Source organism: Flavobacterium sp., from assembly GCF_044360715.1.
GTDB lineage: Bacteria > Bacteroidota > Bacteroidia > Flavobacteriales > Flavobacteriaceae > Flavobacterium.
Window position 1 is genome coordinate 1 of sequence record NZ_JBIKJY010000012.1, and the last position, 57,671, is coordinate 57,671.

Sequence of the window (57,671 nt, forward strand, 5' to 3'; positions counted from 1 at the left end):
TAGTTGAAGAAAATAAATCCAAACTAATTGATGAGGTTACTTTCATAAAGGGAGAAATATATTACGCTAAAAAATCCAAATACCCTAAACTTGCCGTGCATTTTTATCAAGTTGTAGAAGATGATGGATTCCTTGTTGAAAATCCGAGCGAGTTAATTTATTATTTTGAAATTTTTTATGATAACCCAAAACAATTCACACCAAAAAGAATTGACGACCTTGAGAAGTTTGTGAATACTCAAGAACTTTTTCAAATCCCTTTTCTCCCGGTAGAATTAGTAAGGTTTGACAAGAATAACAATATAGCACCTTTTCAAAATCACGAATTAGCAAAAAGTGCTTCAGAACTACCATTTTAATAGGTTTTATTGAACCTAAATGAGAACAATTTGCTGGGATTCTCGCGTAGCAAACACTATACTTTTTGTCAAAAATGATGATATTACCTGTGTGGGGATTATCCCCATTATAATAAACAATCAAAATAATATGAAGAAGAGACAACTTAAGATAAAGTCATTCGTAAATAACCTTGAAAACTACAACCATTGGTATGTTATCTCAATTGTATTTGACACCCCCGTGTTTTTTAAGAGATTAAATAATATCAACGACTTTTATAAACGATTATCAAATTCAAAATCAAGTTTAACAGGGCATCCATCAAATAGATTGTGGTGGAAGCGAATAGTTCCGTCAGGAATTTACGAGCCTTTATTAACCGATGAAAACTTGATATTGAATTTTATTATGACAACCAATTCAAAATTGAATGAGTTGGAGTTAAAATGTCGTGCAAAGAAAATATGTCCTTATTCTTCTATTAAAATAAGTTATCAGGGTAAAGAGGAATTAAACAATTTATCATCAAGCACTTATTTCTCCTATCGTCAAAATATTCAATTGTTCGGAGATATAAAAAGATTAGATAGTGCCAAATAATGTTCCGGAGACAACAGGTCTTTTTACTTTAACGATAACTTTATTTACGCGTCTAAAATCAGAACCTTCAATCATCGGTAGTAAATAATTCAAACACTCCCTCAAATCTTTACTCAACTTGTCAAATTCAAACATCTTGATATTGTTTTTTATATTTATTGAAACAACCTCATTCACTATATAATAATCAGATATCAACTCTCTATTCATAATATATTGAACCGGATTAAGGTAAAAAACATAGTCATAATTGTATTCAACCTTCATTGTCCGGTTCAATAACTTATTTACAACTTTCCAATGTATATCTATGTTTCTCATTTCAACTCAAGTTTATGAGCAACTTTTTTAACTTTTTGAATAGTCCGAGTAGAACAATCTAATTGTTTGGCAATCTCCCGCAAAGTCCATTCTTTATTTAGATACTCTATTATTTTTTGAGATTTAGGTTTTTCTATAAAATCTCTATCTGATAGTGTGCTTCCAACCTTTCTCCCAAGAATACCTCCACGCTGAACATACATTTGTCTTCCTACTGAAGTCCTCTCTTTAATATTTTCAAGTTCCAATGTATATAAACTTGATATAACAGAGGTTAATACATTCCAAATTGGATTTTTCTTGCCGTTAGGTCTTGATTCAATGCCAAGATTCCTTACAATAACATTGATTCCTTTTCCATCCATCCATTCTAAAGTAGAGATACAATCCCCTGTATTCCTGCCAAGGCGACTCAGCTCCTCAATAACTAAAATATTGACTTTTCCATCTTCAATATAGTCAATCAATATTTTAGCTTGTGGTCTTTCCTTGAAAGGAACACTTCCCGATATTTTATCCATTAAGATTAAATCGTATTTATCAGTATCCGCATCAAACCGAAAACCTGACTGAATTGTAGTGGAGACGCGATTGTATTTTACCTTCATCTTGATTTTATTTAAGTGTGAGAGCTAAACTACCGCAGAAATACCGGTTTGCCTAATGCTTTATGCTAATTAAATGCTAACCTTTTTGTGGTTTTTTTTATTAAGATATTTTGGAAAACTAATAATCATTTATTTAAGAGTATGAAAAATTAAAATAAAATTAGTGGTTGAATAATTGAAAAAAAATAGAATAATGTTATTCCATTGCCTTTCTACATCTATCAGATAATGCTAACTATAGTATGTTGCACAAAATGTATACTATGGTTAGCTTTGTAAAATGAGCTCATCTGTTTTAATAAAATTCGGAGAAAAAATTAGACAATTAAGGAAAGAGAAAAACCTTTCTCAAGAAGAATTGGCTGATAGAGCAAAACTACACAGGACATATATAGGTATGATTGAAAGGGCTGAGAAAAACATTACTCTTACAAATATTCAAAAATTAGCAATAGCTCTTGATGTAGACATAAATCAATTATTTAATTAAAAAATTATGGCAAAAATTCAAGAGTTACTCCAAGGAAAAAATAATCAGATTGATTATAATGAAATTTTAGAAAAATATCCTTGGATTGCTAAGAGAAATCAAAAGTGTATATTAAGTCCTGATAGCGATGGACTATTATGTGGTTTATTTATGTCATTTTACCTTGATTGGGAAATAATTGGTTTTTATGATGGAAAAGTATGCGTCATTAAAGATGGTTATTCAGCATTTGATAATGATGTTTGTTTTTTAGATATTGAAATTTACAGAGAAGGTGTAAAAAGTATGGGGCATCATATGTTATCTGTATATAACAGCGAAATCAATGATGATTGGAACAACAGATTTAAGCAATGTATTCAACCAAATTTAATGCGTGGCTACGATAAAAATAATTTCAGATTAAAATATCCCCTTGCCACAATACATCTTTTAATAGGTATATTAGAAAGTAAAATCAATATTAAAGTTGATGAAACGGCAATTTTCCCCTTACTTTTTACCGATGGAACTTTTAATGTAATGTTCTCTTATCCAGAAAATGTTATGAATTGGTGGGGCTACTTAAGGGTAAAAGATAATTCAAAGTTATTAAAAAAAGTATTCTTGGGAGAAGATTACACAACTTATAAATTGATGCTTGAAATGGATTCTTTCTTTAGAGAAAGAGATGATATCTCAATTCCAAGGGAACGCGGTGATAGATTAAAAATTTCAAATAAGGATAGTAGTGCATACAATATTGAAACTGATGGTTCGCTTTATAAAATAAATGATGATGCTATGAATAGATGTGTATCTTTTCTAAAGATGCTTTCTAAACATACTAATTGGGAATACAAGTCAGAAAAATGGAATTTCAGTAAATTTAATAAAATGCAATTTACAAAATCCGACTTCACTGCGAGAAAGTGGAGTATAAACAAAAAAAATTACAAAGAATTTATGTCACTTAACCCATTGTCTTGGGCTATGACCTCTGGAATAAATGTTGAATTTACAATTGAAGCACCTGATAAATTAATCTAACTCTAATTTATGTTGATTTTTTTCAATTTTAATTCTTTCATTAGCTATTTCTATATACTCTGATGAAATATCATAACCTATATAATTCCTTCCCGTTTGTATCGCCGCCACCGCTGTAGAACCAGAGCCCATAAAAGGGTCTAATACTACACCTCCTGGAGGACAAAATACTCTAATAAAATCCAAAGGTATTTTATCCGGAAACACAGCAGGATGCTTCCTCTTTAATGGGTTTTTATCTCCAGCCATTAAATATTCCCATACAGTTCCTGGACATTTAGTATCATTTATTGGTCTAGTTACTGTATCAGTTGTTTCACCATTAGATTTTCTATTACCACTACCTGTCATTACTTTCCCCCCGTGCTTTGATTTAATCTTAACTGGTTCTTTATCAAAATATTGAGGTTTTTTTCCTTTCAAAAAAACAGGCATATATTCGTGGTCAACTCTAAATCTTTTTACCCACCAAGCTCCTTCTGTTCCGTGCTTTCTATATATCAATGTTTCAAATAACTTAAAACCAATATTATCACACCAATCAATAACAACTTTGAATGATGTTAAGGACTTTGCAAAATCTTTAGTTTGGTCTTGAATTACTACTACTGCAATCCCACCCTCTTTTAACACCCTAAATATTTCTTTACCCGTTTCGTGTAAATCAAATGAATACCCATTGTATTCTCTCAAATTATCATAAGGAGGTGAAGTGACAATTAAATCTACTGAATTGTCCGGTAACTTCTTCATACCTTCAACGCAATCTGAATGATAAATTACATTAAACTCTATATCTTTTTCTTTTTTTGTATTGCTAATCATAGTGTTCAAAATTACTGCATTATTACGAACTACACAAGTTAATTTTCTTTAATTTTTCATTGTATTCAGGATTTATATTATTTGGTGGAAAACTTATAATTTGATAACAAAGGTCAAAATATTTTATTATGTGTAGTAATTACATAAAAAAATCTAACTCCGGTTATTTTTTTTTTGAGGTAAGGTTTGATTTTTCATTATCATTTAACTATTTATTGATAAATACTATATATCAGGAAGTCAATTAAAATGATAAAATGTGTATTTCATAATAGACACTTGTTTCAACATCATTATTGTAAAATTGACTTTGAGATATGAAAGAATTATAATTTAACTCAAAATAAACGATAAAAGTGACATCAGACATACTATGCTTAATAGAGAAGGATATGAAAAAGAATGGTATAACAAAATAGATATATTAAACCTATTCCCCATCAAAGAAACAACATATAAGTTAAGGATTAAAAACATCCCCACCGATAAAACAAGATTCGTAAAATCAATAAAAGGAAAAGAAACAAGAGAAATACATTATTCTGTTTTAGATGAACTTTTTAACAAGCGTAGAAAGTTAAGTTCTAATGAGAAATCAAAATTGGGTCATACAATAAAATGGGTTAATAACCACAAATGGAATTACTTCTGTAACATCAAACCGGTAAAGGCAACCATTGAAGAAAATGTTGCCAAGATGAAATTATTGTTTGAAAAATTATCAATTATAAAAAAGGACATAACCTTCTTCTATTCCATTGAAAAGAACTCCACTAACGATTATTACCATTCCCACTTTTTAATTGACTGCAGAAAAGATATGGTGTCCGAAGAGGAGATTGCAATTATCCTTGAGTATTTGGTTGAACCAAACACCAAAAGAGAGACCAAAAATTATGTTGTCCCGTATGATATTACATTTGGTAAAAAGGGGGCAATATATTCAACTAAAACAAAAATTTATGCTTTTGATGTTTTATATCATAATAGATATAAACAACAGAATAACAACGAGTTAAAAAAGACCAATTGAACCTTTATATTTTTTTTGCTAAATTGCGATGATTAAAAAAACATATCTATGGGACTATTAGTAACACTTAACGAAGAAGGTTATCAAACATTAAAAAAAGACCGGGAAGTTATTATAAACAAAATTAAAGAACTTGAGTTGGTTCTAAATGAACTTGACCCGGCATATAAAATACTTCAACCATTTTACGAACCGAAGATTGATATTTCATTAAGTGACTTACAGGGGGAAAATGTTTATGTGGGAAGTGTGTTTGTTGTTCCCGGTGACAAAGCAGTGAAAAGACGAATAAAATTCGTCATAAACTCTGTTAGTCAATACAAAGACATAAATGACGAAAGATTATTGGAGGATGCCAAAAAAATCGCAAGAGATGAACTAATTAAATTCTTCCCAACCTATTTTGAATAGATTATGAGATTAGAAATAAAACAAATTTCAGAAGTTCGCCCAAATCCATTCATAGAGGAGTTTTACGGAAAATTTTCGTTGCAAAAGTTTGAAGACATTCAATTATATAAAAACATTGAAGAAAGAGGTATTGACCAACCAATAAAAATAACAACTTCAGGTCTTATTATATCCGGTAACAGAAGATATTATTGTGCTAAATTTTCCACTCGTTTTGACACCATTCCTGTCTTAATAGAAGATATTGAGGATTATGAGGTGACCGAGTATATGATTGTTTCACTACAACTTCAAAGAACAAAAACAGAGATTCAGGTAGCGAAAGAGTATATGATAATCGGGGAGTATTATAATATTAGTAGAGGTAAAGGAGATAAAGAAGGAAAACAAAAAAGAGATGAGTTATTAGCTAACACCAATTGTAAAGGTAGCACAATAAAAAGAGTATTGACATCCTTTAAGTTAGTAAAGGAATTGGACAACAAAACAGATGATGATTCTGCTTGGGAAAAATTAGAAAATTTATACAAGTCCAAATCCGTAGATGGTGCTCTTAATTATCTTAAAAATATTGTTGGTGAAAAACAAAATGAAAAAGAGGTAAAAAAAATTGAGATAAACACTGATGAATCTTTCAAAATTTACACAAGAAGTTGTGAGGACTTATCAGACATTGTTGATGACGGAAAAATAAGTTGCGTATGTTCATCCCCGCCATATTATTCAGGTATAAGAAAATACTCTGAAGATGGAAAAGAAATAAAAAAAGGAATAAAAGACAAAAACTTAATTCAACTTGGTCACGAAAAAACTCCTGAAGAATATGTTGAAAAAATGGTTAAATATGTCCGAGAATGTATTAGGACATTAAAACACTCCGGTAGTATATGGATTAACATTATGGATGTTAGAAAGGAGGGGAATTATTTTAATACCCCTGAAAAATTATTATTAGCACTTGAGAAGGAAGGTCTTATCACCGCTCAGAAATGTATTTGGTTTAAGGGTAACCCTCCATACGATAATAACGATATATTTCAACCCTCAATGGAGCATATATATCATTTTGTTCTTGATGCAAAAAAATACAAGTGGAGAGACAATTGGTTTGATGAAGCCGACGAATTTTTAGGTAAGATTACTTACGGAGATAAAGATAAAAAAAGAAAATTCAGGAATGTTTTCTTCTACCCAACTAATAAAGATGAAAGAAATGAAAATGATGGTGCCGGAATGGTTAATAGTATGCTTGAAACTAATGTAATCAACAATTCTTACCTTAAGAAATTATTGGAGAGTAAAGGTTTTTATCTTCAACATAATGCATTATTTGATTTTGAAATTCCTATGGTTTGTATTCTATCTACCACCGAAAAAGGGGACTCGGTAATGGATATTTTCAGCGGTCAGGCAACAACAGGATTGATTGCATATGCTAATGAATGTAATTATATTGGAATAGAACAATCAGGTGTGTATTCTGCACAATCATATATAAGGTTTGAGGACTTTTTAGAAAAGAATCCCCAAATTCAAAGAATTGAGAATATTGAGTAGTTACTGACCACACCCGCAATCTTTAATCTTTATCTTTAAGTTTTTCTTTAATGATAAATTTATTTCATTGGCATCCTTCATATCAGACAGAAACTTATAATCGTCATTAAGTTCTAACGAAGTGGTTATTGCTTTAATTAGGTAGTTAATGATATCCTCGTTGTTATTGTAATCTTTTATGTTTATCGTAAAAGATAGGTTGGAGTTTTTTTGTTTTTTCATTTTGGTTTTATTTATAAATATTACATAACAAAAAACTACACATAAATAAGTCAAAAATATTTTCATCATTCATTTAGATACCGGAGTAAGGAAATAGAGTAAGGAAAAGTGATAAAAACGAACAATATCCAATAATGTGTGCCGTAATTATTGAGGATTTCAAAGGTTTAATTATTTTCATAACCCTGAGGTCACGGGTTAAACTCCCGTTTTCGCTACAATAAAAACCCTAACTTCTTAATAATTAGATGTTAGGGTTTTTTATTTACTTCTATTAAAATAATAAAGATGAATCATTCATCTGATTTCCAAGAAACATATATTTTAGTTGTTATTTTTTCTCAAATTTTTGTTATTGAATCCTATTTTTTTTGCACTTTTGCATAGCAAAAATTATAGCTATGCCAAAAATTTCAAACAAAGGGATTCAAATGCCTGAATCGCCAATTAGAAAATTAGTTCCTTATGCAGAAGGCGCTAAAAAACATGGAACAAAAGTGTACCATTTAAACATTGGTCAGCCCGACATTAAAACACCTGAAGTAGCGTTACAAGCTGTAAAAAACTTCGATATAAAAGTATTAGAATACAGTCATAGTGCTGGATTTGAAAGCTATAGAACCAAACTTTCAGCTTATTATAAAAATCAAGGTTTACCCGTAGATACAAAAGATATTATCATTACCACAGGTGGCTCTGAAGCACTTATGTTTGCATTAGGTTCTACTTTAGACAATGGTGATGAAGTAATTATCCCTGAGCCATTTTATGCTAATTATAACGGTTTTGCAACAGCAAGTGGTGTAAAAGTGGTTCCTGTTATTTCAGGAATTGAAACTGGTTTCGCATTGCCTCCAATGGAAGCATTTGAAAAATTAATTACGCCAAAAACAAAAGCTATAATGATTTGTAATCCTGGAAATCCAACAGGATATTTATACTCTGAAGCGGAAATTAACAAATTGGCTGAAATTGTAAAAAAACACGATTTGTTTTTAATTGCAGATGAAGTATATAGAGAATTTACCTATGATGGATTAAAACATTATTCGGTATTAAACGTTCCTGGTTTAGAGCAACACGCGATTATGATTGATTCAGTTTCGAAAAGATTTAGTATGTGTGGTGCAAGAATTGGTTGTGTGGTTTCTAAAAATGCTGAATTTATGGCAACTGCTATGAAATTCGCACAAGCACGTTTGAGTCCACCTACCTATGCACAAGTAGCCAGTGAAGCTGCATTAGATACCCCACAAAGTTATTTTGATGAAGTAATTACTGAATATGTTGACAGAAGAAATACGTTAGTGGAAGAAATGGAAAAAATTGAAGGCGTTACTATTGCTAAACCAAAAGGTGCTTTTTACTGTATTGCTAAATTACCTGTTAAAAACGCGGATAATTTTGCACAATGGCTTTTAGAAGAATATGATTTTAATGGAGAAACCGTTATGGTAGCTCCAGCAGCAGGCTTCTACTCTACTCCAGGTGTTGGATTAGATGAAATAAGAATGGCTTATGTTTTGAAAAAAGAAGATTTAATTAAATCGGCACAAATATTAAAAGAAGCATTAAAGGTTTATAAAGATTAAATTTCTATTTATATAAAATAAAAAATCCCGCTAATTGTGGGATTTTTTTATGCTTCTTTGTTTTAAAACAAATCACTATGGGTACCTGTATTGGTGAATAAAAGAGTTAGTTCTTGATCATTTTGCATCCAAATTAAAAGCCAATCTCCTTTAATATGACATTCCCAACAATTTTCATAGTTCCCAGATAATTTGTGAGGCTTATACTTTTCAGGTAATTTTCCTGTATTTGAAAGAATAGAAATTACTTTTTGTATAAGTTCCATATTATATCCTCGTTTTTTGCAAAGTTTTAATTCTTTTTCAAAACGATTTGTAGTAATAATAGTGTACATTAACTAAAAACCTTTTCAAAAAGGTCATTTGCATCTTTATATTTTTTAACACGACCTTTTTTAACATCTTCCAAAGACATTTCTATAGCCGATTTTTTTGAAACCGTTTTAAAAACACCAATAGATAAAATATAATCAATTGTTTTTTTTGCAATTGGATTTTTAGCGTCGAATTTTAATGTTATTTCTGCCATAATTTTAATTTTATCATACAAATATACAAAAAATTGAATATGCTATAAAATAGCAAATTATTATTTAGTTGAGAATGCTATGCTTCTTTTCTAATTATGTAGGTGTAAAACCAAGTAATTGTAAACGTTGGTATGATGTCTGTAAACGGAATTAACTCTTCAATAGTACCAAACAAACCCGCAATTTTCCCAACGGTACCTTTGTACATTAAAACCAATAGTAATCCTGAAATAGGTGCCCAAATAACATCAAGTGATTCTGCAAATACAGGCACTATATAAGATAACATTCCAATACCATCAAAAATAAGACTTAATATCAGCTTTGTTTTTTTATCGCTTTTATTTGCAATCGTTGGTTGTGGTTCTTGATTCATATAGTTGTGATTTTTAATTATAAGAAATACTAATATACAAATTTAATACCAATTTTAAATTGTATTTGAACACAGATTTTACAGATTCATAAAATTTCTAAAATCTGTGTTGAAAAAATAAAGTCAAACGCAATGTCTATTTTCTATAATCTATTCTCTAAAACACTACTTCAGCTTACTCTTGTAATACTTTCTTAACTTATCTAATTTCGGTGCGATAACATACTGACAATAGCCTTGCTCTTTGTTTTGATTGTAATAATTTTGATGATAGTCTTCCGCTAAATAAAAAACACCCGCTTCTTCAATTTGTGTAACAATTGGATTTGCGTATAACTTTTCCTTTTCAATTAATTGAATGTAAGCTGTTGCTTTTGTTTTCTGTTCTTGAGAATGATAAAAAATGGCACTTCTGTACTGAGTTCCCACATCTGCGCCTTGTTTATTTAACGTAGTTGGATCGTGTGTAGCAAAAAATATTTCTAATAAATCTTCATACGCCACTTCTTTAGGATTAAATGTAATTTGAATGCCTTCCGCGTGTCCTGTAGTTTCGTTACACACTTCGCGATAAGCTGGATTTTTAATAAAACCACCTGTAAAACCAGAAACAATTTTTTCTACTCCTTTTACTTCTAAAAAAACGGCTTCTGTACACCAAAAGCAGCCTCCGGCAAACGTTGCCACTTGTACACTATCATTCATAATTTCTTTTTTAACCTCCGTTTTTTTATCTGTTAGTTGTGTTTTATTTCCACACGAAAAAAAACTCAAAACAGTACTTACTAATACAATATAATTCATCTTTTTTTATCAAATTTAGACAATAATACTTTACAATGAACCAATTTAACGTTACTTTTAGATTTGTACAGCAAAGATTTTAATATTCACAAATTCTTTGTTTCTTTGTACAAATTGATATGATGATTAAAGCGAACAATATTAATAAACATTATGGAGATTTACACGTTTTAAAAAATGTAAGTCTGCAAATCCAAAAAGGCGAAATTGTTTCTATCGTAGGACCTTCAGGTGCTGGAAAAACAACCTTGTTACAAATTTTAGGAACTTTAGATGTATTAGATAAGAAAGACAATACGTCCAGTTCTTTATTAATTAATGAAACTTCAATTATCGATTTAAAAGATGCTGAATTATCTAAATTTAGAAATTTAAACTTAGGTTTTATTTTTCAATTTCATCAATTGTTACCAGAATTTACAGCGTTAGAAAATGTTTGTATTCCGGCTTTTATTGCAAATAAATCGAAAAATGAAGTAGAAACTGAAGCCAAAAAACTATTGGATTATTTGGGTTTATCGCATCGTATACATCACAAACCTAATGAGCTTTCGGGTGGAGAACAACAGCGTGTGGCAGTAGCAAGAGCTTTAATAAATAAACCAGCCGTTATTTTTGCAGATGAACCTTCAGGAAATTTAGATCATATTTCGGCAGAAAATTTACATCAACTGTTTTTTAAATTGCGAGACGAGTTTGGTCAAACATTCGTAATTGTTACCCATAATGAAGATTTGGCAAATATGGCCGATAGAAAATTAGTAATGGTTGACGGCGTGTTACAAAGCTAAGATGACTAGTGAAGAATTAAAAAGTTTTTTAGACGAAAAAGTACTCTTGTACAACAATAAAAATTTTATTGAATCGGATCCTGTACAAATTCCGCATTTGTATGCTCAAAAAGAAGATATTGAAATTGCTGGGTTTTTAGCCGCAACAATTGCTTGGGGAAATAGAAAAATGATTATTTCGAATTCGCATAAACTTATGCAAATTATGGGAAATTCACCTTATGATTTTGTAATGAATCATAAAGAAATCCATTTAGAAAAATTATCAAACTTTGTACATCGTACCTTTAATGCTACTGATGCTGTTACTTTTATAAAAGCGTTACAACATATTTACAAGAACAATCTCGATTTAGAAAGTGTATTTTCCAAACATATTGAAAACAACTCGACTCAAAAAAGCATATCTGAATTTAAGAAAACCTTTTTTGAAATTCCACATTTGCAAAGAACGCAAAAACACATTTCAGATCCCTTAAATGGTTCAGCCGCCAAAAGAATTAATATGTTTTTACGTTGGATGGTACGAAATGATGCGAATGGTGTTGATTTAGGGATTTGGAAAACCATTCCTACAGCTGCTTTATCTTGTCCGTTAGATGTACATTCGGGTAATGTTGCAAGGAAATTATTGCTTTTAACAAGAAAACAAAATGATGCAAAAGCGTTATTTGAATTGGATACTAATTTAAGACGTTTAGACGCTAATGACCCTGTAAAATACGATTTTGCCTTATTTGGGTTAGGTGTTTTTGAAGGGTTTTAAAATTATAGTGGAGAATACCGGATTCGAACCGGTCGCCTCTACGCTGCCAGCGTAGCGCTCTAGCCAAATGAGCTAATCCCCCTTTACTTTTCAAATATAAAAAAAATCCCGACCTAAGTCGGGATAAATATATAAAATAAAAATAATTTTATTAAGATAATGCTGCTTTTACTTGATCAGCCGCTTCTTGAAACTGAACTGCTGATAAAATTGGCATACCTGAATTGTCAATTAATTCTTTTGCAATTTCTGCATTTGTACCTTGTAAACGAACAATAATTGGCACTTTAATTGCATCACCCATATTTTTATAGGCATCAACTACACCTTGTGCTACTCTATCGCAACGTACAATTCCACCAAAAATATTAATTAAAATAGCTTTTACATTCGCATCTTTTAAAATAATACGGAATGCGGTTTCAACACGTTTTGCATCTGCAGTTCCTCCTACATCTAAGAAGTTTGCAGGTTCAAAACCAGCATATTTAATTAAATCCATAGTAGCCATTGCTAAACCAGCTCCGTTTACCATACATCCAACCGTTCCATCTAAATCTACATAATTTAAACCAACCTCTTTCGCTTCAACTTCAATAGGATTTTCTTCACGAACATCACGCATTTCAGCTAAATCTTTATGACGGAATAAAGCATTATCATCTAAATCAACTTTAGCATCAACTGCAATAATTTTATTATCTGATGTTTTTAAAACTGGATTAATTTCAAACATAGTAGCGTCTGAACCAATGTACGCTTTGTATAAAGCATCTACAAATTTTACCATTTCTTTAAACGCTTCACCTGATAAACCTAAATTAAAAGCAATTTGTCTTGCTTGAAATCCTTGTAAACCAACTGAAGGATCGATTTCTTCAGTAAAAATTAAATGCGGTGTATGTTCAGCCACTTCTTCAATATCCATTCCACCTTCTGTAGAATACATAATCATATTACGACCTTTACCTCTATTTAATAAAACAGACATATAAAATTCTTTCGTTTCAGATTCACCTGGATAATATACATCTTCAGCAATTAAAACTTTATGAACTCTTTTTCCTGTTGGAGGTGTTTGAGGCGTAATTAAATCCATACCAATAATTTGACCCGCAATTTCTTTAACTTGGTCTAAATTTTTAGCTAATTTAACTCCACCACCTTTTCCACGACCACCTGCGTGAATTTGAGCTTTTATTACATGCCAACCTGTACCGGTTTCAGCAGTTAATTGTATTGCTTTTTCTACAGCTTCTTCTGCATTATTGGCCACATGACCACGTTGTATGCGCACGCCATAGCTTGCTAATATTTCTTTACCTTGATATTCGTGTACGTTCATAATTATGTATGAGTTAATCTTGTTTAAAGTGCGACAAAAATAATAAAGTAATTGGTAATTGACTAATTTTATTCTGATTTTTAAAATTAAATTTGATAATTTAGTATAGCTATTGTTATATGTGTAACATTTTGTTATTTAAATATTTTATTTGTGTAATAATTTTAGTTTGGAAATTATCTAAACTACTTTTACAAAAAAAATAAAAATGCAAAATTCAGAATTAGTACAAGTAGCACAAGAATTTGGATGTCCATTATATGTGTACAATGCCGAAAAAATTATATCCCAATATAATCGATTAACAAAAGCTTTTCATAAGATAGAAAATTTTAAAATTCATTATGCAGTAAAAGCACTTTCAAATGTTTCTGTATTAAAATTATTAAAAAATGAAGGCTGTGGATTAGATACGGTTTCTATTGAAGAAGTATTACTAGGATTACATGCCGGTTTTCAACCTAACGAAATTATGTATACCCCAAATGGCGTTTCTTTTGAAGAAATTGAAAAAGTAGCCGAAATGGGTGTGCAAATAAACATTGATAATCTTTCCATATTAGAACATTTTGGCGCGAAACATCCAACTATTCCCGTCTGTATTCGAGTAAATCCGCATGTTATGGCTGGAGGAAACGCGAATATATCTGTTGGACATATTGATAGTAAATTTGGTATTTCGATTCATCAATTGCCACATATTGTTCGAATTGTAGAAAATACAAAAATGCATATCAATGGTATACATATGCATACAGGATCTGATATTTTAGATGTTGAAGTATTTTTATATGCTGCCGAAATTTTATTTGAAACTGCCAAACAATTTAAAAATCTTGATTTTATTGACTTTGGAAGCGGATTTAAAGTACCTTATAAAAAAGGCGATATTGAAACGGATATTGAAGAATTTGGTAGAAAATTAAGCAAACGCTTCCTTGCCTTCGAAAAAGAATATGGTAGAAATTTAACTTTAGTATTTGAACCTGGTAAATTTTTAGTTAGCGAAGCAGGTGTTTTTTTAGCTAAAGTAAATGTTGTAAAACAAACTACTTCAACAGTTTTTGCTGGTGTTGATACCGGTTTTAATCATTTAATTAGACCCATGCTTTATGGAGCAGAACATCACATAGAAAATATATCAAATGCAAAAGGAAAAGAACGTTATTATTCTGTGGTAGGCTATATTTGTGAAACCGATACTTTTGCTACAAATAGACGAATTTCTGAAATTCATGAAGGTGATTTTTTAAGTTTTAAAAATGCTGGTGCCTACTGTTTTTCAATGGCTTCTAATTACAATTCAAGAGTAAAACCCGCTGAAGTACTATGGAAAAAAGGCACAGCACATTTAATTAGGCAACGAGAAACTTTTGAAGATATTTTAAGAAACCAAGTTGAAATTGAAATGTAGAAAACATAAAAAAAGCACTGATATTTTCAGTGCTTTTTTTATTATTTATTTAAAACTTCTTCTAAAACTTCAGATTGTGTACCATTCGGCATAGTTATCTTTAACTTTTGTGCTAAAGTTGGCGCTATTTGTGTAATTGTTTTTTTATTGAACGATTCTCCTTTTTTGATTTTCCAACCATAAAACAGACAAGGCACGTGTGTATCATAAGAATATGGCGAACCGTGCGTAGTTCCAGTAGAAGAATATTCCATAAAACCAGGCTTAAATAATAAGACTAATTCGCCGTTTTGTTTTGGATCGTAACCATTTGAAATAATTTGTAACAACTGATTATTTGAACCCGAATTTTGAATTTCTTCTTCTGTAAAAACATTACTAATAAAGTTTTGCGAAAGTAAAAACGTTTTAATTTTTTGTTTAACATCATTTAAAACAAGCCCTTTTTGATTTACTTTTTCTTTATTAATAAAAATATTGAAATTTGAATAATCTAATAACATATTTTCGCCAAATGTTTTTTGAGAAAAATCGATAATACTTTGTTGTAGATTTTTACTATTTAAACTTTCAACTTCATATTTATTATCTTTTAAATACGTTGCGTTTTCAGCTCCGGCATGATCTGCTGTTAAGAAAACTAAATAGTTTCCTTTGCCTACTTTTTCGTCTAAATAAGTTAAAAAATCAGCAATTGTTTCATCTAAACGTAAATAAGTGTCTTGTAATTCTATGGAACGTGGGCCTAAAACATGACCAACATAATCAGTAGAGGAAAAACTTAGAGTTAAAAAATCAGTAATTTCATCTGCTCCCATTTTCTCATTTTCAATGGCTTTTTTAGCAAAATCTGCAATTAAATTATTTCCATAAGGCGTTGTTCTTAAAACTCCAGCATCATTATTTGTAAACATTTCTTTTGTATCATATGGAAAAAAAGGCGTTTTCTTAAATAATTTTCCTTCGTAGGGATTATTATCGTTTAAACTTTCATTATATGTTTCTTTTGGTTTTAATAAATCCCAACCTTTTTCAATATATTTTAAATAGTTTTTTTCTTCATTAAATTGAATCGTCCAATCTGGTAATTTATTACCGTAAAAAGAACTTGAAATAAAGTTTCCTGTTTTAGTATACCAAAACGCCCAATCTGCAAAATGCCCCGCTGGCAAAATAGCCCCTCTATCTTTAATACTGATTCCAATTACTTTACTTTTAAAGTTGGTAGCTAATTTTAATTCATCTGTAATGGTTGTGCTAAATAGGTTTTTTGGCGACATTTTTCCTTCCGATTCTGTACCCTCAACTAAAGTAGTAACTGAAGCATCATCAGTACAATACATTTCCTTGCCAGTAGCTTTATTAAACCAATCGTTACCTACAATTCCGTTTACATTTGGTAACGCACCAGTAAAAATCGCTGCGTGCCCAGGAGCTGTATATGTTGGCATATAATTGTAATGCATATTATGAAAAGTAAATCCTTTTGCCATTAATTTTTTAAAACCATTATTAGAAAAATCATTTGAAAAACGATACAGGTATTCCATTTTCATTTGATCTACCACAATTCCCACCACTAATTTTGGCTTATCTTGTGCGTTTAAAACAAAACTGAATAAAATTAAAAAGAAATATAAATATTTTTTCATAAAATAAAATTTTTACAAATATATGTAAAAAATGGGTAAAATATTTTTAGAAAACAAAAAATATGACTAAATTTGTCATGACAAAAAAAGATAAGTGATGAAAAATATATTAAGAACCGCCAGATTAAAAAATCAGTTACGGACAATTGATGTTGCAATAGCGCTTGATATTGATCAATCTTTAATCAGTAAATATGAAAATGGTTCAAGAAAACCAACCAAAGAACAACTACTAAAATTGTCAGAAATTTTACAATTAAATTACGAAGACTTATTAATTACGTGGCTTAAAGAACGAATTTATGACGAAATTGGTCAAGATGAATATGCTTTAAAAGCAATGATGATTGCTGAAGAAGAAATTAGATATTATGCATCATTTAAAAGACAGAAATTATCTGACGATTTAGAAAATATTCTTTTAAAAATAGATGAACTAAAAAAAGAATTAGATAGATACAGAAATAACGATAGTTTTAGAATTACTCAAGCATTAGAATTAGAATATACTTTTGAAAGCAATAAAATCGAGGGCAATACTTTAACCTTACAAGAAACAGATTTTATAATTAACGAAGGGCTTACTATTTCTGGAAAAAGTATGCGTGAGCATTTAGAAGTTTTAAATCATAATGAAGCTATTGATTATATTAAAGATTTAGTTCAAAATGAAATTTCAATTTCTGAAAGACAAGTATTATCTATTCATAATTTAATACTGAGAGGTATTTATCCGGAAGATGCTGGAAAATATAGAAAAGCACAAGTTATGATAAAAGGCAGTAAACATTTACCTCCACAACCTTTTTTGGTTCCAAAAGAAATGGAAGAACTCTATTTATGGTACTTTGAAAATAAAAAAAGGTTACACCCAGTAATTTTAGCTGCGGAAATGCATGAACGTTTGGTTTGTATTCACCCTTTTATTGATGGAAATGGAAGAACATCGCGCTTGTTAATGAATTTAATTTTACTTCAAAATGGTTATGTTATAGCTAATATTAAAGGAGAATTAACTTCCAGAATGAAATATTATAACGCTTTAGAAAGTTGTCATGCAGAAAAAAACAAAGAAAACTTTTTATTATTTATTGCACAAACAGAACTTGATTGTTTGGAACGCTATCTTTCTATCCTCAAACCTAATTAATCCCGATACTTCGGGATTAATTTTTATTTTCTAATAAAGGTACGAATTTAAAATCTCCATATTCGGTTTTTTCAAATTGCGTTTCGTTTTTTCGTATCAAAAGGGTCATAATTTGCTCTGTTTCTCCAACAGGAATCACTAACCTTCCGCCTATTTTTAATTGCGACATTAATGCTTGTGGAATTGATGGTGCACCAGCCGTTACAATAATACTATCAAAAGGTGCTTCTTTTTCTAAACCAATATAACCATCGCCAAAAACAAATAATTTTGGTCTAAAACCTAAAGTTGGTAATAATCTTGATGTTTTTTTAAATAGTTCGTTTTGTCTTTCAATCGAATAAACTTTTGCGCCTAAAGTTACTAAAACAGCTGTTTGATAGCCACTACCAGTACCGATTTCTAAAATTTTATGATCTTTTTCTATTTGTAGTAATTCACTCTGAAAAGCTACAGTATAAGGTTGAGAAATCGTTTGTCCTGCCCCTATCGGAAACGCTTTATCTTGATAAGCAAAATTTTCAAAACTGGAATCTAAAAATAAATGACGCGGTATTTTGCTGATAGCTGCCAAAACATTTTTATCTGTAATTCCTTTTTCTTCTAACTGTTTTACGAGTTGATTTCTAAGCCCTTGATGTTTGTTTGTATCTTTCAATTTTTGAAGTAAATTATTGATGTAAAATTAGATGGAATTTTCCCAAAAAACAAGAAAATTAAACACCAAAATCTAAAACCAAAATTAAAATCTGAAAATTAAATTGTTAAGAAAAAATTTAATTCTGAATATGTTGGAATTTGGAATTTTAAAATCTTGTAAATTCTTATTTTATTACTATTTTTGATAAAATTTATTTTTATGCTAAAAGTCGGAGTTTTAGGTGCTGGTCACTTAGGAAAAATACATTTACGATTATTAAATCAGTCAGAAAAATACGAACTAGTTGGTTTTTTTGATCCTTTTGAGGAAAATTCAAATAAAGTTTCTGCCGAGTTCGGTTATAAAAAATTTGATTCTATTGAAAGTTTAATTGCCGCAGTTGATGTAGTAGATATTGTTACTCCAACGATTCAACACTTCGAATGTGCCAAAATGGTAATTGAAGCTGGAAAACATATTTTTATAGAAAAACCAATCGCTACAACAGTTACAGAAGCAGAAGAAATTGTTGCTTTAGCTACTAAATTTAATATAAAAGGTCAAGTCGGACACGTGGAACGTTTCAATCCTGCATTTACTGCTGTTAAAGATATGATTGATAAACCTATGTTTATAGAAACGCATCGCTTGGCGGAATTTAATCCGCGTGGGACAGATGTTCCTGTGGTTTTAGATTTAATGATTCACGATATTGATGCGATTTTAAGCGTAGTAAAATCAAAAGTTAAAACGGTTAATGCCAGTAGCGTTGCCGTAATTTCTGATTCTCCAGACATTACCAATGCGCGTTTAGAGTTTGAAAACGGTTGTGTGGCAAACATTACAGCGAGTAGAATTTCGATGAAAAATATGCGTAAATCACGTTTCTTTCAAAAAGACGCTTACATTTCTGTAGATTATTTAGATAAAATTTGCGAAGTCGTTCGTATGCAAGATGCACCAGAAACACCAGGTGATTTTGATATGATATTGCAAAATGCAGAAGGTGTGAAAAAACAAATTTATTTCGATAATCCTAACGTTAACCCAAATAACGCCATTTTAGACGAATTGGAATCGTTTGCAGATGCAATAAATAATAACACTACACCTATTGTAACTTTAGAAGATGGAACAGAAGCGTTGCGTGTAGCGTACATGATTATAGAATCTATGGGAAAATAATTTTCTATAACTTGAAACCTTAAACTTGAAACAAAATACATAATGAAACAAATAGCCGTAATAGGATCAGGAACGATGGGCAACGGAATTGCTCATACATTTGCACAAGCAGGATTTACCGTAAAATTAATTGATATTTCTGAGAAATCATTAGAAAAAGGAATGGCAACTATTGCTGCTAACTTAGACAGAATGGTAACCAAAGGAAGCATCACCGAAGCTGACAAACACAAAACCATTTCAAACATCATAACTTATACGGATATTAAAGATGGCGTTGTGGGTTGCGATTTAGTTGTGGAAGCCGCTACTGAAAATGTATCGCTAAAAATGAATATCTTTAAGCAGTTAAGCGAAATTTGCGACCATAATGTGATTTTAGCGAGTAACACGTCTTCTATTTCTATTACACAAATTGCAGCACAAGTGGTTCATCCGGAACGAGTTATTGGAATGCATTTTATGAATCCAGTGCCAATTATGAAATTAGTTGAAATCATCCGTGGCTACTCTACTTCTGATGAAGTGACTAAAATTATTATGGATTTATCGATAAAATTAGGTAAAACTCCAACCGAGGTAAATGATTATCCAGGTTTCGTAGCCAACAGAATTTTAATGCCAATGATTAACGAATCTATTGAAACGTTATATAACGGTGTGGCAGGCGTATCTGAAATTGATACCGTGATGAAATTAGGAATGGCACATCCAATGGGACCTTTGCAATTAGCTGATTTTATTGGTCTTGACGTTTGTTTATCTATATTAAATGTAATGTACGACGGATTTAAAAACCCTAAATATGCGCCTTGCCCGTTATTAGTAAATATGGTAATGGCTGGGAAATTAGGTGTTAAATCTGGTGAAGGATTCTATGATTATTCTGAAAGTAAAAAAGCTGAGAAAGTTTCAAAACAATTTAAATAAAAGCTATTAGCTTTTAGCAGTTAGCCATTGCTGACAGCTTAGAGCTAAAGGCTAAATGCTAAAAATGAGCAAAATAATCCCCTTTAAAGCAGTTCGTCCATCGGCAGATAAAGTCGCATTGGTAACTTGCAGAACCTATGAAGAATATAGTTCTGCCGAACTTGCGGCTTGGCTAAGTTTCAATCCGTATTCGTTTTTGCACGTGATTCATCCTGCGTATGCGAATACTCAAAAGATTACTTTAGACAAGCGTTTTAAAGGTGTTTTGCATAAATATCAGGATTTTAAAAACGAATCTATTTTAATTTCCGAAGAACAACCTGTTTTTTATTTGTACGAAATTCAATCGAAAAACCAAACTTTTACTGGAATTATTGCAGGAACTTCTGTAGAAGAATATCAGAAAAATCAGATTAAAAAACACGAAGATACCTTACAATATCGCGTAGAATTGTTTAAAGATTATTTGCATCAAACGGGATTTAATACCGAACCTGTTTTGATTACGTATCCAGATTCTGTTGAAATAAATACGTTTATTGCTTTACGAAAAAAGAGTGAACCCATTTATGCCTTTGCCACTCCAAATAAGGAAAAGCACACGTTATGGAAGATTGATACACAATCAGAAATAGAATGGTTACAAGAACATTTTGAAAACATTCCAAATTTATATATAGCTGATGGGCATCATCGTTCGGCTTCAGCAGAATTATTGTTTGAACAAGACAAACATTTAGGCAATAAAAACCTAAATTATTTTATGAGTTTTCTAATTGCCGAAAGTAACGTGAAAATTTATGAATTTAATAGAATCATTCGCGATTTAAATGGTTTATCAAAAGATGATTTTATAACTAAATTATCGGATAATTTTATCATCAAACAAAAAGATCAAGAATTGTGGAAACCGCAAAATAAATTTGAATTTGGAATGTATTTAGATGGAAGTTTTTATGCTTTGTTTTATAAGCAAAATCAAAAGGTTACTTCTGTTTTAGAAAATTTAGATGCACAAATTTTATACGATACGGTTTTGCATCCCTTGTTAGGTATTGAAGATTTGCGAAACGACGAACGCATTGATTACATTCCAGGAAAACAAAGTGTTTCTGTTATTAAAGATTTAATAGATGAAGGCGAATACGAAGTGGGCTTTATGCTCTACCCTACAAATATGTCAGAAATTAAAACCATTGCCGACAATAATTTAATTATGCCTCCAAAATCAACCTACATTGAACCAAAGTTTAGAAGTGGATTGGTGGTTTATGAATTGTAAACTTAGATTTAGATAAAAAATATTAATAACACAGATTTAAAAAATTATTAAAATTTAAAAAATTTCTTAAATCTGTGTTTAAAAAAATAATAATGTCAATAGCTAAAAACCTTACCGAGATAAAATCCCAACTTCCAGCTCACGTGACTTTGGTTGCGGTTTCAAAAACCAAACCTGTTTCCGATTTAATGGAAGCCTACAATGCTGGTCAGCGCATTTTTGGAGAAAACAAAATCCAAGAAATGACTGATAAATGGGAACAAATGCCAAAAGATATCGAATGGCATATGATTGGCCACGTACAAACCAATAAAGTCAAATTTATGGCGGAATACGTGAGTTTAATTCACGGTGTAGATAGTTTAAAATTGTTGCAAGAAATAAATAAACAAGCCAAAAAACACAATAGAGTAATTGATTGTTTATTACAAATTCATATCGCGGAAGAAGAAACTAAATTTGGTTTAGATGAGCTTGAATTAGAAGAAATTCTGAAACAAGTTCAGAATGACAAAAGCGAATTCGAAAACATCAAAATTGTAGGATTAATGGGAATGGCAACCTTCACTGAAAATCAAAACCAAATTGAAAAAGAATTCAACCATTTGAAAGCGATATTTGATAAAATAAACAAATTATCAATTATCAATTATCAATTATCAATTCTTTCAATGGGTATGTCTGGCGATTATCAACTTGCCATTTCGTGCGGTAGTACAATGGTTCGAATAGGAAGTAGTATCTTTGGAGCGAGATAAAGTTTGTTTAACTTTGTTATTTCGACGTAAGGAGATATCCTACAATCAAAATATAATGAGATTTCTCCTTACGTCGAAATGACAAAAACACTTAAAAAAGAAAGCATATTTATACTATTATCGACATAGAAACCACGGGCGGACAATACAATGAAGAAGGTATTACGGAAATTGCCATTTATAAATTTGATGGTCACGAAGTGGTTGACCAGTTTATTAGTTTGGTGAATCCTGAAAAACCAATTCAGCCTTTTGTGGTAAAATTAACGGGTATAAACAGTGCTATGCTTCGAAGTGCGCCAAAGTTTTACGAAGTGGCAAAACGAATTATTGAAATTACTGAAGGTTCTATTGTTGTAGCGCATAACGCCAGTTTCGATTACCGAATTTTACAAATGGAATTTAGACGTTTGGGTTTTGATTTTAAAAAACCAACGCTATGTACTGTAGAATTAGCCAAAAAAATCATTCCCGATTTGCCTTCATATAGTTTAGGAAAATTAGTGCGTTCATTAGGAATTCCAATGGCAGACAGACATAGAGCAAGTGGAGATGCAATGGCTACAGTTAAATTATTCAAGATGCTTTTAGCAAAAGATTTGACTAAAGAAATTGTAAAAAGTTATATAAAAACCGAAATAAAAGCAGGTTTATCACCTAAATTACTTGATATATTAGAAAAATTGCCTTCAAAAACTGGTATATACTATATTCATAATGAAAACGGCGATTTAATTTATATTGGTAAAAGCAAAAATATAAAAAAACGTGTTAATCAGCATTTTACAGGAGCAAACGCAAAAAGTAAAAAAATACAACGCGATGTGTACACGGTTACTTACGAAGAAACAGGTAGTGAATTAATTGCTTTATTGAAAGAATCGGAAGAAATTAAAATCAACAAGCCAATATATAACAGAGCACAACGTAAAAGTATTTTTAATTTTGCTATGTATTCGCATATAAATAAGGAAGGCTATTTGGCAATAACTATTGAAAAAGCAGATGGACGAAAAAAAGAAATCACCTCATTTGTAAGTTTACAAGAAGGTAAAAACTTTCTTTTTAAAATTACTTCTAATGCCAAATTATGCCAGAAAATAAATGGTTTATATGATACGAAATTAGCCTGTTTTCAATATAAAATTAAAGAATGTAATGGCGCTTGCATACAGCTTGAAAGTCCTGAAATATATAACACTCGTGCTGAAGATTGTATTCATAACTTACAATTTGAAAACAACAATATGGTAGTTGTCGACAAAGGTCGAGGAATTGAAGAACGAAGTGCCGTTTTAATTGAAAATGGTGTTTATAAAGGATATTGTTTTTTCGATTTAAACTATCAAATTACGAATGTTGAGATATTAAAAAACATTATTATTCCGATGCAAAATAATAGAGACACTACAACCATCATAAAAAACCATATTAGAAAAAATAGAGTAATGCGAATTTTAAAATTTTAGTTTAATTAAAAATAATATGGACAACACCATTGATGCAAAGGAAGAAGATTATTTATACATTCATAAATCTCAAATTGAAAATTCTGGAAATGGATTATTTACAGCAATAAAAATTTATAAGGAAGAAATAATTTCCATTTTTAAAGGTAAAATAATAACAAACACCGAAGCCGAATCTATTGTTGAACATAATGAAGACAAGTATTTTATTAATTTACTTGATGGCACAATTTTAGACTCAAATACTGTAGATTGTTTTGCGAAATACGCAAATGATTCCAATGGTTTTATAAAATCTAAGTATAAAAATAATTCGAAAATCTCGTTAGACGAAGCCAACAACGTTTGTTTAATTGCTACAAAAAACATCAAATCTAATGAAGAAATTTTTTGCAGTTATGGTAAAAGATATTGGAAAAAACACGGCTAACCTAACCAACCTTCTCTAACTTACGCTCCGCAAAGTCTCCGACTTTGAGGTTGTATTTAAAGGTCTCCGACCTTCCTTACCAATTATAAATATTACTAATTGATTGTGGTTTTAAAACATCTATTACTGGATTATCAACTGTTATAATTCCATAATCATTTACATAATTAGATGCACTTGAATACAAATAATGAGAAGCTTTGACAACAATACCTGCTCGAACTGGATTCAAATGAATATAATCCAATTTAGACCAAAAAAACTTTTCTGAAAAAATTTCTTCGGGATGATTTCCATATTGCCAAAACTGATATTTTTCATTTCGACTATGACTTTTACAAGCAAATTCAAAACGTTTCAGCATCCAATCAGCTCTGCTTTCTGGTTCTGTTTCTATTTTATGCAAAATGGTCTTTGCAGTAAACTTCTTGAAATCCCGAATCAAATCGGATAATTTATTTTTATCTGATTGTATAATTAAATGAATGTGATTAGACATTATTACAAATCCATACAAAATCATTCCTTTATTTTTGATGCAAAAATCCAAACTTTCAATTATGCAATCACTATATGCTTTTCTTGAAAAAACATCAACCCAATCCACAACAGTTGCGGTAATAAAATGAGCCTTAGATTGGTCTCTAATTATGTATCCTTCTTTATCTTTCATATATTTTAGGTCAGTCAAAGACTGTAAAACATTACCTCAAAGTCGGAGACTTTTCGGAGCTACAATATTAATATATTAAAATTACTAAAACTTAAGCAAACTTCTATATGCTCCGCAAAGTCTCCGACTTTGAGGATGTGAAAAAAGGTCTCCGACCTTTATTTCTAATTTCATTACTATTTATTATTATATTTTGTAATATCAAAGTCAGTCAAAGACTGCAAAACACAACCTCAAAGTCGGAGACTTTGCGGAGCTTGCAAATTATCCCAACCAACCTTCTCTATCTAAACTTCTATACTGAATAGCTTCTGCAATATGATGTGAAAATACATTTTGTGAATTTTCTAAATCGGCAATAGTTCGGGAAACCTTTAAAATCCTATCATATGCTCGTGCCGACAAGTTCAATCGTTCCATAGCCGTTTTCAATAACTGTAAAGAAACATCATCTAAAGCACAATATTCACGAATTAACTTACTACTCATTTGTGCATTATAATGAATGTGATTGTAGTTTTCGAAACGTTGTGTTTGAATATTTCTTGCCTCTGTAACCCGTTTTCTAATTTCAACACTACTTTCTGCTTTGCGAGTTTCCGATAATTTTTCAAAAGGTACGGGTGTGACTTCAATATGAATGTCAATTCGATCTAAAAGAGGCCCTGAAATTTTACTTAAATAGCGTTGCATTTCCATTTGTGAAGCACCATTTGAATTTTTCGAATCGTTAAAAAAACCACTCGGACTTGGATTCATACTGGCTACTAACATAAATGAAGAAGGATAAGTAATAGTAAATTTTGCTCGAGCGATTGTTACTTCTCTATCTTCTAAAGGTTGGCGCATCACTTCCAAAACTTCACGTTTAAACTCAGGTAATTCATCTAAAAACAAAACGCCATTATGTGCTAAAGAAATTTCTCCTGGCTGTGGATAACTTCCTCCACCTACTAAACTGACAGAACTTGCCGTGTGATGTGGTGCTCGAAAAGGACGTTGCGTTAATAATCCTGCATCTTTTATTCTACCTGTAACCGAATGAATTTTAGTTGTTTCCAATGCTTCTTGCATACTCATAGGTGGTAGAATACTTGGTAAACGTTTGGCTAACATCGTTTTTCCAGCGCCTGGAGGTCCAATTAAAATAATATTATGACCGCCTGCAGCTGCAATTTCCATACATCTTTTAATTGACTCCTGACCTTTCACGTCGGCAAAATCGAATTCTGGAAATTCAAGGTTCTTAGAAAATTCTTCCTTCGTATCAATTATGGTAGGAATTAAAGTTTCTTTGCCTTCAAAAAAATTAATGACTTGTAATACATTATCGACACCATAAACATCTAAACCTTCTACAATTGCGGCTTCCTTTACATTTTGATTGGGAAGGATAATTCCTGTAAAACCTTCTTCTTTTGCTTTAATAGCTATAGATAATGCTCCACGAATTGGCTGTAAACCACCATCTAAAGACATTTCGCCCATAATGATGTATTTTCCAACATCGTCGGCGTTTATTTGACCAGAAGCGGCTAAAATTCCAATTGCTAAGGTTAAATCATAGGCAGAACCTTCTTTCCTTAAATCGGCAGGCGCCATATTTATGGTGATTTTTTTTCCAGGAAGATTATAATTATTATTTTTTAGAGCTGCAGCTATACGATAACTGCTTTCTTTAATAGCGGAATCAGGTAAACCTACTAAATGGTATCCGATTCCTTTATCGATATTTACTTCTACAGTAATGGTGGTGGCATCTACACCGAAAACGGCGCTTCCAAAGACTTTTACTAACATGGCGTGTACTTTAAAAATTGGCTTATATAAATACAAATGTAGAAAAGTTTTTGAAATAAAAAAACCTGAACAAAAAAATCATTCAGGTTTATATAGATTTTTTAATTTCTACTTTTTATTAACCAGGGCAATACCATTTTCTAACCATTTTTTATATTCTTCAATATTGGTATTAAATGCCATTGGTGTTACACCTTCTAAATCATTACCCTCATTATCAATAATAACATATAAAGGTTGCGAATTACTTTTATATCTTGAAATTTGTAAGTCTGTCCATTTGTTTCCAATAGTAATTACCTGTTTGCCGGTTGTTTTAGAAACGTATTGTTTTTCTTTAGGTAAATCAATTTTTCTATCACAATATAAAGAAACTAATACCACATCATTTTTTAGGATAGATAAAATATTTTTATCAGACCAAACATTGTCTTCCATTTTTCTGCAATTTGCGCAGGCATCACCTGTAAAATCTAACAAAACTGGTTTACCTACTTTTTTCGCGTATGCTAATCCGTATTCATAGTCTTCAAAAGCGATAATTCCGTGTGGTCCATTGTGCGCGTGTTCTGGTAATTCAGCTGTACTCGAATTTCCATTTCCAAATCCTGATACGCTTTCTGCATAAGTCATAGGAGGCGTTAATCCGCTTAATATTTTTAATGGCGCGCCCCATAATCCTGGAATCATATAGAAAGTAAAAGTACTAACGATAATAGCCATCATCAAACGCCCTACTCCTATTTTATCCGCTTTTTCATAATCGTGAGGTAACATATATTTGCCAAATAAATACAACGCCCAAGCAGCAAATACAGCAATCCATATCGCAATAAACAACTCTCTTTCTAACCAATGTTTTTGTAACACCAAATCGGCATTAGATAAAAACTTAAAGGCAAAAGCCAATTCTAAAAATCCTAATGAAACTTTAACCGTATTTAACCAACCACCCGATTTTGGCATTGAATTTAACCAACCTGGAAACATAGCAAATAACATAAATGGTAAAGCAATAGCGATAGAGAAACCTAACATTCCAATAATTGGCGCTAAACCACCTTTTGATGCCGATTCTACAAGTAAAGTACCAACAATTGGACCTGTACAAGAAAAAGAAACTACTGCTAATGCCAATGCCATAAAAAAGATACCAACTATACCGCCTTTATCTGCTTTTGAATCAATTTTTGTAGCCCAAGAACTTGGTAAAACTATTTCGAATGCACCTAAAAACGAAAGTGCAAAAATTACTAATAAGGCAAAGAAAATTAAATTAAACGTAACGCTTGTTGATAATTCATTCAGTGCTTCTGCGCCAAAAATCCCTGTAATTAATGACCCTAACAACACATAAATAGCAATGATGGCTAAGCCGTATATGATGGCATTTCTAATACCTTCTGCTTTGGTTTTACTTTGTTTCGTAAAAAAGCTAACTGTCATTGGAATCATTGGGAAAATACAAGGCATCAAAAGCGCTGCAAAACCACCTAAAAAGGCTAAAAAGAAAATAGTCCATAAACTTTTTTCTTCTTTATTTGGTGTAGCGTTATTTGAATTTTTTACTGGTGCAACAGTTTGCTTTGTGGTGTCCGTTTCAGTTTTAGCAACCGAATCAGTTGGTTTTGAAACTGAATCCAAAGCAAGATCTGAATTGGCTTCAGTTGCCTTTATTTCTGGTAAATTAAAAACTAAATTCCCTTCAGTTTGCACACATTTTCCATCAATACACGCTTGACCATCTGCCAAAAGAGAAATTGTTTTTAATTTGGAATTTAATATTTTAATACGTTGTGTAAATTTTGCTGAAGTTTGAAAGTAATATTCTTCAATTTCAAATATTTCATTAAACGCTTTTTTATATTTACCTTCTTTAGTTTTTCCTATTAATTGGTAATTTCCTTTTTGATTTTTAAACGTAAAAACCAAAGGTAAGGCACCACCTTCAGGTGTGAATTGCGAATACAAATGCCAATTGTTTTCAATACTTGCTGAGATAATTAAATCTACTTCAGTATCAGAAACTTTCACAACACTTGAACTCCATTTTACTGGTTCTACAATTTGTGCTGTACCCATAAAGGCAAGAAACAGGGCGAATAAACTAACTATTTTTTTCATTGTTATATGTAATTTGTATTATATTTTGATTGGTGTTATCTGGTTTAAATCGTTCGTCAGCTCTGTGTCCAATTATCCAAACAATTTGATTATTACTTTCTAATATCCAAGTAGCTTCTTTTTGAAATTGTGAAAATTTTTCATCTTTAAAATACTTGCTTACTTTCTTTTTGCCTTGCATTCCTGCTGGATAAAAGAAATCGCCTTCATTCCATTTTCTTATGATTAACGGAAATTGTAACTTCGATTCTTCCACAAATATAATGTTCTTGTTTTGATTTGAAATGTTACTTATGTTACAAAAACTGAAATTTAACGGAAAATTAGTACTTTCAGTTACAGAATTAATAACAATAGTTTCAAAATTCATCATTCTTTTTTGAGAAAGAAGTAAATAATCTCTGTCTTTTAATAAAATATAATTTTCAGATTCGATGCGTTTTCCTGTTTGCGATTGTACTAAATCATAGACATCATTCCAAGCTGTAAAACCATATTTATGAAGCCATTGGTATAAATACGCTTTATAATTTTTATACTGAAGCAAGGCAGCAATATTAATTTTAATTTGTTCTTTTTCTTCTGTAACTACTTTTTCATACACCAACAAAACCGCATCATCTACTAAAGATTGTTGCTGATTAAGATGTTCTAACGTATTTTGAAACGAAGATAAAAAAGAATCGTTTATTTCTTTTAAAACGGGTACAATATGATGTCTGATTTTATTTCTTACATATTTATCCGAGGCATTACTGCTATCTTCTCGCCATTGTAATTGGTTTTCAGATGCGTAATTTTCAATTTCTTTACGTGAAAAAGGCAACATTGGTCGGATAATATTTCCGTTTTGCGATGGAATTCCTGTTAAACCTTCTAAACCTGTACCGCGAGAAATATGAATCAAAAATGTTTCCACATCGTCATCAGCGTGATGCGCAGTAATAATATAATCGAATTTTTCTTGGATTAAAATCTCGTTAAACCAATCATACCTTAGATTTCTGGCAGCAACTTGCGTTGATAATTTATATGTTTCAGAATATTTTTTAGTATCAAATTTTGTAGTAAAAAAAGGAATATTATGCTGCTTGGCGTAATTAGTAACAAATTTTTGATCTTCATCACTTTCCAAATTTCTTAATTGAAAATTGCAGTGCGCTAAAGCAAAATTGAAATTTAATTTTTGAAATAAATGTACTAAAACCATACTATCCAAGCCACCACTGGTAGCCACAAGTAATTTTTTATCTTGTAAGAAAGAAAAATTTTGTTGAATATGATTTTTTAGTTTTTGAAGCATTTACAAATGTAATTAATTTACTTGAAGAACCTCAAACATAGCTTTGGCTTTCAATAAACATTCTTCATATTCATTTTCTGGAATGGCTTCAGAAGTTATGGCACTTCCAACAGAAAAACTTAAATATTTATTTTCAGAATTATACAAAATACTTCGAATAACCACATTAAAATCAAAATTTCCTGAAGGCGTAAAATAGCCTACAGCTCCGCTATACAATCCTCGTTTTGTTTCTTCCAAATCTTCAATAATTTTCATAGCTGAAATTTTCGGTGCGCCAGTCATACTTCCCATTGGGAAAGTGGTTCGTAAAATTTCAATTGGTGAAGTGGTATGTGCAACATTTGAAGTTATAGTTGAAATCATTTGATGTACTTGCTTGAATGAATAAACGTTACAAAGTTCTTCAACTTCAACTGAACTCTTTATTGCGGTTTGTGACAAGTCATTTCGAACCAAGTCAACTATCATTATATTTTCTGAACGCTCTTTGGCATTGTTTTGAAGCGCTATTTTATTCTGCTTATCTAATTCTGAATTTGAATTGCGTTTCGCAGTACCTTTTATTGGCTGAGAAATCACTTTTTCGTTTTCTTTTTTTAAATACCGTTCAGGTGAAGCTGAAAGTAAATACTGTTGATTTTTCTTGAAATAAACTGAAAATGGTGCGTCTGAAATTTCATTTAATTTTTTATAAACTTCATATGGTGCAATTACTGCTTCTTCTGCATAAAATTCCATACAAAAATTAGCTTCATAAATATCACCTCGAAGAATATGAGCAAGCATTTTATTAACTTTTTTAAGGTAATTTTCTTTAGAAATTCTTTGTTGGATAGTAACTTTTGATTCTTGACTTTCGCCTTTTTCTTGATTTAAAATGTCTTCAAAATCAGAATCAATTTCATCATCGCACATATTTAGATATTGAATTTCTAAAGTAGTATCTTTTAATAAAAAGATTTTCTTTGGCTGAAAAAAGTACAAATCAGGGAAACCTAATCCGTCAAAATTTTGAGATTGTAAATGTTCAACATCGTTTTTTAAATCGTAAGCTAAATATCCGAAAAGCCAATCGTTTGATTTGGATTGATATTGATATACATCTTCAAATGCTTTCTCAAAATCGGTTTGAATAGAAGTAAAAGCGTCTACTGCAACTACGAAATCATATGTTTTATATAATTGATTTTCATTACTTTGAGAATTACTATCTAAAATAGTTACTTCTCTAAATTGCTGACTCCAAAGTGAAATTTTCTCTTTAAAAAGAGATGGATCTGATATTTGTTTTATACTATTAGTTCGCAAGAGATATTATTTTTCGCCTAAATAAATTAAATCATATTCAATTATCATATCATCATTTGCTATGTAAATTTGCTTACTGCTTCCTGCATTTTTAGGAGAGACAATTGTTATAACTGTATCTATACCTAAATTATCTACACAAAAATATTTATTAGACGTTCCTGATTCATTTTCAACTTTGTCTTCATATTTTAAAATACTATACAATTGAATAATCTCAGAATACACTACAAAGCGATGTTTGTCTCTATCTAAATTAATTAATAGTTCGGTTGGTAACGTTTTAGACCATTTAGACCATTCGCCTTTTGCATTTTTTTGAGAAACAGAATAATTAACTGTTTTAAATTGATATGTTTGAGAAAATCCCATTTGTGAACATAAACCTAAAAACAATACAATAACTATTTTTTTCATTTTATATAAATTAAAATTGAATTTCGTTTACACTGCCTTTTGCTAAATTAAATTCGGTAATCACATTATTTACAATCGTTTCAACTGGAAGAATATCGTGAATTAATCCTGCAATTTGACCAATTTCTAATTCACCATCTACTAAATCACCTTCAAACATACCTTTTTTAGCTCTTGCTCTGCCTAATAACGTTTTTAAATCTTCTACAGAAGCACAATTGGCATAAGCTTCTTGAATATCATTAAAAAATTTGTTTTTAATTAATCTAACCGGCGCTAATTCTTTTAAAGTAACCAGTGTTTCACCTTCTTGTGTTTCTAATATTGTTTTCTTAAAGTCAATATGTGCACTTGATTCTATCGAAGCGGCAAATCGACTTCCCATCTGAACGCCATCAGCTCCTAAAACCATAGCAGCTAACATACCTTTACCCGTGGCAATTCCGCCAGCTGCGATTAATGGAATAGAAATATTTTCTTTTACCATTGGAATTAAAGTAAGTGTTGTCGTTTCTTCTCTACCGTTGTGTCCTCCAGCTTCAAAACCTTCAGCTACAACAGCATCTACACCAGCCTCTTGAGCTTTTAAAGCAAATTTAGAACTGCTTACCACGTGAACCACAATAATTCCATTTTCTTTAAGAAAATTGGTCCAAGTTTTAGGATTTCCAGCAGAAGTAAAAACAATTTTCACACCTTCTTCTACTATAATTTGCATAATTTCTTCGATGTTTGGATATAACATCGGAACATTTACACCAAAAGGTTTAGATGTAGCTTTTTTACATTTTTGAATGTGTTCACGCAAAACTTCTGGATACATAGAACCGGCACCAATAAGACCTAAACCTCCTGCGTTACTTACCGCGCTTGCAAGTTTGTAACCACTGTTCCAAATCATTCCACCTTGAATAATCGGATAAGAAATTCCAAATAATTGTGTGATTTTATTCATTTAATTGATCTGCTTATTTTTTAATAATTTTACCAATATGCTCTTTTGTAGATAAATACCTGTAATAATAAATACCTTTTGGTAAATCTTCTAAATTAATAAAAGCGTTATAAGAACCTTCAAATTCTTTATTAGCAACTTTTTGACCCAAGGTATTAATGATTTCAATTGTTCCTTTTTCTGAAGCATCTTCAAGACGTAAAAACATAAGATTTTCTGTTGGGTTTGGATATACTGTAAAATATTTTGGATTGTTGTCTACAATTGTTTCCATATTTAAAGCAGCCGTTAATGCCAATTGAAAATCGGGAATTCCGTATCCTTTCTGTATGGTTGGATTGCTGTAATTATCTGATGATTGTTTAATGAATTGAACCACTTGCTGTGCCGATAAATTAGGTACAGCCGACCAAAAGGTAGCGACCATTCCAGCAATAACAGGACTTGAAAAAGAGGTTCCGTTTGAAGCATATATAGCTCCAGTTGGAGAACAAACGGTTGTTCCTAAACCCTTAGCGCAAACATCTGGTTTAACGCGTCCGTCAAATGAAGGCCCAATTGAACTAAATGTAGCGTATTGTTCTAAACTATTAACAGCACCTATGGTTAATGCACCAATAGCATCAGCTGGTGTACCAATGTGTGGCTCGTTTGAGGCACCTGAGTTACCAGCACTAATTACAACTACAATTCCTTTATTGAATGCCATATTGGCACCACGGGAAGAAAACGTTTTGTTTCCAATCATATCATTATAATCGTGAGAATAATTAGGATTGTCATATCCAAAATATCCTAAAGAAGAATTAATTACATCCACACCATAATAATCTGCTAATTCAGCACCTTCCACCCAATAGGATTCTTCGACAGGGTTTTCGGAATTGATATCTTCTGTAATAAATAAATAATATTTTGCATTTGGAGCTGTACCAACTAATTGTCCTTCTGCAAATCCGCCCATAGTAGATAAAACATTTGAACCGTGATTGTGTCTGAAAAAATAATTAGTGTTTTGATCAGGAAAATTATAACCTCCTAATATTTGATTGTTTGCAATTAAATTTTGAAATGGAAGTGCTGTATCAACTCCTAAAAATCCAGAATCTAAAACGGCAATAACTTTTCCTTGCCCTGTATAATTTTGTTGATGCAATAAATGCCCATTAAGCATTTCAATTTGGTTTTGAGAATTACCGTAGTTGTAAATTACTTGAGTATCTAATTGTTTGTTTACTGCTGAAATTTTATTGCTTTGAGAAACTCTTCCACCTGGATTTAATGAATGGTTGGCAAAAGTGATGTGATTCACAAAACTTAAATTTGTTAAAGCTTGAACATTGGTTTGAGTACCACGAATATGCAACGCATTCATCCATCTTGATTTTGCCATAACTGTAATTCCAGTTGATGCCGCAATTTGAGTAATATAACTTTGCTCCACAGGAACATCCGTAATATCTAAAGAAATATTTTGAGCCATTCTTCTATCCAAAGCACGTTGTGTCAACATGGTTAAAGGATTAGCTAAAAAAGTTGCTGCACTTGGCTTGTTATTAAAATACACCCAAGCATCTTCAATTTGAGCAAAACTCAAGTTGATAATTCCTAAAAATAATAAAAGATATATTTTTTTCATATTAAAAATTAGTATTCAAATATAGCAAATTTATTTTATGAAATTACTCCACTACCTTGCAATTCATCATCCATATACCAAGCTACAAATTGTCCTTCGGTAATTGCAGATTGCGGATTTTCAAATTGCACATACATACAACTTTCAAATTGATGTAAAGTTGCTTTTTGCAAAGGTTGTCGGTATCTAATTCGTGCCATTACATTTTTAGTTTCTCCTACATTCAATTTTAAATCTTGACGAATCCAATGTACTTCGTTTGCTTTTATGAACAACGTATTTTTGAATAAACCAGGATGATTGGCGCCTTCTCCAACATAAATAATATTATTTACAACATCCGTTTGAATGACAAATAAGCCTTCTTTTGTACCACCAACATTTAACCCACGACGTTGTCCGTTTGTAAAATAATGAGCCCCTTGATGCTTTCCTTTGACGATTCCATTTGCATTAGAATAGTCTTTATTTTTAGCATAAAAAGCTAATGATTCTTCGGTATTTACAAAATTTGGAAGTATAGAATTATAAATTTCATTAGTAGAAGGAATTTCAATAATTAGACCTTCTTTTGGTTGTAACTTTTGTTGTAAAAATTCTGGTAAACGCACTTTTCCAATAAAACATAAGCCTTGAGAATCTTTTTTCTCAGCCGTAACCAATTCCATTTTAGTGGCGATTTCTCTAACTTCTGGTTTGGTTAACTCACCAATTGGAAATAATGCTTTTGCTAATTGTTCTTGTGATAATTGGCATAAAAAATACGATTGATCTTTGTTGTCATCTTTACCAGCTAATAATTGATGAACTTCGTTACCATTAACATCAATGGTGTTTTTTCTGCAATAATGTCCGGTTGCTACATAATCTGCACCCAAAGAAACAGCAATTTTCATAAAAACATCAAACTTTATTTCTCTGTTGCATAATACATCAGGATTTGGCGTTCGTCCGTTTTCGTATTCTGAAAACATATAATCAACAATTTTCTCTTGATATTGTTCAGATAAATCAACAGTTTGAAACGGAATTCCTAATTTTTCAGCAACTAATAAAGCATCATTACTATCTTCTAACCACGGGCATTCATTTGAAATAGTTACGGAATCATCGTGCCAATTTTTCATAAAAAGTCCAATAACGTCGTAACCTTGCTCTTTTAAAAGATAGGCTGCAACGCTTGAATCTACTCCACCTGAAAGTCCTACAACTACTCGTTTCATTTATATTTTATTATTATTCTTCAACTGGTTTTTCTACAGGAGTACTTTTAGCAAATTTCTTGGCTAATTTTTGTTCCACTTTTTTTAATTCCTTTGAAAATTTATCAGCTTTAACTTGTTTTACAACTTTGTCGTTCTCGTAAAATTTCCACATTCCAACCTTTACATTATTTTTATAGGTACCTTCATACATTTTTTTTCCATTCCCATCAAAATAAATAGCAACACCTTCAAACAAATCATTAACGTATTGATGTTGGTCGATTTGCTTTCCGTTTTCAGCAAATGTTTTTCCAATACCATTTTTCTTACCTTCAGTATAATTTATTTCTTCCGCTAATTTATTAGCTTTATAAAACACTTTTCTAACTCCATTTAGCTTTCCGTTTTTATAATTTTCAAGCGTCATAATATCTTTAGATTCTTGATGGTAATATTTCCATTGCCCTTCAAAAAGTTTGTTTTTTACAACACCTTCACTAACTTTATTTCCTTTTTGATCGAAAAAAATAGTATAACAAGAACCATCCGCTTTTGAAAAATCGCGAGTTGCAATTAATGTACCTGCTTTAGTATCATCAAAATATTTAAAAGTACCAACTTCTTTTCCGTGTTCAAAAGTGCCTTCGTATCTTGGGCGTTTACTTTCTTCGTGAACGCCTTTCCAAAAACCATTACGCAAGCCTTGTTCGTCAAATTGATTTAATTTATCTTGTGCTGAAACCAAATTTGCAACTACTAAAAAAGCAATAAAAATTAGTTTTTTCATATATTATAAAATTTGTTAAATATGTTTTTTTATATCTAAAATAATAAAACGATTGTTTTACAAAAATAGTATAAAAAAACCTGTTCTCAACAAGAACAGGTTTTTAAAGAATTTATTTTTTCTTTTGATTTAATGCCTTTTGAGCTTCTTGTTGTTCCATTATCTCTCGCATTTTCTTTTGAAATTTCGATTCCGTTTTTGGTTTCGTTTTATTCACTTGAATTTGTGCGTGAATTTTTTCTTCGTTAACAACATATTTTTTAATGACTAACATAATTCCGATTGTAATTAAGTTTGATATAAAGTTATATAAACTCAATCCAGAACCATAATTATTGAAGAAAACCAACATCATAATCGGAGAAAGATAAATCATAATTTTCATAATTTTTCCCATATCTGGCATACCTTCTTGTTGAGGCGCTTGCATTGCTTGGTCGCCTGTTGTCATCTTCATATAGAAGAAAATTGCAATAGCTGCTAATATTGGAAACAAACTTACGTGATCACCATAAAAAGGTATATTAAATGGCAATTTATAAATGGAATCATATGAAGATAAATCGTCTGCCCAAAGGAAACTTTTTTGTCTTAAATCAAAAGCAGAAGGGAAAAACTGAAACGAGGCATACATAAACGGTAATTGAATTAATGCTGGAATACAACCCGCCATTGGATTTACACCCGCTTTAGAATACAATGCCATTGTTTCTTGTTGTTTTTTCATTGGGTTATTTTTGAATTTTTCACCCAATTCTGCAATTTCTGGTTTCAATACTTTCATTTTGGCTTGCGACAAGAATGATTTGTATGTGATAGGCGACATCGCAATTTTTATCAAAATCGTGAAGATGATAATAGCAAAACCATAAGGCATAAATCCAGATAACAAACCAAATAATGGAATAAAAATAAACATATTTATCCATCCAAATACACCCCAACCTAATGAAACCAATTCATCTAAGTTTTTATCATAAGCACTTAATGTTTTATAATCTGTAGGACCATAATACATATTCATATCATAATTTAAAGCACCATTTTTAAATTCTAACGGCATTTTAGCTGTAAAGTTTTTTGTAAAAACAGTATCTACTTTTTCATCATCTACTAAATTGTCAGATATTAAATCTACTTTTTTAAATGCTGTGTTTGTTAATAAAACCGAAGTATAGAAATGCTGCTTAAAAGCTACATAAGTTACTGCTTCTGCTGTATCTTCGGTGTCAGATGCGGCATTTAAATAATCGTCTTTTCCGTTATCAAATTCGTAAATTAATTCGGTATATCTATTTTCGTACGATACACTTTTTTCGTTACGATAGGTTTTTAAATTCCATTCTAAATTGGTTGGTTTTGAAGTATTTAATACATTTTCCAAACCTTGTGTACGAATAGAAAAATCCAACATGTGATCGTTTTCTTTCATTACATAACGGTATTCTAAAAACTGATTTTCACCTGTTTTTAATTGCATCGTTACTACCTGATTTTTTCCTTCTTTCGTATATTTTGGTTCGAAGTATAAATCCTTTGTATTGATAACTTTACCGTCTTTTGTTGTTAAAGTTAAATTGAAGTTTGCATTGTTATCCTTGATAATTTGAACCGCTTTTCCTGAACCTTTTTTAAATTGTTCTTCATTTAATATAGTCGCTTCAGAAATATACCCACCTTTGTTGGCTATTTTTAAACGCAATACATTATTTGCTAATAAAGTAGCGCTATCTTTAGCTGTAGGTAATGATTCTGCATAAGCGAAAGCACCTAATTTAGATAAAGCTTCTGGTGAAACCTTACCTGTAGAATCAGTTTTTTGAACCAATTGAGTTGTAGTTGGCGTTACACTTTTAGGTGTTTTTGCTTCTTTATCGGCTTGTTCTTTTTTGGCTGTTTCAGCTAATTCTTCTTTTGTTGGTTGGTTTGAATACATCATCCACATTAAAATCCCGAAGATTAATGTGAAACCAATAAACGACTTAATGTCAAACTTTTTTTCTTCCATAATATGAATGTGCAACTCAAACGGAGTTGAATTAAATTTATAATTTGTATGCGTTTAAATAAAATCGTTACAATATAGCAATTCTATTTGTTTTTAACAGCTGCAGCCACTAATCCCATAAATAAAGGATGTGGATTTAAAACTGTACTTTTATATTCTGGATGGTATTGCACCCCAATAAAGAATGGGTGATTTGGCAATTCAATTATCTCCACCAATCCTGTATCTGGATTTAAACCTGAAGCTACCAATCCAGCAGCTTCCATTTCTGCTAAATAGTCACCATTAAATTCAAAACGATGACGGTGACGCTCTAATATATTTGTTTTTCCGTAAATTTTGTGTGCTAAAGTATTTTCTTTGATTGAGCATTTCCAAGCACCTAAACGCATAGTTCCACCCTTTTCAGTTACTGTTTTTTGTTCTTCCATTAAACTGATAATCGGATAACTTGTGTTTTCATTCATTTCTGTTGAATTGGCATCTTTTTTACCAAGTATGTTTCTTGCAAATTCAATAGAAGCCATTTGCATTCCCAAACAAATTCCTAAAAAAGGAATATTATTTTCACGCACATATTTAATCGCTTCAATTTTACCTTCAATACCTCTTCCACCGAAACCAGGAGCTACTAAAACACCATCTAAACCTTTTAATTTATCAGCTACATTTGATTTATCTAAAAACTCAGAATGTATACTAACTACATTTACTTTTGTTTCTTGTGTAGCTCCGGCGTGAATAAACGCTTCTAAAATAGATTTGTATGAATCTTGTAATTCAACATATTTACCAACCAAACCTATGTTTACTTCGTGTTTTGGATTTTCTAATTTATATAAAAATTCGTTCCATTGTTTTAAATCTGGAGTCGCTTTTTCTGGTAAATTTAATTTTTTAAGTGCTACTTTATCCAAACCTTCTTCTTGCATTAAGTTAGGCACTTTGTATATAGTTGAAGCGTCAATAGATTGAATAACTGCTTCTTTTTTTACATTGCAAAACAAAGCTAATTTCTGACGTAAATCTTGAGATAATTCGTGTTCTGTTCTACACACTAAAATATCTGCTTTAATACCGCTTTCCATCAAAGTTTTCACTGAATGTTGCGTTGGCTTTGTTTTTAATTCACCCGCAGCCGCTAAATAAGGTACTAACGTTAAATGAATTACAATTCCGTTAGTATCACCTAATTCCCAAACCAATTGACGAACCGATTCTATGTAAGGTAACGATTCTATATCACCAACTGTTCCACCAATTTCAGTAATTACTATATCATAATCGCCAGAATTACCAAGCAATTGCATACGTTCTTTTATTTCATTGGTAATATGAGGCACAACTTGAACCGTTTTCCCCAAAAATTCGCCACGACGTTCTTTTTCAATAACAGATAAGTAAATTCTACCTGTAGTTACATTATTCGCTTGAGATGTCGGTACATTTAAAAAACGTTCGTAATGTCCTAAATCTAAATCTGTTTCTGCTCCATCATCTGTTACATAACATTCGCCGTGTTCGTATGGATTTAAAGTTCCTGGATCTACGTTAATATACGGGTCAAATTTTTGAATAGTAGTTCTGTAACCTCTGGCTTGTAATAATTTTGCTAAAGATGCTGCTATGATTCCTTTTCCTAATGAAGAAGTAACACCACCTGTAACGAAAATGTATTTTGTTTGATTCATATTGTTGTTTGTTGTGTTGTTTTGAGGAACATACAAAATGTTCGCTCTGATATTGAATTTAAAAACACGCAAAGATAATATTAATTAGCCAATTATCAATAAGTCAAATTGTCAATTATGTATTAAATTTAGGGTTTTGGATATTTTTTTTGAATATTATGAATTAATTCTTCTAATCCATTAAGTTTCAATTCGTACACCAATTTAAGTTGCTCGCCTAAAGTTCCAGTAGGAAATCCTTTATTTTTGTACCAAACAATATACTGCTCAGGTAAATTAATAAGATAACGCCCCTTAAATTTTCCATAAGGCATTATTGTGTATGCGAGTTTGATGAGCTGTTCTTGGTTGGTCATTTTTTGAGAATATAGAATATAGAAAATAGAAAATAAACGTTTACTTATTTTCTGACTTTAAATTACTTCCAATTAAAAACCACTTCCTTTTTAATATCTGGATGTAAACTATTCAGTACCGGACAAGTCATTGCTGTTTTTTCTAAGATGATTCTTTCTTTGTCTGTTACTTCAACATTCATCGAAAAAGTTACGTGAATTTCTGTAATTCGTCGCGGTTCGGTTCCCATAATTTTAGTTACTTCAGCCGTTGAATTAGAAAAATCTACGTTTAAATCTTGTGCTTTAATGCCCATTACCGTAAACATACAACTTGCTAATGCATTTGCTACTGTATCGGTTGGTGAAAAAGCTTCCCCTTTACCGTTATTATCAATTGGAGCATCCGAAATAATTTCTGAACCAGAAGCTAAATGTATCGATGATGTTCTTAAATCGCCTAAATAAGTTACTTTTGACGTTGCCATTATTGCGCTTGTTTTATGGTTAAATCTGAATTATAATACATCATATAAACGCCATTATTAGAATTGTTTATATAATTAAACTGACTTTCAATTTGCTCTGAGATTTGACTTTCAACAGATTTAAAAAACCCTTCTTCCTGACACATTCTTAAAATGGCATCAAAAGTAACATCAAAACCTCGAGTTGCGTATTGATTTGGTTGTACTTTATTATCTTTTTTATACGCTTTTGCAAAATTTAATGCTTCTGATGATTCATTCTCACGAATAGCGGAAGGATACAACATTTGTAAAGCCGCCAAGTTTTTGGATGGAATTTCTTCAAAATCCAAAGCATCATTTCTTTCTATTACCACCAGTTGAATATCAAATTCTTTTTTAAGTTTTAATACATTATTGACTACAGAAAGTACTTGAATAATTTTATCTGAATCTAAAATCACAAAGTTCTTTTTCCCTTTTTGTAAATTAGATTTTAAAATCGCATAATCAAAAATACCTTTTTCATTAAAATAAAATGATTTCACTTCTGGATAATTTGAAGAAAAATAAGCACTTAATTTTGATTTTGTAGTAGAATGAATAGCAAAAATAGCGTCCGATTTTAATTTCAAATACGCCATTAATTTCTCCTTTTGAATGGTTTCATTAGGCATTGCATAAAAAACGTTAGCGCCTCCAACCCCAACATCATTCGTTAACGGAGAAATAACTGCTGTTTTTTTATCAACTAATTGTCCAGCAAGTTCAACGAAAGAATTGGTAAAAGGGCCAATTACAACATCTACATTAGAAAAATTATTGTTTTTAATTAATGCAGCTACGTTTGAAGAATATTTTGAAGATTCCGCATCATACACTTTTGCATTAATTGGCAATCCCAATACTTTAGCTGAATCAATAGCTTTAAGTGCTCCAGCATAAAAATCTAACGTTATATTTAAAAATTTATCAGTTTTTAAATATTCGATTTTTGTTTTAGAAGAATCTTTTTCAATTCTATTGATATTAAAAGGCATCAATAAAACTAAATTTCTTTCTTTGGTTTTATTAACGGTTTCTACTAAATTTACTTTTTCTTTCTTTAAAATTATAGAATCTTTTTTTAAAATTAGGTTACTCCTTTTTGGCAGAACCAATAACGTACCTTCAATTAAACCATCTTTTGCTGATGGGTTTTTCGCAATTATTTCTTCTATAGAAACATTAAATTTTTTCGAAATACTATACAGCGTTTCTTTAGCTTCAACTTCGTAAGAAATAACGTTTTCTGACGATATAATATTTTTTACCGATTTTGGCAATGACAAAACAACTCCTTTTTTTAGTCGAATTTCCGATCCTATTTCAAACTCAGTTCCTATTTCTGGATTTAGTTTTTCTAATTCTTCAATTGAAATTCCATATTTTTTGGATACCGAATATTTTGTATCTTTAGGTTGAATAATATGCTTATTTGGCGTAGATAAATCTATTACTGCAGCTTTTGGAATGGTAAGAATACTATTTTCTTGAACGCCGTTTTTAACTTCTGGATTGGCTTTTAGAATGTCTTCAGTAGAAACATTATATTTTTTTGAAATACTATATAAAGTTTCACCTTTTATAACGGTGTGTTTGGTTTGAGCATAATTTAGTATACTTACCAAAAATAATATCAATATATAATATGCTTTTTTCATAGAGGTTGGTTTATATTTTATTTGGGTGCAATTTTAATGCCAAGTTCAATAATGATAAAAATCAGATTCAATATCACTTTTCAAAAATAAGCATTATAAATTCAATTACAACATTTCAAAATAAAAAAAGCAATGTCAAATTTTAGTAAAATATTGACATTGCCATTGTATTTGATATTGTTATTTCTTTTTTATTCCCATTCAATAGTTGCTGGTGGTTTCGAACTAATATCGTATACTACACGATTCACACCACGAACATTATTGATAATTTCATTTGATATTTTCATTAAAAACTCATAAGGTAAATGTACCCAATCTGCCGTCATTCCGTCCGTAGATTCTACAGCTCTTAATGCTACTACTTTTTCATACGTACGCTCATCGCCCATTACGCCAACACTATTAACTGGTAATAATATAGCACCTGCTTGCCAAACTTTATCGTATAAACCGTGTTCTTTTAACCCATTAATAAATACAGCATCTACTTCTTGTAAAATCGCCACTTTTTCAGGTGTAATGTCACCTAAAATACGAATCGCTAAACCTGGTCCTGGGAAAGGATGACGGCCTAATAATTCAGGATCAATTCCTAATGTTGCACCTACTCTGCGTACTTCATCTTTAAATAACATTCGTAAAGGTTCTACAATTTGCAATTTCATAAAATCAGGTAAACCACCTACATTATGATGCGATTTTATAGTCGCTGAAGGTCCGCCAGTTGCCGAAACCGATTCAATTACATCGGGATAAATTGTACCTTGACCTAAAAATTTTACATCTTTTAACTGATTCGCCTCATCATCAAAAACCTCAATAAAAGCATTTCCAATAGCTTTACGTTTCGCTTCAGGATCATCAAGTCCAGCTAAAGCGTCATAAAAACGCTGAGAAGCATCAACGCCTTTAACGTTTAATCCCATTCCTTTGTACTGGTCTAAAACACTTTGGAATTCGTTTTTACGTAATAATCCGTTATTTACAAAAATGCAATATAAATTACTTCCAATCGCTTTATTTAAAATTACCGCAGCAACAGTAGAATCAACTCCACCAGATAATCCTAACACTACTTTATCGTCACCAATTTTGGCTTTCATATCTGCAATTACTTCTTCAACGAAAGCATTTGGAGTAAAGGTTTGTTCCACTTTTGCAATTTTAACTAAGAAGTTTTCTAACATCTGTTTTCCATCTGTAGAATGATAAACTTCTGGATGAAATTGAATGGCGTAAGTAGTCTCACCTTCAATTTTATACGCCGCATTTTCAACGTCTTTTGTACTGGCTATTTTAACACCATTTGTTGGTAATTTTTTGATGGAATCTGAATGACTCATCCAAACTTGGCTATTATCAGAAACACCTTCTAAAAACACTTCGTTTTCTTTGATGTAAGATAAATTTGCTCTTCCGTATTCTCTTGTATTAGAAGCAGCTACTTCTCCACCAGAAAAATGCGCTAAATATTGTGCACCATAACAAACGGCTAATAACGGTTTTTTACCTCTAATTTCAGATAAATCAGGATGAAGTGCTTCTTCTGAACGCACCGAACAAGGACTTCCACCTAAAATTACAGCTTTATATGATGATAAATCGGCAGGAATTTTATCGAAAGGGAAAATTTCACAGAAAATATTTAATTCTCTAACTCTTCGAGCGATTAGTTGTGTATATTGTGATCCGAAATCTAAAATTAAAACATTATTCATTTTTGTTTTGTTGTTGTGTGTTATTATAATTATTAATGAAATCAAACAACACAGATGAAAAAAATTATATAAATTAATAAAATTTCTTTAATCTGTGTTGAAATACTTCTAATATTCAAACGTTCCGTATTCTGAAACTATAGTTAACTTTTTATTATCTGATTGCTCTACTCTACCTACAATTTGTGCATCGATATTAAATGATTTTGAAATTTCAATAATGTCTTGTGCAATTTCAGCAGGTACATAAATTTCCATTCTATGTCCGCAATTGAATACCTGATACATTTCTTTCCAATCGGTTTTAGAATTTTCTTGAATCAGTTGAAATAATGGTGGTACTGGAAACAAATTATCTTTAATCACGTGAACGTTGTCTACAAAGTGAAGCACCTTAGTTTGGGCACCTCCACTGCAATGCACCATTCCGTGAATTTGATTTGAATTGTATTTAGATAGTATTTTTTTAATAACTGGTGCATACGTTCTGGTTGGAGAAAGCACTAACTTACCTGCATCAATAGGGCTATTTTCAACTGCATCCGTTAACTTTGTTTGACCCGAATATACCAATTCGTTTGGAACTGCTGCATCAAAACTTTCAGGATATTTTTCAGCTAAATACTTGGCAAAAACATCGTGACGCGCAGAGGTCAAACCATTACTTCCCATTCCACCATTGTATTCCGTTTCATAAGAAGCTTGACCAAATGAAGCTAAACCTACAATTACATCTCCTGCTTGAATATTTGCGTTATTAATTACTTTACTTCTTTCCATTCGAGCTGTTACCGTAGAATCTACAATAATCGTACGAACCAAATCGCCTACATCTGCAGTTTCGCCTCCTGTTGAATGGATAGTAACGCCGTGTTTCTTTAATTCTGTAATTAATTCTTCTGTTCCATTAATAATAGCCGAAATAACTTCAGCTGGAATTAGATTTTTATTTCTTCCGATAGTAGAAGACAATAAAATATTATCTGTTGCACCTACACACAATAAATCATCAATATTCATAATTAAGGCATCTTGCGCAATGCCTTTCCAAACAGAAACATCACCCGTTTCTTTCCAGTACATATAAGCTAAAGCTGATTTAGTACCAGCGCCATCAGCGTGCATAATAATGCAATACTTCTCATCGTTAGTTAAATAATCGGGTATGATTTTACAAAATGCTTGAGGAAATAATCCTTTATCAATATTTTTAATCGCATTATGTACATCTTCTTTAGAAGCAGAAACTCCTCTTAAATTGTAGCGTTGGCTCGTTTCAGAACTCATTATTATGTGTTGTTTGTTGTGTGGAGCAAAGATATAAATAATTAGGTAATGTGCCAATAAGATACTGAGACAATTTGCCAATTCAGAATAAAACTAATTAGAATTAAACAGTATCACAGAAAATTTTACAACCTTTGCAGCTAAGTTGTATACCAAACAATTAAAAAATAGAATTGGAAAAGTTAGAAAATTCATTTGCGAGTTGGTCAGTTTGTCAAATTTGTAAAGGACAAGGAAAAAAAAATCGGAGACAACCCAAAAAGTCGCTTATTCAACAAGAAAAAGTCGCAACTAAAAACGAACAAATAGCTTGTAAAATTTGTTTGGGTTCTGGTATACTTCCTTCTGTGAATTTTCCTCAAGTTGATAATGAAAATTATCCTCACGTGGCAATAATCGGTGCTGGAATTGGCGGTGTTGCTTTAGCAGTAGCGTGTTTACACCGTGGAATCCCATTTACACTTTATGAAAGAGATAAAAGCTTTACAGACAGATCACAAGGATACGGACTCACGTTACAACAAGCAAGCAAAGCAATAAAAGGCTTCGGATTATTTTCTTTGAAAGAAGCAGTAGTTTCTACAAAACATATCGTTTATACTTCAGAAGGAAAAGTTATTGGCGAATGGGGACTCAGAAAATGGTTACCATCCGATACAAAAAAACAAGCAAAACATTCTAACTTACACATTTCAAGGCAAGCTTTACGTAGCGCTTTATTAGACCAATTGAACGTAAAAAACAGTGTGCAATGGGGACATCAACTTGTTGATTATAAAGAATCTGAAAATAAAATTGATTTGAGTTTTCAAGTAAACGGTGAAATTAAGAAAGTTCAAACTGACATTTTAGTTGGTGCAGATGGCATTCGTAGTTCAATAAGAAATTTTTTGTTAGGTGAAGAAATTACACCTTTACGATATTTAGATTGTATGGTTATTTTGGGAATTTGTAAATTAAACGCCTTAGAAAATACAAAAAGTCCTTTACTCGATGGCGCTACGGTATTTCAAACTGCCAATGGAAAAGAACGCATGTATATGATGCCTTATTCAAAAGAGGCTATAATGTGGCAACTTAGTTTTCCCATTTCGGAAGCAGCAGCAAAAGAAATAAGTAAAAAAGGCAAAAATTCGCTTAAAGAGGAAGCAATACAAAGAACTAATTGGCACACGCCGATTCCAGAAATTATAAAAGCTACTTTAGAATCCGAAATTTCAGGTTATCCTGTTTACGATAGAGAAATACTATCTACTACATTATTAGAGAAAACAGAAAAAAACATAACTTTAATTGGTGATGCCGCACACCCAATGAGTCCGTTTAAAGGTCAAGGTGCCAATCAAGCATTATTAGATGCTTTATCTTTAGCCCGAGAAATTACAAAAAAATGTACGAAATCATCAAACTGGAAAGAAATTGGAATTCGAAAAAGCGTACTAAACGATTTTGAAACCGAAATGCTATCACGTAGTGCAAGTAAAGTGAAAGATTCTGCAGAAGCAGCGAAATTTTTACATTCAGAAATAGTATTACAAGAAGGTAACGAACCAAGAGGAAGTGTAGCGAAAAAATTAGATAATTGGACAATTAGATAATTAGATAATTAGATTTTTAGATTGTTAGATAATTGGCACATTGAGTAATTGACTAATTATCTAATTGACTTACATTTCTAAAATCATAATTTCTACTCTTCTATTGGCAGCTGCTTGTTCTTCTGTTGCTTCTGGAATGGCAAATTTTGGTTTCGAAACACCGAATCCTTTTACTTTTATACGTCGTTCTAAAATGTAATTTGATTGCAAAATACGTTTAACTTGTCTGGCTCTATCTAAAGATAAATTTCTAATGTCTTTATCCACACAACAAATATGCCCTTGAATTTCAATGTATAATTTTGGATTCATTGTCATAATACGAATCAATTCAAAAATTTCTCTTTGTGAGGAAGGCATAATACCAAAGGAATTTTTATAAAACTGAATTTCAGGCAAAACAATTAAAGTTCCAGGTCTAGACAATTGAATTTTTTCTTCTAAAGTAGCGCCTTCAGGGAAATTCATATCCTTTTCCTCAATTGGAGTTAATCCGTTTGTTGGATTATCTTTTGGAACTTCCAACTCTACTTTAGGTTGAATTAAAAGGGCTTCTTTAGCTAAATCTTTTTCTTGTAAAAAAACGATAATGGCTTTTCTGTTTTCTGCTTTACTATTCGATTTTGCACCTTTTTCGCCTAAAGAAATCGATTTGAAATCTTCCCTAATTTTTACAGAAAGTTTTACTTTATTAAAAATATAATCTACTCGTTTTTGTGATAATGTATCGTTGTAACCAGAAGAACCAACTTCATCCGTAGAACCCGTAATAGAAAGAATTTTAGAATTTTTATTTGCTGTAATCCACTTATTTAATTTAGTCAATTCCACTTGATTTAATGCAGATTTGTTGTTTTCGAAATAAAACGAAACACTTTCTTGACCAAAAAAGGTAAAAGGCAAAAGGTAAAAGGCAAAAGCGAATAGAAATTTCATTATTTAGAATGTTTTATGATTTTGATAGCCACAAATATAGACTAAAAACTATGCCATTTATTTATCAACGATTAAAATTTCTATACGACGATTGGCTTTTCGTTCCTCTTCATTTTTTTCTGGAATGGGAAAAATAGGTTGCGCTGCATCGAAGCTTTTATAACTTAATCTCGATTTATCAATTCCGTTTACCACTAAATATTCAATGGTTCCCACACAACGTTTTAAAGCAATTTCTTCTTTATCTTTTCCGGGCGTACAACAAATATGACCGTGAATTTCTATCTTTAATTTCGGATTATCTTTCAATGCTTTTAATAATTCTTCCCGTGGTTTGTAGGATTCTGGATATAAAATATCCGTTCTGTCGTAAAAAAATAAATTTTTAAGTACTAATTTATCGCCTTTTTTAGATTTAGAAATACGTGTCCCTAAACTTTCTTCTGGAACAACTTTTGGTGGCGCTATTTTTTCAATTTTAAAATGAATTTCTACTTTTCTGTTTAAATCTAAATCTTTCAATTGATTAAAGTTTTCTCCTTTAGATTTCACTTCAAACACAGAATTAAAAGAAGACAATCGAATTAAACTTGAAACAAAATTAGCTCTTGCTAATGCTAATGAATCGTTATATTTATTAGAAGAACGCAAATCGCAAAAACCAATAACTTTCTGAATTTTTAAATCTTTTGTTTTCATAAATTCATTGAATTTAACCATTTCTTTTTGGCTAAGCTCACTCGAATTGGTATCAAAATAAAGTGTCATCTTTTTTTGTGAAAAAGAAGATAGGCAAAAAATAGAAAATAAACTTATAATTAATGATTTCATAAAATCGTACTTTTTAATATAACTTAAAACTACCAAAATTATTGTAAAAAAAATGCTTGTTATTTCTAACAAGCATTTTCAAATCTAAACAAATATTATTTAATAAAAAATAATTCTCTATATTTTGTTAATGGCCAAATTCCATTATCAACTAAAAGCTCTAATTTATCGCAGTGTTCACGAATTACTTCAAAATATGGTTTTACTTTATTACAATAAGCAGCTGCCATTTTTTCAGTAGAATCTAAATTATTTGCTTTTTTGCGTTCTTCAATCATTTCGTCAATATTACGGTTGATGCCTTCAATATGTGCTGAAATTTCTTTGATTAACTCAATTTGCTCCTTTGCAATTTTTGTAAAATCTTTTTCAAAAATATCTTTTAAACCTTTTACGTTTTCAATTAACGTGTTTTGATATTTAATAGCTGTTGGAATAACGTGATTACGAGCTATATCACCTAAAACTCTTCCTTCAATTTGAATTTTCTTTGTGTATTCTTCTAATTCAATTTCGTAACGTGATTCTACTTCTATATGATTCATTACGCCTAATTCGGCAAATAAGTCAAATGCTTTTTTAGAAACTTTAGCTTTTAAGGCTTCTGGAGTAGTTTTATGATTACTTAATCCGCGTTTTTTAGCTTCTTTTTCCCAAGCATCGCTATATCCGTCACCTTCAAACAAAATGGCTTTTGTTCCTTTGATGTATTCTCTTAACGTATTGAAAATTGCTTCGTCTTTCTTTAAATCTTTCGTTTCAATTAAAACATCAACTTCTTTTTTGAAGTCGATTAATTGTTTCGCAACAATTGAATTTAAAGTAGTCATTGAAACCGCACAGTTAGCTGTTGAACCCACCGCTCTGAATTCAAATTTATTTCCTGTAAACGCAAATGGTGACGTTCTGTTTCTATCTGTATTATCTAATAAAACATCTGGCAATTTACCAACCACGTTTAATTTTAAATCTGTTTTTTCTTCTGGAGATAATTTTCCTTTCGTAACACCTTCTAATTCAGCTAATACTTTTGTTAATTGTTGACCAATAAACACAGAAATAATTGCAGGTGGCGCTTCGTTTGCTCCTAAACGGTGGTCGTTACTTGCAGATGCAATTGACGCTCTTAATAATTCTTCGTAATCGTGAACCGCTTTAATTGTATTGATAAAAAACGTTAAGAACATTAAATTACTCATTGGCGTTTTTCCTGGAGCTAATAAATTAATTCCAGTATCTGTTGCTAAAGACCAGTTGTTATGTTTACCCGAACCATTTACACCTTTAAAAGGTTTTTCGTGAAACAATACTTTAAAATCGTGTCTTTCTGCTACTTTTTCCATCACATCCATTAATAAGGAGTTATGGTCTACAGCTAAATTGGTTTCTTCAAAAATTGGAGCCAATTCAAATTGTCCTGGCGCTACTTCATTATGACGCGTTTTAACTGGAATACCCAATAACATACATTCGTATTCTAATTCTCTCATATATTGTAAAACACGAGTTGGAATAGAACCAAAATAATGGTCGTCTAATTGTTGTCCTTTTGAAGACGTGTGTCCTAATAAAGTTCTACCAGTAGCAATAATATCAGGTCTTGTAGCTGCTAAAGCAGAATCAATTAAGAAATATTCTTGTTCCCAACCTAAAGTTGGTGTAATTTTTTTAACGTTTTTATCGAAATATTTAGCTACTTCTGTAGCAGCAGTATCAATCGCACTTAATGCTCTTAATAAAGGTGTTTTATTATCTAAAGCTTCCCCTGTATACGATACGAAAACAGTAGGAATACATAAAGTACTTCCAAAAATAAACGCAGGAGATGTTGGATCCCAAGCTGTATAACCACGAGCTTCAAATGTATTTCTAATTCCACCATTAGGAAATGATGAAGCATCTGGTTCTTGTTGAACCAATTGAGTTCCACCAAATTTTTCTACTGGATCTGAACCGTCCATTGATGTTTCGAAAAAAGCATCGTGTTTTTCAGCCGTTGTTCCAGTTAATGGTTGGAACCAGTGTGTATAATGTGTTACGCCTTTTGATAAAGCCCACTCTTTCATTCCCATTGCTACATAATCCGCAATTTTACGATCGATTTTTGTTCCTAATTCAATAGCGCTTTTAACTGCTTTATAAGCATCTGGTGTTAAAAATTGACGCATAGATTTGTCATTGAATACATTAGAAGCAAAAATTTCTGATTTTCTTGCTGTTTCTTCAAAAGAAACTGGTTTTCTACTTGTAGCTTTATCTAAAGCTTGGAAACGAAGTGTAGCCATAAAGTTAGGTTTTAAAATTAATTTCTAAATTTTACACTGCAAAAGTATAAAATATTTACAAATAAAAAAACTTACCCCCTAAAATTTTAGGGGTAGATTAAAAATATTTTAATTTTCAATATATTTTAAAGAAAAAACCAGGGGTTAGACTAACAAAAACCTAAAATCATATTTTTAATCTGTGTGAAGCTAAAAATTTCTGAATTTTAATTTATATTTGCTAAAAATTAATAATTATGACAGTTTGGATTATTTTTCTTATTGCAATTTCTATATTTTTAGCACTTGATTTAGGTGTTTTTAATAAAAACCCGCATATAATTAGTAGTAAAGAAGCCTCTAAATGGACTATTTTGTGGGTAACATTATCGTTTATGTTTTCTGGTGTGGTCTATCTTTTATACAGCGGAGGTCACATTGAAAACCCAACTAATTTAAAACCAACAGACGCCTCATTAAAGTTCATTACAGGATATTTAATTGAGCTTTCCTTAAGTGCTGATAATATATTTGTAATAGCCATAATTTTTTCATCCTTTAAAATTCCACAAAAATACCAACACAGAGTTTTATTTTGGGGAATCATAGGCGCTATTGTTTTTAGAGGTTTAATGATTTTTTTAGGCGTGGCACTTATTAATCGATTTGATTGGATTATCTATGTATTTGGTGCTTTCTTAATTTTTACGGCTATGAAAATGCTTTTTAGTAAAGAGGAAGAAGAATTTGATCCAAAAGATTCTAAAATATATAAGTTAATTGGGAAAATATTTCCTGTTCATACCGAAATTGAAGGACAGAAATTTTTTATTAAAAAAGAGAACATCAACTATGTAACACCTTTATTTATTGCATTAATTGTGATTGAAGTTATGGACGTTATTTTTGCCTTAGACAGTGTTCCTGCAATTTTAGCTATTACATCAGATCCTTTTTTAGTATTCAGTTCTAATATTTTTGCAATTTTAGGATTGCGTTCGATGTATTTCTTCTTAGCGAATATGATTGAAAAATTCAGTTATATTGAATACAGTTTAATTGCGATTTTAACTTTCGTTGGTGTAAAAATGTTATTGATTCATCATTTTCCAGAATTTTTCCCAGAATGGTTATCATTAGCATTTATTGCATTATCAATTACAATTGGGGTTGTAGTTTCTTTACAAAAAAATAAAGAATAAAATTCGTAATTCGAAATACAACAATTTTTAAAAACACTTGAAACTCAAAAATGAAAATATATACTAAAACAGGTGACACCGGCACTACTGCCCTTTTCGGAGGAACAAGAGTACCAAAAGACCATATCCGAATTGAAAGTTACGGTACAGTTGACGAGTTAAATTCACATATCGGATTAATTCGTGATCAAGACTTCAACGCACATTATAAAGATATTTTAATTGAAATTCAAGACAGATTATTTACTGTCGGTGCTATATTAGCCACGCCACCTGAAAAAGAAGTATTAAAAAACGGGGAAAAACGTTTACAAAACTTAGGCATAATTGAAAGTGATATCGAATTGCTTGAAAATGAAATTGATGCTATGGAAGAAGCATTGCCTCCGATGACGCATTTTGTTTTACCTGGCGGACATACGACCGTGTCATATTGTCATATAGCGCGTTGTGTATGTAGAAGAGCCGAGCGTTTAGCCGTGCATTTAGACCATAACGAACCCGTTGCAGAGATTGCAATTAAATATTTAAACCGACTTTCTGACTATTTATTTGTATTGGCACGAAAGTTGTCTTATGATTTAAACGCTGAAGAAGTAAAGTGGATTCCTAGAAAATAAGTTTTAGAAATCCCAAAAATATAAATTCCAAATCCCAAAAAAAAGAACACGTTTTAAATAATTAAATATTTGAATTTTAACTATTTGGAATTTGTTTTTTATGTTTTGGAATTTAAGAAAATTAAGTTCTTAAAATTTATTAAAAAAATAACTCAAAAAAAACTTGTCTTTTTAACTAATAAATTTATTTTTGCATTAAACTAAAAAATCTAAATAAGATGTATTGGACGTTAGAATTGGCATCATATTTAAGTGATGCGCCATGGCCTGCTACAAAAGACGAATTAATTGACTACGCCATCAGAGCTGGAGCACCATTAGAAGTGGTAGAAAACTTACAGTCTATAGAGGATGAAGGTGAAATTTATGAGTCGATGGAAGAAATTTGGCCAGATTATCCTACAGATGAAGATTATCTTTGGAACGAGGATGAATATTAAAAAATAAATAGCCTATTAAAAAGTCTCTTCGGTGAGGCTTTTTTTTTGGTTATCTTTACAAATGAATACAACCGTAAGGTAAAACATATATAAAATAAAGATTATGAGTATTGTAAATTCGATATTAAAAATATTTGTAGGTGATAAATCTGCTAATGATATCAAAGCCATTCAACCTATCGTAAATAAGATTAATTCTTATCAAGAAGCTTTAAAATCAATTTCACACGATGAATTAAGAGCAAAAACGGTTTTATTTAAAGATAAAATCAATCAGACTCGTGCTGAAAAAGATGCTAAAATTGAAGCGTTAAAATCGGAAGCAGAAAACACAATTGATGTTGATGCAAGAGAAACTATTTATGCTGAAATTGATAAATTAGAAAATGAAGCGTACGATATTTCAGAAAAAACACTAAATGAAATCTTACCAGAAGCGTTTGCTGTTTTAAGAGAAACGGCTCGTCGATTTAAAGAAAATACTTCAATTACGGTTACTGCTACTGCAAAAGATAGAGAACTTTCTGCAACAAAACCTTATATTACCATTGTTGGAGAAGAAGTAAATTGGGCAAATTCTTGGGATGCTGCAGGAAAACCAATCACTTGGGATATGATACATTATGATGTGCAATTAATGGGTGGTATTGTTTTACATCAAGGTAAAATTGCCGAAATGCAAACCGGAGAAGGTAAAACATTAGTAGCAACACTTGCGCTTTACTTAAACGCACTTACAGGAAATGGAGTGCATTTAGTTACTGTAAATGACTATTTAGCGAAACGTGATAGTACTTGGAAAGCGCCTTTATTTGAATTCCACGGTTTAACTGTAGATTGTATTGACAATCACCAACCAAATACTGAAGCAAGAAGAAAAGCATATAATGCCGATATTACTTATGGTACGAATAACGAATTTGGTTTCGATTATTTACGTGATAATATGGCGAATTCACCAGAAGATTTAGTACAAAGAAAACACAACTACGCCATTGTAGATGAGGTCGATTCAGTATTAGTTGATGATGCAAGAACTCCTTTAATTATTTCTGGACCTGTTGAAGATGGAGACCGACACGAGTTTTTAGAATTAAAACCAAAAGTGGAAAATCTTTTCAATTTACAAAAGCGTATTGCAACAGATTGTTTAACCGAAGCAAAACGATTAATTAAAGAAGGAAATGTTAAAGATGGTGGTTTTCAATTATTAAGAACCTATCGTGCGTATCCTAAAAACAAAGCATTAATTAAGTTTTTATCGGAAGAAGGAATCAAACAAATTCTTCAAAAAACAGAAAATGCTCATATGCAAGACAATAATAGAGAAATGCCTAAAGTAGATGAGGCGCTTTACTTTGTTATTGAAGAAAAAAACAATCAAGTAGAATTAACTGATAATGGAATTAAATTTTTATCGCAAGATACCGATGAGAATTTCTTCGTATTACCGGATATTTCTACTGGAATTTCAGCTATCGAAAAACAAAATTTAGATAAAGATGCTGAAGCAGAATTAAAAGAAGATTTATACAGAGAATTTTCTGTAAAATCAGAAAGAATTCATACGTTAACGCAATTATTAAAAGCATATGCTGTTTTCGAAAAAGATACAGAATATGTAATAATGGACAACAAAGTAATGATTGTTGACGAATCGACAGGTCGTATTATGGATGGTCGTCGTTATTCTGATGGTTTACACCAAGCTATTGAAGCGAAAGAAAACGTAAAAATCGAAGCAGCCACTCAAACTTTTGCGACAGTTACTTTGCAAAATTACTTCCGTATGTACAGCAAATTAGCAGGTATGACGGGAACAGCCATTACAGAAGAAGGCGAATTTAATGAAATTTATAAATTAGATGTTGTTGAAATCCCAACAAACAAACCGATGTCTCGTATTGATAGAGAAGATTTAATTTATCGTTCGGTTCGTGAAAAATTCAATGCAGTTATTGAAGATGTAGTAGAACTTTCAAATGCTGGAAGACCCGTGTTAATTGGAACCACTTCAGTAGAAATTTCAGAATTATTAAGTAGAATGCTTAAAATGCGTGGTATCAATCATAATGTATTGAATGCGAAAATGCATAAAAGCGAGGCTGAAATTGTAGCTGAAGCTGGAAAACCAGGCGTGGTAACTATTGCAACAAATATGGCTGGTCGTGGAACGGATATTAAATTATCACCAGAAGTAAAAGCAGCTGGTGGTTTAGCCATTATAGGAACAGAACGTCATGATTCTCGTCGTGTAGACCGTCAGTTACGTGGACGTGCTGGTCGTCAAGGTGATGTAGGAAGTTCACAATTTTATGTTTCTTTGGAAGATAACTTAATGCGTTTATTCGGATCTGAAAGAGTCGCAAAAGTTATGGATAGAATGGGATTAAAAGAAGGTGAAGTGATTCAACATTCTATGATGACAAAATCTATCGAACGTGCACAGAAAAAAGTAGAAGAAAACAACTTTGGAACTCGTAAACGTTTATTAGAATATGATGATGTAATGAATTCACAACGTGAAGTGGTGTACAAACGTCGTCGTCATGCCTTACAAGGTGAGCGTTTAAAAGTAGATATCGTAAACATGATTTATGATACTTGTGAAGTCATTGTAGAAAACAACAAAATTGTAAATGATTTTAAAAACTTCGAATTTCAATTAATACGAACGTTTTCTATTACTGCTCCAGTAACAGAAGCTGAATTTGCAAAATTAAACGTACAACAAATTGTAGCAAAAACTTATAAAGCAGCGTATGCATATTACGATGAAAAAGTAGTTCGTGATGCCAAAGAAGCGTATCCAATAATTAAAGATGTTTACGAAAACAATAACGGACAATTTGAAAGAATTGTTGTGCCATTTTCGGATGGAATTAAAACCTTAAATGTAGTTACGAATTTAACAAAAGCTTACGAATCAGAAGGAAAATCGTTAATTACAGATTTCGAAAAAAACATCACATTAGCTATTGTAGACGAATCCTGGAAAAAACATTTACGTAAAATGGATGAAATGAAACAATCGGTTCAATTAGCGGTACACGAACAAAAAGACCCTTTATTAATTTATAAATTTGAAGCGTTTAAATTATTTAAAGCCATGATTGAGCAAGTGAATAAAGATGTGATTTCATTTTTATTTAAAGGAGAATTGCCTTCACAAAATGCCAATAACATTCAGGAAGCGAAACAAGTAACTAAAAAATCGAATTATACCGAATCAAAAGATACGTTAGATTCTGATGATTTAGCTCAAGCGAATAGAGAAGCTGGAAATCAAGCACAACAGCGCCCAACAGTAACTGAAACTATCGTTCGTGATCAACCAAAAATCAACAGAAACGACAACGTAACAATTAAAAATGTTATGAGTGGAAAAAGTGAAACTATGAAATACAAAAAAGCAGAAGCACTTTTAGCTTCTGGTGAGTATGTTTTAGTTTCTGAATAAACATCTAATTATAATTATAAAAAAATCCTTAATTTTTTATTAAGGATTTTTTTGTTTTAATACAGAAGAAATTACTTTAAAATAGCTTCAAAATTAGGTTTAAAATAATTTGGACCTTTCATTACCTTTCCGTCTTCACGATAAATAGGTTTTCCGTCTTCTCCTAATTTACTCATATTACTTCGCTGAATTTCATCAAAAACAGCTTCTATTTTATGCTGTAAACCATGTTCTAAAATTGTACCACATAAAATATATAACATATCGCCAAGTGCATCGGCAATTTCTACTATATCATTATTTTGTACAGCTTCTAAATATTCCTCGTTTTCTTCCTTCATT

At 31.1% G+C, this 57,671-nt stretch carries 54 protein-coding genes and 1 tRNA gene (1 of these 55 running past the window's edge); 23 read left to right on the plus strand and 32 right to left on the minus strand.

What is annotated here, in order from left to right; genetic code table 11:
- The coding region (locus tag ACIQ16_RS05520; RefSeq protein WP_396149428.1) for a hypothetical protein at positions 1-359 on the plus strand (359 nt) is incomplete at its 5' end.
- 130 nt (positions 360-489) lie between these two features.
- Positions 490-942 carry a hypothetical protein gene (locus tag ACIQ16_RS05525; protein WP_396149430.1) on the plus strand — a complete coding sequence of 151 codons (453 nt, stop codon included), beginning with the start codon at positions 490-492 and terminating at the stop codon, positions 940-942.
- Here ACIQ16_RS05525 and ACIQ16_RS05530 read toward each other — a convergent pair.
- Complete coding sequence (locus ACIQ16_RS05530) at positions 925-1,263, minus strand: hypothetical protein (protein WP_396149432.1); 339 nt, start codon at positions 1,261-1,263, stop codon at positions 925-927. The genes ACIQ16_RS05525 and ACIQ16_RS05530 overlap by 18 nt on opposite strands.
- Positions 1,260-1,871, minus strand: coding sequence for a recombinase family protein (locus tag ACIQ16_RS05535; RefSeq protein ID WP_396149434.1), 612 nt, complete (start codon positions 1,869-1,871; stop codon positions 1,260-1,262). The genes ACIQ16_RS05530 and ACIQ16_RS05535 overlap by 4 nt, the downstream gene beginning before the upstream one ends.
- Positions 1,872-2,151: 280 nt before the next feature.
- On the opposite strand from ACIQ16_RS05535, the gene ACIQ16_RS05540 reads away from it, so the two are divergent.
- On the plus strand, positions 2,152-2,361 hold the full coding sequence (locus ACIQ16_RS05540) for a helix-turn-helix domain-containing protein (protein WP_396149436.1): 210 nt from the start codon (positions 2,152-2,154) through the stop codon (positions 2,359-2,361).
- Positions 2,362-2,367: 6 nt separating this feature from the next.
- Positions 2,368-3,390: a hypothetical protein gene (locus ACIQ16_RS05545; protein ID WP_396149438.1), complete on the plus strand. Its 1,023-nt coding sequence runs from the start codon at positions 2,368-2,370 to the stop codon at positions 3,388-3,390.
- Here ACIQ16_RS05545 and ACIQ16_RS05550 read toward each other — a convergent pair.
- The gene (locus ACIQ16_RS05550) at positions 3,382-4,143 is read right to left on the minus strand and encodes a DNA-methyltransferase (protein WP_396149440.1); all 762 of its coding nucleotides are present in this window, start codon (positions 4,141-4,143) and stop codon (positions 3,382-3,384) included. The two genes, ACIQ16_RS05545 and ACIQ16_RS05550, sit on opposite strands and share 9 nt — an antisense overlap.
- Before the next feature lie 445 nt (positions 4,144-4,588).
- On the opposite strand from ACIQ16_RS05550, the gene ACIQ16_RS05555 reads away from it, so the two are divergent.
- From ACIQ16_RS05555 to ACIQ16_RS05570, 4 genes are all read left to right on the plus strand, one after another.
- Positions 4,589-5,248, plus strand: coding sequence for a hypothetical protein (locus tag ACIQ16_RS05555; protein WP_396149442.1), 660 nt, complete (start codon positions 4,589-4,591; stop codon positions 5,246-5,248).
- A 48-nt stretch (positions 5,249-5,296) separates the two neighbouring features.
- Entirely contained in the window at positions 5,297-5,659 is a 363-nt protein-coding gene (locus ACIQ16_RS05560; protein WP_396149444.1) for a hypothetical protein, read from the plus strand.
- A 3-nt stretch (positions 5,660-5,662) separates the two neighbouring features.
- On the plus strand, positions 5,663-7,216 hold the full coding sequence (locus ACIQ16_RS05565) for a DNA methyltransferase (RefSeq protein WP_396149446.1): 1,554 nt from the start codon (positions 5,663-5,665) through the stop codon (positions 7,214-7,216).
- A gap of 623 nt (positions 7,217-7,839) precedes the next feature.
- Complete coding sequence (locus ACIQ16_RS05570; RefSeq protein WP_396149448.1) at positions 7,840-9,030, plus strand: pyridoxal phosphate-dependent aminotransferase; 1,191 nt, start codon at positions 7,840-7,842, stop codon at positions 9,028-9,030.
- Between the two features lie 62 nt (positions 9,031-9,092).
- Here ACIQ16_RS05570 and ACIQ16_RS05575 read toward each other — a convergent pair whose 3' ends face one another.
- The 4 genes from ACIQ16_RS05575 to msrA form a co-directional block, all read right to left on the minus strand.
- Positions 9,093-9,365 carry a type II toxin-antitoxin system YafQ family toxin gene (locus ACIQ16_RS05575; RefSeq protein ID WP_353079530.1) on the minus strand — a complete coding sequence of 91 codons (273 nt, stop codon included), beginning with the start codon at positions 9,363-9,365 and terminating at the stop codon, positions 9,093-9,095.
- A complete protein-coding gene (locus tag ACIQ16_RS05580) occupies positions 9,365-9,559 on the minus strand; it encodes a hypothetical protein (protein WP_396149450.1) in 195 nt (64 codons plus the stop codon). Before ACIQ16_RS05580 ends, ACIQ16_RS05575 begins: the two co-directional genes overlap by 1 nt.
- A 77-nt stretch (positions 9,560-9,636) precedes the next feature.
- Positions 9,637-9,936, minus strand: coding sequence for a hypothetical protein (locus ACIQ16_RS05585; protein WP_396149452.1), 300 nt, complete (start codon positions 9,934-9,936; stop codon positions 9,637-9,639).
- A 165-nt stretch (positions 9,937-10,101) separates the two neighbouring features.
- Entirely contained in the window at positions 10,102-10,740 is a 639-nt protein-coding gene (gene msrA, locus ACIQ16_RS05590; RefSeq protein ID WP_396149454.1) for a peptide-methionine (S)-S-oxide reductase MsrA, read from the minus strand.
- A gap of 122 nt (positions 10,741-10,862) precedes the next feature.
- Between msrA and ACIQ16_RS05595 the strand changes: the two genes are divergently transcribed.
- Both ACIQ16_RS05595 and ACIQ16_RS05600 read left to right on the plus strand, forming a co-directional pair.
- Positions 10,863-11,531 carry an ABC transporter ATP-binding protein gene (locus tag ACIQ16_RS05595; RefSeq protein ID WP_396149556.1) on the plus strand — a complete coding sequence of 223 codons (669 nt, stop codon included), beginning with the start codon at positions 10,863-10,865 and terminating at the stop codon, positions 11,529-11,531.
- Position 11,532: 1 nt separating this feature from the next.
- A complete protein-coding gene (locus tag ACIQ16_RS05600) occupies positions 11,533-12,297 on the plus strand; it encodes a TIGR02757 family protein (RefSeq protein WP_396149456.1) in 765 nt (254 codons plus the stop codon).
- Between the two features lie 8 nt (positions 12,298-12,305).
- On the opposite strand, the gene ACIQ16_RS05605 is transcribed toward ACIQ16_RS05600, so the two are convergent.
- Positions 12,306-12,379 (minus strand) — tRNA-Ala (locus tag ACIQ16_RS05605).
- A gap of 69 nt (positions 12,380-12,448) precedes the next feature.
- Complete coding sequence (sucC, locus tag ACIQ16_RS05610) at positions 12,449-13,642, minus strand: ADP-forming succinate--CoA ligase subunit beta (protein WP_396149458.1); 1,194 nt, start codon at positions 13,640-13,642, stop codon at positions 12,449-12,451.
- A gap of 208 nt (positions 13,643-13,850) precedes the next feature.
- Here sucC and lysA point away from each other — a divergent pair, with 208 nt between their 5' ends.
- Positions 13,851-15,056, plus strand: coding sequence for a diaminopimelate decarboxylase (gene lysA / locus ACIQ16_RS05615; protein WP_396149460.1), 1,206 nt, complete (start codon positions 13,851-13,853; stop codon positions 15,054-15,056).
- Between the two features lie 41 nt (positions 15,057-15,097).
- Here the strand turns inward: lysA and pafA are convergent, their stop codons facing one another.
- On the minus strand, positions 15,098-16,708 hold the full coding sequence (pafA, locus tag ACIQ16_RS05620) for an alkaline phosphatase PafA (protein WP_396149462.1): 1,611 nt from the start codon (positions 16,706-16,708) through the stop codon (positions 15,098-15,100).
- Positions 16,709-16,805: 97 nt separating this feature from the next.
- On the opposite strand from pafA, the gene ACIQ16_RS05625 reads away from it, so the two are divergent.
- Positions 16,806-17,858 carry a Fic family protein gene (locus tag ACIQ16_RS05625; protein WP_396149464.1) on the plus strand — a complete coding sequence of 351 codons (1,053 nt, stop codon included), beginning with the start codon at positions 16,806-16,808 and terminating at the stop codon, positions 17,856-17,858.
- Positions 17,859-17,874: 16 nt separating this feature from the next.
- Here ACIQ16_RS05625 and ACIQ16_RS05630 read toward each other — a convergent pair whose 3' ends face one another.
- Entirely contained in the window at positions 17,875-18,516 is a 642-nt protein-coding gene (locus ACIQ16_RS05630; RefSeq protein WP_353079473.1) for a protein-L-isoaspartate(D-aspartate) O-methyltransferase, read from the minus strand.
- Between the two features lie 201 nt (positions 18,517-18,717).
- On the opposite strand from ACIQ16_RS05630, the gene ACIQ16_RS05635 reads away from it, so the two are divergent.
- The 6 genes from ACIQ16_RS05635 to ACIQ16_RS05660 all read left to right on the plus strand — a co-directional run bounded on the left by ACIQ16_RS05635 (position 18,718) and on the right by ACIQ16_RS05660 (position 24,552).
- On the plus strand, positions 18,718-19,683 hold the full coding sequence (locus ACIQ16_RS05635) for a Gfo/Idh/MocA family protein (RefSeq protein ID WP_396149466.1): 966 nt from the start codon (positions 18,718-18,720) through the stop codon (positions 19,681-19,683).
- Positions 19,684-19,725: 42 nt separating this feature from the next.
- The gene (locus tag ACIQ16_RS05640; protein ID WP_396149468.1) at positions 19,726-20,613 is read left to right on the plus strand and encodes a 3-hydroxyacyl-CoA dehydrogenase family protein; all 888 of its coding nucleotides are present in this window, start codon (positions 19,726-19,728) and stop codon (positions 20,611-20,613) included.
- A 64-nt stretch (positions 20,614-20,677) separates the two neighbouring features.
- A complete protein-coding gene (locus ACIQ16_RS05645; RefSeq protein ID WP_396149470.1) occupies positions 20,678-21,895 on the plus strand; it encodes a DUF1015 domain-containing protein in 1,218 nt (405 codons plus the stop codon).
- Positions 21,896-21,987: 92 nt separating this feature from the next.
- On the plus strand, positions 21,988-22,653 hold the full coding sequence (locus ACIQ16_RS05650) for a YggS family pyridoxal phosphate-dependent enzyme (RefSeq protein ID WP_396149472.1): 666 nt from the start codon (positions 21,988-21,990) through the stop codon (positions 22,651-22,653).
- A 107-nt stretch (positions 22,654-22,760) separates the two neighbouring features.
- Positions 22,761-24,122 carry an exonuclease domain-containing protein gene (locus tag ACIQ16_RS05655; protein ID WP_396149558.1) on the plus strand — a complete coding sequence of 454 codons (1,362 nt, stop codon included), beginning with the start codon at positions 22,761-22,763 and terminating at the stop codon, positions 24,120-24,122.
- Positions 24,123-24,138: 16 nt separating this feature from the next.
- On the plus strand, positions 24,139-24,552 hold the full coding sequence (locus ACIQ16_RS05660; protein WP_396149474.1) for an SET domain-containing protein-lysine N-methyltransferase: 414 nt from the start codon (positions 24,139-24,141) through the stop codon (positions 24,550-24,552).
- 76 nt (positions 24,553-24,628) lie between these two features.
- On the opposite strand, the gene ACIQ16_RS05665 is transcribed toward ACIQ16_RS05660, so the two are convergent.
- From ACIQ16_RS05665 to ACIQ16_RS05745, 17 genes are all read right to left on the minus strand, one after another.
- A complete protein-coding gene (locus tag ACIQ16_RS05665) occupies positions 24,629-25,225 on the minus strand; it encodes an REP-associated tyrosine transposase (RefSeq protein WP_396149476.1) in 597 nt (198 codons plus the stop codon).
- A gap of 264 nt (positions 25,226-25,489) precedes the next feature.
- Positions 25,490-27,025, minus strand: coding sequence for a YifB family Mg chelatase-like AAA ATPase (locus tag ACIQ16_RS05670; RefSeq protein ID WP_396149478.1), 1,536 nt, complete (start codon positions 27,023-27,025; stop codon positions 25,490-25,492).
- Positions 27,026-27,133: 108 nt separating this feature from the next.
- On the minus strand, positions 27,134-29,149 hold the full coding sequence (locus tag ACIQ16_RS05675; RefSeq protein ID WP_396149480.1) for a protein-disulfide reductase DsbD family protein: 2,016 nt from the start codon (positions 29,147-29,149) through the stop codon (positions 27,134-27,136).
- Positions 29,133-30,452 (minus strand): tRNA lysidine(34) synthetase TilS, encoded by a 1,320-nt coding sequence (gene tilS, locus ACIQ16_RS05680; RefSeq protein ID WP_396149482.1) that lies wholly within the window; start codon positions 30,450-30,452, stop codon positions 29,133-29,135. Before tilS ends, ACIQ16_RS05675 begins: the two co-directional genes overlap by 17 nt.
- Before the next feature lie 12 nt (positions 30,453-30,464).
- The gene (locus ACIQ16_RS05685) at positions 30,465-31,763 is read right to left on the minus strand and encodes an anthranilate synthase component I family protein (protein ID WP_396149484.1); all 1,299 of its coding nucleotides are present in this window, start codon (positions 31,761-31,763) and stop codon (positions 30,465-30,467) included.
- A gap of 6 nt (positions 31,764-31,769) precedes the next feature.
- Complete coding sequence (locus ACIQ16_RS05690; RefSeq protein ID WP_396149486.1) at positions 31,770-32,180, minus strand: hypothetical protein; 411 nt, start codon at positions 32,178-32,180, stop codon at positions 31,770-31,772.
- A gap of 10 nt (positions 32,181-32,190) precedes the next feature.
- The gene (locus ACIQ16_RS05695; RefSeq protein WP_396149488.1) at positions 32,191-33,135 is read right to left on the minus strand and encodes an NAD(P)H-dependent flavin oxidoreductase; all 945 of its coding nucleotides are present in this window, start codon (positions 33,133-33,135) and stop codon (positions 32,191-32,193) included.
- A gap of 13 nt (positions 33,136-33,148) precedes the next feature.
- Entirely contained in the window at positions 33,149-34,774 is a 1,626-nt protein-coding gene (locus ACIQ16_RS05700) for a S8 family serine peptidase (RefSeq protein WP_396149490.1), read from the minus strand.
- A gap of 35 nt (positions 34,775-34,809) precedes the next feature.
- Complete coding sequence (gene mnmA / locus ACIQ16_RS05705; protein ID WP_396149492.1) at positions 34,810-35,997, minus strand: tRNA 2-thiouridine(34) synthase MnmA; 1,188 nt, start codon at positions 35,995-35,997, stop codon at positions 34,810-34,812.
- A gap of 13 nt (positions 35,998-36,010) precedes the next feature.
- Positions 36,011-36,766 carry a toxin-antitoxin system YwqK family antitoxin gene (locus ACIQ16_RS05710; RefSeq protein WP_396149494.1) on the minus strand — a complete coding sequence of 252 codons (756 nt, stop codon included), beginning with the start codon at positions 36,764-36,766 and terminating at the stop codon, positions 36,011-36,013.
- Positions 36,767-36,878: 112 nt separating this feature from the next.
- A complete protein-coding gene (gene yidC, locus ACIQ16_RS05715; protein WP_396149497.1) occupies positions 36,879-38,774 on the minus strand; it encodes a membrane protein insertase YidC in 1,896 nt (631 codons plus the stop codon).
- An 83-nt stretch (positions 38,775-38,857) separates the two neighbouring features.
- Complete coding sequence (locus ACIQ16_RS05720; protein WP_396149499.1) at positions 38,858-40,465, minus strand: CTP synthase; 1,608 nt, start codon at positions 40,463-40,465, stop codon at positions 38,858-38,860.
- Positions 40,466-40,593: 128 nt separating this feature from the next.
- Entirely contained in the window at positions 40,594-40,821 is a 228-nt protein-coding gene (locus ACIQ16_RS05725; protein ID WP_396149501.1) for a DUF3820 family protein, read from the minus strand.
- A 62-nt stretch (positions 40,822-40,883) separates the two neighbouring features.
- Positions 40,884-41,288, minus strand: coding sequence for an OsmC family protein (locus ACIQ16_RS05730; RefSeq protein ID WP_396149503.1), 405 nt, complete (start codon positions 41,286-41,288; stop codon positions 40,884-40,886).
- Positions 41,288-42,970 (minus strand): LysM peptidoglycan-binding domain-containing protein, encoded by a 1,683-nt coding sequence (locus ACIQ16_RS05735; RefSeq protein WP_396149505.1) that lies wholly within the window; start codon positions 42,968-42,970, stop codon positions 41,288-41,290. Before ACIQ16_RS05735 ends, ACIQ16_RS05730 begins: the two co-directional genes overlap by 1 nt.
- Positions 42,971-43,161: 191 nt before the next feature.
- Positions 43,162-44,691: a glutamine-hydrolyzing GMP synthase gene (guaA, locus tag ACIQ16_RS05740; protein ID WP_291242324.1), complete on the minus strand. Its 1,530-nt coding sequence runs from the start codon at positions 44,689-44,691 to the stop codon at positions 43,162-43,164.
- A gap of 108 nt (positions 44,692-44,799) precedes the next feature.
- Positions 44,800-45,978 carry an AIR synthase related protein gene (locus tag ACIQ16_RS05745; RefSeq protein WP_396149507.1) on the minus strand — a complete coding sequence of 393 codons (1,179 nt, stop codon included), beginning with the start codon at positions 45,976-45,978 and terminating at the stop codon, positions 44,800-44,802.
- Between the two features lie 173 nt (positions 45,979-46,151).
- Here ACIQ16_RS05745 and ACIQ16_RS05750 point away from each other — a divergent pair, with 173 nt between their 5' ends.
- Entirely contained in the window at positions 46,152-47,576 is a 1,425-nt protein-coding gene (locus tag ACIQ16_RS05750; RefSeq protein ID WP_396149509.1) for an FAD-dependent oxidoreductase, read from the plus strand.
- 69 nt (positions 47,577-47,645) lie between these two features.
- Here the strand turns inward: ACIQ16_RS05750 and ACIQ16_RS05755 are convergent, their stop codons facing one another.
- From ACIQ16_RS05755 to ACIQ16_RS05765, 3 genes are all read right to left on the minus strand, one after another.
- Positions 47,646-48,512: an OmpA family protein gene (locus tag ACIQ16_RS05755; protein WP_396149511.1), complete on the minus strand. Its 867-nt coding sequence runs from the start codon at positions 48,510-48,512 to the stop codon at positions 47,646-47,648.
- A gap of 57 nt (positions 48,513-48,569) precedes the next feature.
- A complete protein-coding gene (locus ACIQ16_RS05760) occupies positions 48,570-49,280 on the minus strand; it encodes an OmpA family protein (RefSeq protein WP_396149513.1) in 711 nt (236 codons plus the stop codon).
- A gap of 158 nt (positions 49,281-49,438) precedes the next feature.
- Positions 49,439-51,628, minus strand: a complete 2,190-nt coding sequence (locus ACIQ16_RS05765) for a glutamine synthetase III (protein ID WP_396149515.1) — start codon at positions 51,626-51,628, stop codon at positions 49,439-49,441.
- Between the two features lie 236 nt (positions 51,629-51,864).
- Between ACIQ16_RS05765 and ACIQ16_RS05770 the strand changes: the two genes are divergently transcribed.
- From ACIQ16_RS05770 to secA, 4 genes are all read left to right on the plus strand, one after another.
- Positions 51,865-52,809: a TerC family protein gene (locus tag ACIQ16_RS05770; RefSeq protein ID WP_396149517.1), complete on the plus strand. Its 945-nt coding sequence runs from the start codon at positions 51,865-51,867 to the stop codon at positions 52,807-52,809.
- Positions 52,810-52,859: 50 nt separating this feature from the next.
- The gene (locus ACIQ16_RS05775; protein ID WP_396149519.1) at positions 52,860-53,429 is read left to right on the plus strand and encodes a cob(I)yrinic acid a,c-diamide adenosyltransferase; all 570 of its coding nucleotides are present in this window, start codon (positions 52,860-52,862) and stop codon (positions 53,427-53,429) included.
- Positions 53,430-53,647: 218 nt separating this feature from the next.
- On the plus strand, positions 53,648-53,869 hold the full coding sequence (locus tag ACIQ16_RS05780; protein ID WP_022828503.1) for a DUF2795 domain-containing protein: 222 nt from the start codon (positions 53,648-53,650) through the stop codon (positions 53,867-53,869).
- 103 nt (positions 53,870-53,972) lie between these two features.
- Entirely contained in the window at positions 53,973-57,329 is a 3,357-nt protein-coding gene (secA, locus tag ACIQ16_RS05785; protein WP_396149522.1) for a preprotein translocase subunit SecA, read from the plus strand.
- A 71-nt stretch (positions 57,330-57,400) separates the two neighbouring features.
- Here the strand turns inward: secA and ACIQ16_RS05790 are convergent, their stop codons facing one another.
- On the minus strand, positions 57,401-57,671 hold the 3' portion of the coding sequence (locus tag ACIQ16_RS05790) for a hypothetical protein (RefSeq protein ID WP_396149524.1). The gene runs 113 nt beyond the window's last position; the window shows 271 of its 384 coding nt (coding positions 114-384); its start codon lies beyond the right edge, outside the window; it ends in the stop codon at positions 57,401-57,403.

What these genes read in the sequence shown, in the direction of transcription:
- ACIQ16_RS05525 (WP_396149430.1), top strand. Translation starts at nt 490, where the DNA reads ATGAAGAAGAGACAACTTAAGATAAAGTCATTCGTAAATAACCTTGAA.
- ACIQ16_RS05530 (WP_396149432.1), bottom strand. Translation starts at nt 1,263, where the DNA reads ATGAGAAACATAGATATACATTGGAAAGTTGTAAATAAGTTATTGAAC.
- ACIQ16_RS05535 (WP_396149434.1), bottom strand. Translation starts at nt 1,871, where the DNA reads ATGAAGGTAAAATACAATCGCGTCTCCACTACAATTCAGTCAGGTTTT.
- ACIQ16_RS05540 (WP_396149436.1), top strand. Translation starts at nt 2,152, where the DNA reads ATGAGCTCATCTGTTTTAATAAAATTCGGAGAAAAAATTAGACAATTA.
- ACIQ16_RS05545 (WP_396149438.1), top strand. Translation starts at nt 2,368, where the DNA reads ATGGCAAAAATTCAAGAGTTACTCCAAGGAAAAAATAATCAGATTGAT.
- ACIQ16_RS05550 (WP_396149440.1), bottom strand. Translation starts at nt 4,143, where the DNA reads ATGAAGAAGTTACCGGACAATTCAGTAGATTTAATTGTCACTTCACCT.
- ACIQ16_RS05555 (WP_396149442.1), top strand. Translation starts at nt 4,589, where the DNA reads ATGCTTAATAGAGAAGGATATGAAAAAGAATGGTATAACAAAATAGAT.
- ACIQ16_RS05560 (WP_396149444.1), top strand. Translation starts at nt 5,297, where the DNA reads ATGGGACTATTAGTAACACTTAACGAAGAAGGTTATCAAACATTAAAA.
- ACIQ16_RS05565 (WP_396149446.1), top strand. Translation starts at nt 5,663, where the DNA reads ATGAGATTAGAAATAAAACAAATTTCAGAAGTTCGCCCAAATCCATTC.
- ACIQ16_RS05570 (WP_396149448.1), top strand. Translation starts at nt 7,840, where the DNA reads ATGCCAAAAATTTCAAACAAAGGGATTCAAATGCCTGAATCGCCAATT.
- ACIQ16_RS05575 (WP_353079530.1), bottom strand. Translation starts at nt 9,365, where the DNA reads ATGTACACTATTATTACTACAAATCGTTTTGAAAAAGAATTAAAACTT.
- ACIQ16_RS05580 (WP_396149450.1), bottom strand. Translation starts at nt 9,559, where the DNA reads ATGGCAGAAATAACATTAAAATTCGACGCTAAAAATCCAATTGCAAAA.
- ACIQ16_RS05585 (WP_396149452.1), bottom strand. Translation starts at nt 9,936, where the DNA reads ATGAATCAAGAACCACAACCAACGATTGCAAATAAAAGCGATAAAAAA.
- msrA (WP_396149454.1), bottom strand. Translation starts at nt 10,740, where the DNA reads ATGAATTATATTGTATTAGTAAGTACTGTTTTGAGTTTTTTTTCGTGT.
- ACIQ16_RS05595 (WP_396149556.1), top strand. Translation starts at nt 10,863, where the DNA reads ATGATTAAAGCGAACAATATTAATAAACATTATGGAGATTTACACGTT.
- ACIQ16_RS05600 (WP_396149456.1), top strand. Translation starts at nt 11,533, where the DNA reads ATGACTAGTGAAGAATTAAAAAGTTTTTTAGACGAAAAAGTACTCTTG.
- sucC (WP_396149458.1), bottom strand. Translation starts at nt 13,642, where the DNA reads ATGAACGTACACGAATATCAAGGTAAAGAAATATTAGCAAGCTATGGC.
- lysA (WP_396149460.1), top strand. Translation starts at nt 13,851, where the DNA reads ATGCAAAATTCAGAATTAGTACAAGTAGCACAAGAATTTGGATGTCCA.
- pafA (WP_396149462.1), bottom strand. Translation starts at nt 16,708, where the DNA reads ATGAAAAAATATTTATATTTCTTTTTAATTTTATTCAGTTTTGTTTTA.
- ACIQ16_RS05625 (WP_396149464.1), top strand. Translation starts at nt 16,806, where the DNA reads ATGAAAAATATATTAAGAACCGCCAGATTAAAAAATCAGTTACGGACA.
- ACIQ16_RS05635 (WP_396149466.1), top strand. Translation starts at nt 18,718, where the DNA reads ATGCTAAAAGTCGGAGTTTTAGGTGCTGGTCACTTAGGAAAAATACAT.
- ACIQ16_RS05640 (WP_396149468.1), top strand. Translation starts at nt 19,726, where the DNA reads ATGAAACAAATAGCCGTAATAGGATCAGGAACGATGGGCAACGGAATT.
- ACIQ16_RS05645 (WP_396149470.1), top strand. Translation starts at nt 20,678, where the DNA reads ATGAGCAAAATAATCCCCTTTAAAGCAGTTCGTCCATCGGCAGATAAA.
- ACIQ16_RS05650 (WP_396149472.1), top strand. Translation starts at nt 21,988, where the DNA reads ATGTCAATAGCTAAAAACCTTACCGAGATAAAATCCCAACTTCCAGCT.
- ACIQ16_RS05660 (WP_396149474.1), top strand. Translation starts at nt 24,139, where the DNA reads ATGGACAACACCATTGATGCAAAGGAAGAAGATTATTTATACATTCAT.
- ACIQ16_RS05665 (WP_396149476.1), bottom strand. Translation starts at nt 25,225, where the DNA reads ATGAAAGATAAAGAAGGATACATAATTAGAGACCAATCTAAGGCTCAT.
- ACIQ16_RS05670 (WP_396149478.1), bottom strand. Translation starts at nt 27,025, where the DNA reads ATGTTAGTAAAAGTCTTTGGAAGCGCCGTTTTCGGTGTAGATGCCACC.
- ACIQ16_RS05675 (WP_396149480.1), bottom strand. Translation starts at nt 29,149, where the DNA reads ATGAAAAAAATAGTTAGTTTATTCGCCCTGTTTCTTGCCTTTATGGGT.
- tilS (WP_396149482.1), bottom strand. Translation starts at nt 30,452, where the DNA reads ATGCTTCAAAAACTAAAAAATCATATTCAACAAAATTTTTCTTTCTTA.
- ACIQ16_RS05690 (WP_396149486.1), bottom strand. Translation starts at nt 32,180, where the DNA reads ATGAAAAAAATAGTTATTGTATTGTTTTTAGGTTTATGTTCACAAATG.
- ACIQ16_RS05695 (WP_396149488.1), bottom strand. Translation starts at nt 33,135, where the DNA reads ATGAATAAAATCACACAATTATTTGGAATTTCTTATCCGATTATTCAA.
- ACIQ16_RS05700 (WP_396149490.1), bottom strand. Translation starts at nt 34,774, where the DNA reads ATGAAAAAAATATATCTTTTATTATTTTTAGGAATTATCAACTTGAGT.
- mnmA (WP_396149492.1), bottom strand. Translation starts at nt 35,997, where the DNA reads ATGAAACGAGTAGTTGTAGGACTTTCAGGTGGAGTAGATTCAAGCGTT.
- ACIQ16_RS05710 (WP_396149494.1), bottom strand. Translation starts at nt 36,766, where the DNA reads ATGAAAAAACTAATTTTTATTGCTTTTTTAGTAGTTGCAAATTTGGTT.
- yidC (WP_396149497.1), bottom strand. Translation starts at nt 38,774, where the DNA reads ATGGAAGAAAAAAAGTTTGACATTAAGTCGTTTATTGGTTTCACATTA.
- ACIQ16_RS05720 (WP_396149499.1), bottom strand. Translation starts at nt 40,465, where the DNA reads ATGAATCAAACAAAATACATTTTCGTTACAGGTGGTGTTACTTCTTCA.
- ACIQ16_RS05725 (WP_396149501.1), bottom strand. Translation starts at nt 40,821, where the DNA reads ATGACCAACCAAGAACAGCTCATCAAACTCGCATACACAATAATGCCT.
- ACIQ16_RS05730 (WP_396149503.1), bottom strand. Translation starts at nt 41,288, where the DNA reads ATGGCAACGTCAAAAGTAACTTATTTAGGCGATTTAAGAACATCATCG.
- ACIQ16_RS05735 (WP_396149505.1), bottom strand. Translation starts at nt 42,970, where the DNA reads ATGAAAAAAGCATATTATATATTGATATTATTTTTGGTAAGTATACTA.
- guaA (WP_291242324.1), bottom strand. Translation starts at nt 44,691, where the DNA reads ATGAATAATGTTTTAATTTTAGATTTCGGATCACAATATACACAACTA.
- ACIQ16_RS05745 (WP_396149507.1), bottom strand. Translation starts at nt 45,978, where the DNA reads ATGAGTTCTGAAACGAGCCAACGCTACAATTTAAGAGGAGTTTCTGCT.
- ACIQ16_RS05755 (WP_396149511.1), bottom strand. Translation starts at nt 48,512, where the DNA reads ATGAAATTTCTATTCGCTTTTGCCTTTTACCTTTTGCCTTTTACCTTT.
- ACIQ16_RS05760 (WP_396149513.1), bottom strand. Translation starts at nt 49,280, where the DNA reads ATGACACTTTATTTTGATACCAATTCGAGTGAGCTTAGCCAAAAAGAA.
- ACIQ16_RS05765 (WP_396149515.1), bottom strand. Translation starts at nt 51,628, where the DNA reads ATGGCTACACTTCGTTTCCAAGCTTTAGATAAAGCTACAAGTAGAAAA.
- ACIQ16_RS05770 (WP_396149517.1), top strand. Translation starts at nt 51,865, where the DNA reads ATGACAGTTTGGATTATTTTTCTTATTGCAATTTCTATATTTTTAGCA.
- ACIQ16_RS05775 (WP_396149519.1), top strand. Translation starts at nt 52,860, where the DNA reads ATGAAAATATATACTAAAACAGGTGACACCGGCACTACTGCCCTTTTC.
- ACIQ16_RS05780 (WP_022828503.1), top strand. Translation starts at nt 53,648, where the DNA reads ATGTATTGGACGTTAGAATTGGCATCATATTTAAGTGATGCGCCATGG.
- secA (WP_396149522.1), top strand. Translation starts at nt 53,973, where the DNA reads ATGAGTATTGTAAATTCGATATTAAAAATATTTGTAGGTGATAAATCT.